General features: G+C 44.0%; 40 protein-coding genes and 2 riboswitches (1 of these 42 running past the window's edge). Of the genes, 21 read left to right on the top strand and 19 right to left on the bottom strand.

Translation table 11 applies throughout. The features are described from left to right. Nucleotides 1–1,214, bottom strand: the 5' portion of a protein-coding gene (locus tag K5Q73_RS00200) for an efflux RND transporter periplasmic adaptor subunit (protein ID WP_220758730.1). The gene continues 49 nt to the left of window position 1, outside the view; the window shows 1,214 of its 1,263 coding nt (coding positions 1–1,214); it begins with the start codon at nt 1,212–1,214; its stop codon lies beyond the left edge, outside the window. Nucleotides 1,215–2,078: 864 nt separating this feature from the next. On the opposite strand from K5Q73_RS00200, the gene K5Q73_RS00195 reads away from it, so the two are divergent. Next, the gene (locus tag K5Q73_RS00195) at nt 2,079–3,236 is read left to right on the top strand and encodes a porin (RefSeq protein WP_220758731.1); all 1,158 of its coding nucleotides are present in this window, start codon (nt 2,079–2,081) and stop codon (nt 3,234–3,236) included. A 204-nt stretch (nt 3,237–3,440) separates the two neighbouring features. On the opposite strand, the gene K5Q73_RS00190 is transcribed toward K5Q73_RS00195, so the two are convergent. Continuing rightward, complete coding sequence (locus K5Q73_RS00190; protein ID WP_220758732.1) at nt 3,441–4,967, bottom strand: sigma-54-dependent Fis family transcriptional regulator; 1,527 nt, start codon at nt 4,965–4,967, stop codon at nt 3,441–3,443. Nucleotides 4,968–6,013: 1,046 nt separating this feature from the next. Here K5Q73_RS00190 and K5Q73_RS00185 point away from each other — a divergent pair. The 3 genes from K5Q73_RS00185 to K5Q73_RS00175 all read left to right on the top strand — a co-directional run bounded on the left by K5Q73_RS00185 (nt 6,014) and on the right by K5Q73_RS00175 (nt 9,821). Next, the gene (locus K5Q73_RS00185; RefSeq protein ID WP_220758733.1) at nt 6,014–7,573 is read left to right on the top strand and encodes a flavocytochrome c; all 1,560 of its coding nucleotides are present in this window, start codon (nt 6,014–6,016) and stop codon (nt 7,571–7,573) included. A 35-nt stretch (nt 7,574–7,608) separates the two neighbouring features. After that, a complete protein-coding gene (hutH, locus tag K5Q73_RS00180; RefSeq protein ID WP_220758931.1) occupies nt 7,609–9,258 on the top strand; it encodes a histidine ammonia-lyase in 1,650 nt (549 codons plus the stop codon). A 182-nt stretch (nt 9,259–9,440) separates the two neighbouring features. Next, a complete protein-coding gene (locus K5Q73_RS00175) occupies nt 9,441–9,821 on the top strand; it encodes a cytochrome c3 family protein (RefSeq protein WP_220758734.1) in 381 nt (126 codons plus the stop codon). A 350-nt stretch (nt 9,822–10,171) separates the two neighbouring features. On the opposite strand, the gene K5Q73_RS00170 is transcribed toward K5Q73_RS00175, so the two are convergent. The 11 genes from K5Q73_RS00170 to K5Q73_RS00120 form a co-directional block, all read right to left on the bottom strand. Beyond that, complete coding sequence (locus K5Q73_RS00170) at nt 10,172–10,555, bottom strand: MAPEG family protein (RefSeq protein ID WP_220758735.1); 384 nt, start codon at nt 10,553–10,555, stop codon at nt 10,172–10,174. A gap of 316 nt (nt 10,556–10,871) precedes the next feature. After that, nucleotides 10,872–11,429, bottom strand: a complete 558-nt coding sequence (locus tag K5Q73_RS00165) for an HdeD family acid-resistance protein (RefSeq protein ID WP_220758736.1) — start codon at nt 11,427–11,429, stop codon at nt 10,872–10,874. Between the two features lie 423 nt (nt 11,430–11,852). After that, nucleotides 11,853–12,689: a cobalamin-binding protein gene (locus K5Q73_RS00160; RefSeq protein ID WP_220758737.1), complete on the bottom strand. Its 837-nt coding sequence runs from the start codon at nt 12,687–12,689 to the stop codon at nt 11,853–11,855. 589 nt (nt 12,690–13,278) lie between these two features. Then, complete coding sequence (gene cobO / locus K5Q73_RS00155; RefSeq protein WP_220758738.1) at nt 13,279–13,896, bottom strand: cob(I)yrinic acid a,c-diamide adenosyltransferase; 618 nt, start codon at nt 13,894–13,896, stop codon at nt 13,279–13,281. A 342-nt stretch (nt 13,897–14,238) separates the two neighbouring features. Then, entirely contained in the window at nt 14,239–15,828 is a 1,590-nt protein-coding gene (locus tag K5Q73_RS00150) for a cobyric acid synthase (RefSeq protein ID WP_220758932.1), read from the bottom strand. Between the two features lie 72 nt (nt 15,829–15,900). Continuing rightward, the gene (cobU, locus tag K5Q73_RS00145; RefSeq protein WP_220758739.1) at nt 15,901–16,449 is read right to left on the bottom strand and encodes a bifunctional adenosylcobinamide kinase/adenosylcobinamide-phosphate guanylyltransferase; all 549 of its coding nucleotides are present in this window, start codon (nt 16,447–16,449) and stop codon (nt 15,901–15,903) included. Beyond that, on the bottom strand, nt 16,446–17,225 hold the full coding sequence (locus tag K5Q73_RS00140; RefSeq protein WP_220758740.1) for an adenosylcobinamide-GDP ribazoletransferase: 780 nt from the start codon (nt 17,223–17,225) through the stop codon (nt 16,446–16,448). Before K5Q73_RS00140 ends, cobU begins: the two co-directional genes overlap by 4 nt. 102 nt (nt 17,226–17,327) lie before the next feature. Continuing rightward, a complete protein-coding gene (gene cobT / locus K5Q73_RS00135; RefSeq protein WP_220758741.1) occupies nt 17,328–18,356 on the bottom strand; it encodes a nicotinate-nucleotide--dimethylbenzimidazole phosphoribosyltransferase in 1,029 nt (342 codons plus the stop codon). 44 nt (nt 18,357–18,400) lie between these two features. Further along, nucleotides 18,401–19,453: an iron ABC transporter permease gene (locus tag K5Q73_RS00130; RefSeq protein WP_259650661.1), complete on the bottom strand. Its 1,053-nt coding sequence runs from the start codon at nt 19,451–19,453 to the stop codon at nt 18,401–18,403. Then, nucleotides 19,437–20,378, bottom strand: coding sequence for an ABC transporter ATP-binding protein (locus K5Q73_RS00125; protein WP_220758742.1), 942 nt, complete (start codon nt 20,376–20,378; stop codon nt 19,437–19,439). The genes K5Q73_RS00130 and K5Q73_RS00125 overlap by 17 nt, the downstream gene beginning before the upstream one ends. Before the next feature lie 117 nt (nt 20,379–20,495). Further along, nucleotides 20,496–20,648: riboswitch (cobalamin riboswitch) on the bottom strand. A 472-nt stretch (nt 20,649–21,120) separates the two neighbouring features. Next, nucleotides 21,121–21,744, bottom strand: a complete 624-nt coding sequence (locus tag K5Q73_RS00120) for a histidine phosphatase family protein (RefSeq protein WP_220758743.1) — start codon at nt 21,742–21,744, stop codon at nt 21,121–21,123. Nucleotides 21,745–21,992: 248 nt separating this feature from the next. Here K5Q73_RS00120 and metH point away from each other — a divergent pair, with 248 nt between their 5' ends. Beyond that, nucleotides 21,993–25,748, top strand: a complete 3,756-nt coding sequence (gene metH, locus K5Q73_RS00115; protein ID WP_220758744.1) for a methionine synthase — start codon at nt 21,993–21,995, stop codon at nt 25,746–25,748. Between the two features lie 145 nt (nt 25,749–25,893). Here metH and K5Q73_RS00110 read toward each other — a convergent pair whose 3' ends face one another. Both K5Q73_RS00110 and K5Q73_RS00105 read right to left on the bottom strand, forming a co-directional pair. Continuing rightward, nucleotides 25,894–26,640, bottom strand: a complete 747-nt coding sequence (locus K5Q73_RS00110; protein ID WP_220758745.1) for a hypothetical protein — start codon at nt 26,638–26,640, stop codon at nt 25,894–25,896. A gap of 387 nt (nt 26,641–27,027) precedes the next feature. Continuing rightward, on the bottom strand, nt 27,028–28,155 hold the full coding sequence (locus tag K5Q73_RS00105) for an NAD(P)/FAD-dependent oxidoreductase (RefSeq protein WP_259650662.1): 1,128 nt from the start codon (nt 28,153–28,155) through the stop codon (nt 27,028–27,030). 391 nt (nt 28,156–28,546) lie between these two features. Here K5Q73_RS00105 and K5Q73_RS00100 point away from each other — a divergent pair, with 391 nt between their 5' ends. From K5Q73_RS00100 to add, 3 genes are all read left to right on the top strand, one after another. After that, entirely contained in the window at nt 28,547–31,825 is a 3,279-nt protein-coding gene (locus K5Q73_RS00100; RefSeq protein WP_259650663.1) for a mechanosensitive ion channel domain-containing protein, read from the top strand. 149 nt (nt 31,826–31,974) lie between these two features. Next, nucleotides 31,975–32,229, top strand: a complete 255-nt coding sequence (locus tag K5Q73_RS00095) for a YdcH family protein (RefSeq protein ID WP_220758746.1) — start codon at nt 31,975–31,977, stop codon at nt 32,227–32,229. Nucleotides 32,230–32,499: 270 nt separating this feature from the next. Continuing rightward, nucleotides 32,500–32,599, top strand: a riboswitch (purine riboswitch). 94 nt (nt 32,600–32,693) lie between these two features. Next, nucleotides 32,694–33,689: an adenosine deaminase gene (gene add / locus K5Q73_RS00090; protein ID WP_220758747.1), complete on the top strand. Its 996-nt coding sequence runs from the start codon at nt 32,694–32,696 to the stop codon at nt 33,687–33,689. 84 nt (nt 33,690–33,773) lie between these two features. On the opposite strand, the gene K5Q73_RS00085 is transcribed toward add, so the two are convergent. Beyond that, nucleotides 33,774–36,002, bottom strand: coding sequence for an immunoglobulin-like domain-containing protein (locus tag K5Q73_RS00085; RefSeq protein WP_220758748.1), 2,229 nt, complete (start codon nt 36,000–36,002; stop codon nt 33,774–33,776). A gap of 420 nt (nt 36,003–36,422) precedes the next feature. Here K5Q73_RS00085 and K5Q73_RS00080 point away from each other — a divergent pair, with 420 nt between their 5' ends. After that, nucleotides 36,423–36,764: a TM2 domain-containing protein gene (locus K5Q73_RS00080; RefSeq protein WP_220758749.1), complete on the top strand. Its 342-nt coding sequence runs from the start codon at nt 36,423–36,425 to the stop codon at nt 36,762–36,764. 530 nt (nt 36,765–37,294) lie between these two features. Here K5Q73_RS00080 and K5Q73_RS00075 read toward each other — a convergent pair. Further along, nucleotides 37,295–38,887, bottom strand: coding sequence for an Ig-like domain-containing protein (locus tag K5Q73_RS00075; RefSeq protein WP_220758750.1), 1,593 nt, complete (start codon nt 38,885–38,887; stop codon nt 37,295–37,297). 357 nt (nt 38,888–39,244) lie between these two features. Here K5Q73_RS00075 and K5Q73_RS00070 point away from each other — a divergent pair, with 357 nt between their 5' ends. The 10 genes from K5Q73_RS00070 (at nt 39,245) to K5Q73_RS00025 (ending at nt 49,365) form a co-directional block, all read left to right on the top strand. Continuing rightward, on the top strand, nt 39,245–39,778 hold the full coding sequence (locus tag K5Q73_RS00070; protein WP_220758751.1) for a MarR family winged helix-turn-helix transcriptional regulator: 534 nt from the start codon (nt 39,245–39,247) through the stop codon (nt 39,776–39,778). Between the two features lie 496 nt (nt 39,779–40,274). Next, the gene (locus tag K5Q73_RS00065) at nt 40,275–41,012 is read left to right on the top strand and encodes a basic amino acid ABC transporter substrate-binding protein (RefSeq protein WP_220758752.1); all 738 of its coding nucleotides are present in this window, start codon (nt 40,275–40,277) and stop codon (nt 41,010–41,012) included. Between the two features lie 7 nt (nt 41,013–41,019). Beyond that, entirely contained in the window at nt 41,020–41,700 is a 681-nt protein-coding gene (locus K5Q73_RS00060; RefSeq protein ID WP_220758753.1) for an amino acid ABC transporter permease, read from the top strand. Next, a complete protein-coding gene (locus K5Q73_RS00055; protein ID WP_220758754.1) occupies nt 41,693–42,418 on the top strand; it encodes an amino acid ABC transporter ATP-binding protein in 726 nt (241 codons plus the stop codon). The genes K5Q73_RS00060 and K5Q73_RS00055 overlap by 8 nt, the downstream gene beginning before the upstream one ends. Before the next feature lie 208 nt (nt 42,419–42,626). After that, a complete protein-coding gene (locus K5Q73_RS00050) occupies nt 42,627–43,106 on the top strand; it encodes a YbaK/EbsC family protein (protein ID WP_220758755.1) in 480 nt (159 codons plus the stop codon). Between the two features lie 267 nt (nt 43,107–43,373). After that, nucleotides 43,374–43,865 (top strand): hypothetical protein, encoded by a 492-nt coding sequence (locus K5Q73_RS00045; protein ID WP_220758756.1) that lies wholly within the window; start codon nt 43,374–43,376, stop codon nt 43,863–43,865. 327 nt (nt 43,866–44,192) lie between these two features. Continuing rightward, the gene (locus K5Q73_RS00040; protein WP_220758757.1) at nt 44,193–44,759 is read left to right on the top strand and encodes an NAD(P)H-dependent oxidoreductase; all 567 of its coding nucleotides are present in this window, start codon (nt 44,193–44,195) and stop codon (nt 44,757–44,759) included. A gap of 53 nt (nt 44,760–44,812) precedes the next feature. Then, nucleotides 44,813–46,060: a NupC/NupG family nucleoside CNT transporter gene (locus K5Q73_RS00035; protein WP_220758758.1), complete on the top strand. Its 1,248-nt coding sequence runs from the start codon at nt 44,813–44,815 to the stop codon at nt 46,058–46,060. Nucleotides 46,061–46,379: 319 nt separating this feature from the next. Further along, the gene (locus tag K5Q73_RS00030; protein ID WP_220758759.1) at nt 46,380–47,039 is read left to right on the top strand and encodes a DUF2076 family protein; all 660 of its coding nucleotides are present in this window, start codon (nt 46,380–46,382) and stop codon (nt 47,037–47,039) included. 283 nt (nt 47,040–47,322) lie between these two features. Further along, nucleotides 47,323–49,365, top strand: coding sequence for a S9 family peptidase (locus K5Q73_RS00025; protein ID WP_220758760.1), 2,043 nt, complete (start codon nt 47,323–47,325; stop codon nt 49,363–49,365). Nucleotides 49,366–49,425: 60 nt separating this feature from the next. Here K5Q73_RS00025 and K5Q73_RS00020 read toward each other — a convergent pair whose 3' ends face one another. Continuing rightward, nucleotides 49,426–49,791: a DUF805 domain-containing protein gene (locus K5Q73_RS00020; RefSeq protein WP_220758761.1), complete on the bottom strand. Its 366-nt coding sequence runs from the start codon at nt 49,789–49,791 to the stop codon at nt 49,426–49,428. A 473-nt stretch (nt 49,792–50,264) separates the two neighbouring features. Between K5Q73_RS00020 and K5Q73_RS00015 the strand changes: the two genes are divergently transcribed. Next, nucleotides 50,265–53,861, top strand: a complete 3,597-nt coding sequence (locus K5Q73_RS00015; protein ID WP_220758762.1) for a hypothetical protein — start codon at nt 50,265–50,267, stop codon at nt 53,859–53,861. Between the two features lie 110 nt (nt 53,862–53,971). On the opposite strand, the gene K5Q73_RS00010 is transcribed toward K5Q73_RS00015, so the two are convergent. Next, complete coding sequence (locus tag K5Q73_RS00010) at nt 53,972–55,690, bottom strand: toxin-antitoxin system YwqK family antitoxin (protein WP_220758763.1); 1,719 nt, start codon at nt 55,688–55,690, stop codon at nt 53,972–53,974. Nucleotides 55,691–56,705: 1,015 nt separating this feature from the next. Here K5Q73_RS00010 and K5Q73_RS00005 point away from each other — a divergent pair. Next, entirely contained in the window at nt 56,706–57,536 is an 831-nt protein-coding gene (locus K5Q73_RS00005) for an enterotoxin A family protein (RefSeq protein ID WP_220758764.1), read from the top strand. The last annotated feature ends 135 nt before the right edge of the window (nt 57,537–57,671 follow it).

Genomic DNA, 57,671 nt, shown 5'->3' with positions numbered 1-57,671 from the left:
GTCACCCAAATATCTCCCTCTTGCCCGCCTTGGATCACTTCGATGTGGCTCATGCTGCGTGCACCTAACTGGATTGGGGTTTGCTCTGCAATATCACCATGCATAGCGTAAACTTCTTGGCCGCCACCGCTGTTAACAAAGGCGCCACGCTTAACCATCAACACATCGGGTCTGTGCTCCAGCAATACTCGCGCAGAAAGGCGCTGATTTTGACGCAGCTGAAGACGGTCATTTTGCTCAAATCGCACCCTTGCGGTCACTTCGCGGTTACGCACCTCGGGAGAGATAGAAGACAGTTCGCCCATCACACTGACAGAGCCAAAGCTCAGCTCGACCGCCATACCTATACCTAACTCATCGGCATAAGACTCCGGCACTGCGAGCTCTGCTTCAAAAGCACTGAGATCGACAACGGTCAAAATCGGTTGGCTCTGGCCAATACGCGCTTTTTGCTCAGTAAGCCAATTACCAATAATGCCGCCAACGGGGGCGATGATATTTAGTGCCGTCACTTGGCGTTCGAGCTCCTTAACAACCAAAGCCTGACGGTCAACTTCTAGGGCCGTGTTCTTAAGCTCGAAGGTCAAGGTATCTTTCATCAGTTGCGCTTCTTGCCCCGCATGGGCAAATAACAATTTGGCCTTATGCAGATCATCTTTACTCTTTTCGAAATCAATTTTGCTGATCAACTTTGACTCTATCAATTGGTCGCCACGGCGACTCTCGCGATCAGCCGCTTCTAAATCGACCTTGGCCATATCCAAAGTTTGCTGCGCCTTCAGCTGCTGGCGACGAGCATCGAGACGAGCACGCTCTAGCGAACTTTTCATCCCCTCAAGTACAGCTTGTTGCTGCTTTAGGCTATTGGTCAGTTTATGACTCTCAATGCTTGCCACAATCTGGCCTTGTTCAACTTTGTCACCGGGCTTAGCAATTAAAGTCACAGAGCCTTGCTCTGGGCTATATAAAACAGGCGCATTGGCAGCAACTATCTTGCCAGTGGTGGGAATATCACGAATGAGGGTACCGCGCTCTAAGGTGGCAAATCTAAGCTCAGAACGCTTAATTGAATTGGCAATCGAGTCATTGTCTATGCTCGACCACACTAGACTCGATACCAGCAAGGCGGCTAGACCCAGCATCAAAGGACGCTTCACTTTGCTCGCTGTGCTTGGCTGCTTTATCACATCTTGTGCACTGGTATCCTGAATCATCTTCTTTCCCTAAAGTGTCCGTTGTTAACGATTACTGCTTTGATAGGTCTATTAATACAAGCACCATGCCAAAAACAATTAATTACTAATAAACAGTTACTTAATAAACAACTGAACATCGTATCGAATTAAAGTGTCCGCGGACACCCGTTAAAAGTGTCCGATTAAGTATCGATAATGTCCGATATAAGCAAAGTGTCCGATTTGAAAGAAGGTGCTAGGTTATAGGTTATAGGGCGCTGCGCTGCGAGGACGGGCTTCGCCCTGCTAGGAAAATCAAAAAAACGACGGACTAAAGCCCGACCTACAACAGCCAATACTTTTCCGGCTTTTCCGATCTCAGCTTTACCCGTCTTTGCTTTAACCGTCTTTGCTTTAAAACATAGGCCCTAGAACCTAGGGCGCTTCGCTTCGAGGACGGGCAGCGCCCTGCTAGGAAAAGCAAAAGCTCAAAACAAAACCCAAGCAAAAAGCTGTATTCTTTCCGCTTTACCTTTCTAGGCTCTAAGGTCTGCTTTTCCAAATACCTAACTCTTTGACGGGCTAAAGCCCGACCTACAACGGCCAATACTTTTCCGGCTTTTCCTATCTCAGCTTTAACCGTCTTTGCAGTTTGCCATTCCTAGGACCTGCTTTTCCTAGAACCTAGCGCCTTCTTTTAACCTTTTAACAACGACATTTCACTTTTAACACGATATTTAATGATCCCATTTAACGATATTTCGTGGTTCGAGGATCTTGCTCCAATTTCTTATGCTTAAACCCCGTATTTCCCCCCTTGGCACAGTAGCTGCTCTGTTAGGCGTAATTGGTAAAAACCAATATTGATTAGCTTTAACAAAATAAAAAAATAGGGAAAATGATATGAATAAGAAACTGCTGGCGCTTTTAATTCCGTCACTTTTGATGGCGGGTTCAGCACAAGCCGTAGAGATCTACAATGACCAAACTAACAGCATAAATATGATGGGTTGGTTAGGCTTTGCTGCCATTAATGACACTCATGACACCGCAGTCGTCGACAACTTCTCACGAGTGGGCTTTCGCTTCGATCGTCAAGAGAAGAACGGTTGGCGCAGTTACGCTCATACCGAATGGGGCATTAATATGGTGACTAGCGACGACTCGCTAAGTTACTCAGGCGGTCAGCTAGGTGCAGAGAAAAACTCTGACTTCTTATTCAATCGTTTAGGTTACGTAGGCTTAGCTAATGATAAATGGGGTAGCTTAACTTTTGGTAAGCAGTGGGGCGTGTACTATGATGTGGCATACACCACCGACGTACTCAACGTCTATACCGGATACTCTGTAGGTGCTTACACCTTTGGTGACGGCGGCCTAACAGGTGCCGGTCGTGCCGATTCTGCCTTTGTTTACCGTAACTCTTTTGGTAACTTGAGCATCGCACTTCAATATGCAGCTAAGCAAAATGGTGATGTGGCGCTTTATGACAAAGATGGCATCGCGTTAGATGACGGTTCACACGTTGAGTTTGATACTAGTTATGGCGCGAGCTTAACCTATCATTTCACCGACAAGTTTAAGGTGCTTGCGGGTATTAACCGTGGTGACTTTACTGGCGAACTGGCTGGTGAAAGCGTCGATGATACTAACGAGATCATCGGTGTTGGCGCACAGTATGGTTCTTTCTATCAATATGCCCCTAACCGCGATGCCGATGGTTTCTATGTGGGTTTCAACGCCCATAAGAGTAAGCAAAACGAGTTAGTGGCAGGCGAGCTATATGACTCGACTGGTGGCGAATTCCTAATTGCTTACCAGTATGAAAACGGCTTTGTGCCGACCTTCTTACTGTCTTACCAAGATCTTGATACCGATGCATCAACAACAATCCAAGGTGACTGGACGCGTCAATTTGCGGTGTTAGGCCTGCACTACCGTTATAGCAAGGACACTGTGATGTTTGCTGAAGCTAAAATCGACTTTAGCGAGATGGACGATAAGAGCTTTGAAAATCTCCAGGACAATAGCTATGCCGTGGGCATTCGCTACTTCTTCTAGTTATAGCTGATTTGTTTTGACCAAGCACTGAGAACTAACTCCAGTGTTCGACTCAATCAGGGATAGATTGAGTCATTATTGTCTCGTTTTATTAGCTCCCACTATTTTCGAGAACCTCTTTAGAAAACCAAAAAAAAACACTTCCTCGGAAGTGTTTTTTATTGCCTAGTTAATTTTGATGTTAAATCGCCCTAGGGCTCTGGTTTAGCACAAACCCAGTTTTTTCATCTTACTCTTTAGGGTGTTAGGGTTGATATCTAGCAGCTCTGCTGCACCTCCAGGCCCATAAAGTTTTCCGCCGGTAATGCGCATCGCATGGCTGATGTATTTGCTTATCATGGTTTCAAGTGGCACTAACTTGTCACTGGCGTGGCTGGGATCAACGATAATAGTTTGTCCAGCTTGTGTAGTGACCTCTTCATCGGTTTGTGCCTGCAACAAATCAAAGGTTAATGGCCCCCTAGGCTTTTGAATGATAGCTCGCTCAAGTACATTAATCAGCTCACGAACATTACCCGGCCAGCCATAATTATTTAAGAGACTCAATTGCTCTGGCATCACTCTAGGTAATTTTTCTAGATTAAACTTTGCGGCTAACATTTCTATAAAATGTTGCACTAATAGTGGAATGTCACTGCGGCGCTGGCGAAGCGCTGGAATATCGATAGGAAAAACAGCTAATCGATACCAAAGATCTTCTCTAAAGGTTTTATCATGAACCATGGCCTGTAGGTTTCTATGAGTTGCGGCGATGACTCGAATATCCAAATCGACATTTTCATAGCCTCCCACTCGGGTGATCGAGCTATTTTGCAACACCCGTAATAAGCGCACTTGCGCGGAGAGTGGCAGCTCACCAATCTCGTCTAAAAAGATGGTACCGCCATTAGCTTGCTCAAAGTAACCCGCTTTACGAGTCTCGGCGCCTGTAAATGCTCCTTTCTCATAACCAAATAACTCCGAGTCTATGAGTGTTTCAGGAATGGCACCGCAATTCACTTTAATAAAAGGCTTACCGGCGCGATTGGATTTTGCGTGGATCGCGTTGGCGATCACTTCTTTACCGCAACCGGTTTCCCCCTGCATTAATACGCTGGTATTCAAAGCAGCAATCGCATCAACCTGAACCATCACCTTCTTCAAGCCACCTTCGGCTCCCACAACACCATCAGGACAAAACATCGCCCGCTTAAGACTGTCATTTTCTAGGCTCAATGCTTGGTTAGCTCTAAGCAAGTTACGCCCCCGTAGATTGAAGGCGGTAATTAAAGATAATGTGTCTTTATGGGGCTCAATGAGATCCGCATGCAAGGGTTTAAATTGCCCAGGTGTTTTTGAATAAAACCCGACAACACCGAGATGGGTATCACTGCTAACCATACGCAGCAACACAACTGATGCGATTTCAGGGATCAACTGCGGTGCAACAAACCCTGTCACCGGGTCTAGGCCTATATCGTTAATGATGCGGATCACCGGTCGATCATTTTGCTGCAACACGGCTTCCATCTCCGGCGAGATCTTGACCTGTTTATCCAGTGCGACGGATTGCTGCTCATTAACATGTGACAAAAACTGAATGTCGCCATGTTCTGGACGGTAGATATTGAGGAAAATACCATCAATAGGCAGGTATTGCTTAACAAATTCGTAGTAACTTTGTAGAGCGACTTCGAGTGACAAACTGCTGCACAGACAGTGAGTCGCCTGATAATAAAATTGTTCCTTCATTGATATCTCGGGTTAGCCACGAAGTTTCGTGATGGTAAATCATTGTATTTCGTGATTCTGTGTTCCTGTTCATAAATAACCAAAAACAGGAAGTGTTTTGAACTTAAAAATATAAAAGCGTGGACAACACCACACTATCAACCGAGTAAACAAATAGAATTAATATAACAGTCAGTTTAAATGACGAGACTTATTTACAACTTAAACGGAATATGTGAGTAATTCACCAAAGCGATAAAATATGTGAAGCATATAAAAATAAGCTCTTTTATGTGAGCTATTATCCGAACAGATTAAATATGTGAGAGGCTTATGATATTCACCTCGACATGTGATAATTCAAGCATAAAACCAAAGCCAATACGCGGCTAACCTTAAGAGCTAGCAGAGCTACCTCCCCAACGACACAACCAGCAACCAACTGTTTAGCTATAGCTTTACTGACTATAGCTTTACTAACTAACTATAGCTTTACTAACTAGGCCTGATGCAGGTTTGCGTCAATTACACTCCTTATTTATAACTATAATATCCCTACAGTTTAACACCTACGTCTATTTTCCTATAACGTTATAAACCTGGTTTTTAATCGACCGATAAGAATAGATTAAATAATAGAGCAACTCTGGCTAATTCAGTATATACCAAACTATTCCTACAATTATTTTATTTATACCAGCACTTTCTCTCTACCACTCACCAAACTAATTAGCTAACATAGCCAATAATAACCACTATCACCCCAGCTTATATCGAATAAATGGTTTTCGCTTTAAAGTTAATTGCTCGTATTTTGTTACGTAATAAGTGCCCAATAATTTTTAAGCTTACTAAACGCCCTTTTTCATTATTGATATGTCGAGATGACCACGAAATATCATGACAGCAAATCATGATATATCACGATTTTACGATCCCCTTCATAAATCATTGGCTTTATACCGCGAATTAGGTAGTTGGCACAGTCACTGCAACATCATCTGTATTGAAATAGAGCCTTAATGGCTCAGCAACATAATTAAGAATATACATAGGGAAACAGATTGATGAACGATAAACAACTGGTGAGTCCTAGCCGACGCCAACTACTTAAAGGTGGCGCGGCCATGGCTGTTGCTGGATTAGGTAGCACTGTAGCCTTATCTGCAAATGCAGCGTGCGTACCGCAAGCTGATGCAAAATTTGATGAAGTTGTTGATGTAATCGTTGTAGGTAGTGGTTTTGCCGGTATGTCTGCTGCGCTACAAGCTAGAGAAAATGGCTCTAGCGTTATGATCATCGACAAAATGCCTGTATTTGGTGGTAACTCAACCATTAACGGCGGTGCGATGGCTGTTGCTGGTTCGCCTTTGCAAAAGAAAGAAGGTATTGAAGACTCTGTAGATGTGATGGTTGCAGACATGCTTGAGTCTGGCCGCGGTATGAACGATGTCGAAATGCTCAAACTTGTGTGTAACGGTACTTCAGAGTCTTGCGACTGGCTTATCGAGCGCGGCGTTGAGTGGAAGCCTTTTGTACAGCACTTTGGTGGTCACTCTATTCCACGCGTACTGCAAACGGTTCAAAGCTCTGGCGCTGGTATTATCCGCCCACTGATCAAGGTTGCCAAAAAGAATGGCATCGACATGCGCAACCAAGCCAAACTTGAAGGTTTCATTAAAGATGAAAATGGCCGCGTTATCGGTATCGATGTCCGCCAAGGTTATTACTTCCCGAAAGAGCGTACGGGCAAAATGGTTAAAATTGGTGCCCGCAAAGGCATCATTATGGCAACGGGTGGCTTTGGTAACGATATTGAATACCGCCAAATGCAGCAGCCTGAATACACCAATCAGTTAGATTCAACTAACCATGCAGGTGCAACATCTGAAGCCCTAAAGCAAATGATGCTACTAGGCGCGAACCCAATTCACTTAGATCAAATCCAATTAGGCCCTTGGGCATCACCTGATGAAAAAGGCTTTGGTACTGCATCTCAGTTCAACACCATTGCCACTTACCCAAGCGGTATCGTAGTTGATGTGCGCACCGGCGAGCGTTTCTTTAACGAACTTGCTGACCGTAAAGCTCGCGCCGATGCCATCATGACTCGCCGCGACGCTGAAGGTAACCCAGTTTACCCAATCGGCTTTACTAATGCTGAAGGCGCCAAAGACGCGCAAACATTAGATTGGGGTCTGAAATACAACGTAATTAAAAAAGCAGACACTCTAGAAGAGCTAGCAAAAATCTACAACATGCCAGCAAAGGCGCTTAAAGATCAGGTTGCTCGCTGGAATGAATCTGTGACTAACGGCAACGACACTGAATTTGGTCGCCCAATGCAGAAGGCCATGTTACTCGATAAAGGCCCTTGGTATGGCGTACGCATGTGGCCAAAAGTGCACTACTGCATGGGCGGCGTAAAAGTAAACACCGCATCAGAAGTACTACACCTAGTGACCAACAAACCAATTCCAGGACTATACGCAGCTGGTGAAGCAACTGGCGGTATTCACGGTGCAAGCCGCCTAGGCGCATGTGCTGTAGCCGAAGGTGTTGTAACTGGCCGTAATGCTGGCCGTCACTGCGCTGAAAGCCAAGCAGTAACCTTAAAACTTGCTTAATAAGTCGCTACTAAATTTAAAAAATTATGGGAATGATGAATATGAAAACAACTAAAAATGTTGCGTTAACGACACTCGCATTAGCGCTTACAGCTGGCCAAGCAATGGCTGCCGACACTGTAGTACTAGACGGCAAAAGCCTTACACAAGACCAAGCCTGGGAAATCGCTGAAGGCGCTAAAGTAAAAATTGCAGCCCAGTCAGCAACTGCACTAGTTAAGTCTTACGAGCTACTCATGGAAGCGGCACGTTTAGGCAAACCAGTATACGGCCTAACTGTAGGCGTGGGCTTAAACAAAGACCACAAACTATTTGATGCCAACGGCGAACTTAGCCCTGAAGTAATGAAGGCATCTAAGTCTTTTAACTACAGCACACTACGCGCTCACAGTGCGGGTGTTGGCGAAGCGATGCCAGTTAACTTAACTCGCGTTGCATTAGCTGTACGTTTAAACACGATTTTGTCTGGTCACACTGGCGTTCAGCCATATGTTGCTGAGCTATACCAAGCTTATTTAAACAACGACATTTCACCACTTATCCCGTCTAAGGGCACTGTTGGTGAAGCCGATATCTTACTTTCATCGCACGTAGGCCTAGCGATGATCGGTGAGTGGGATGTGATCTACAAAGGCGAGCGCATGAACAGCGCGCTAGCAATGAAAAAAGCCGGCATTAAAGCGCTTGAACCTGTAGGTAAAGATGCGCTGTCTATTTTATCAAACAACTCTGTTGGCGTAGCGTATGCAATGCAAGGCTACCGCGATGCGAAGCACCTTCTAGATGTATCGCCAACGGTATTTAGCTTAAGCCTTGAAGGTCTAAACGGTAACGTTTCGCCATTCTTGCCACAAACTAACGACATCCGTCCGTTCCCATTCTTAAAAGAAGCCACTAGCGAAATTCGTAACGACTTAACAGGTAGCTACTTATGGGATGCCAACGCTGAGCGTCCACTGCAAGATCCGCTAAGCTACCGTACTACGGCTTACACTTTTGCTAGCGCTTACAAGGCACTTGCCGATCTTGACCAAGTGATTGATATCCAAATCAACCACTCTGACGATAACCCAGGCGTTATCGTAGGTGCAGGCATTGATTACGGTAATAACTCTCAAGTTTCTAAATACTTAGTTGAAGGTAAAGGCGGTGTATTCCCAACAACTAACTTTGAGCCACTACCTGTTGCACTTGCTGTACAGCAGCTAGCCATCGCACTGACTCACGTATCACACAACAGTGCTATGCGTACTATTCACTTGTCAGATGACCACTTTACCCGTCTACCACGCTTCTTAAGCGCACCTGGTAACAACGGCCATGCTTTTGGTGCAATCCAAAAGACATTTGTAGATATGCAAGTACGTAACAAAGCCTTGGCTAACCCAGTATCGTTCGACGGTATTGCGATTGCCGGTAACATTGAAGATACCTTCACTAACCTAAAACTTGCGTCAGAAAGACTAATTCAAATCGTTGATAACACTAACGTTATGTACGGTCTTGAGCTAATGCACTCAACTCAAGCAATCGATTTGCGCAAACTAGCTAACGAAAACCTTAAGCAAGGCGAAGCAACAAAAGCCATGTACCAAGCGTTCCGCAAGCAAGTGCCATTTGTTGAAATCGACCGTCCATTTACACCAGATATTAAGGCATCAAAAGCATTTATCGCCCAGTACTAAAATATAGGTACTAAAAATAGGTACTAAAAGTTAGTACTACTAGCGAAACACTCTTGCTCGGCGTTACCAATACCACAACGTTTGGTAACGCCGAATAAGCAGCAATGGTGCCGCAGTAAAAGAAGCGATTTAAGCGAGATGTTATACAAGTTATCGGGCGCTACGCCCAAGAAGGATTAAAAATGTTAAAAGTATTTTCGACTATCTGCATGCTAATGTTGATGGCCATCCCAAATGCGAACGCAATGAAAATTAAAGATTATCACCAAGAGATAATGACGGGTGATAACGGTAAAGTTGAATGTAGCGCCTGTCACGGTGATGCAAAGCGTAAAACCATCCCTGAAGCAAGTGTATGTGAAAGCTGTCACGGCAGCGTGGAAGATGTTGCAGAGCTAACTAAGCGCCCTGCAGATGCAGGCCACGACGTTGAACCTAATCCACACGACAGCCTACATTACGGTACCGACTTACCTTGTACTTACTGCCATATCGAGCACAAAGAAAGCAAAGTGTACTGTAACCAGTGTCATGAGTTCGAATACCCAGAAATGAAGCGATAAGTTCTATCACAGAATAAAGCAAAGAAGGACCTAGATTCTAGGGCGCTTCGCTTCGAGAGCGGGCTGCGCCCTACTAGGAAAAGCATGACGGGCTAAAGCCGACCTACAAAGTAAGATCAAAAACGCTTTTCCGTCTTTGCTTTTTCCTAGAACCTTTCTTTGCCCTTCCTTCTTAGATTGTACCTTTCTTTGCTTTTCCGTAAGCGCAGCGATCCGTAGTGACAATGTCACGTTCCCTAGGCCGCAGGCTGTCCGGCTCTTACCGTCTTCGCTCTTCCTAGAACCTGCTTTTCCTAGGTTCTTCTTAGCTAGTACCTTTCTTTGCTTTTCCTAGAACCTAGAACCTTCCCTTAAACCGCCTGCCAAAACACGGTAAATGAGGCGAATATCGCCACAAACCAAGACAGAGACCTCAGTGTGCCTTTATCCATTAAGTACAGTAGTTGATAGGCTATGCGGGCTAGCACATGCACCACAGCTGCAGTTTCGGTAATGCCGTTAACTTTATCTGTTGCAATCACAGCCAATATTGAAAGCCCAAAAATAAGCAGAGATTCAAAAGCGTTTTGATGAGCCGCGACTGCACGAGCACCAAAGCCTGTTAGTTTTGACTGCTGCTCCCGTGGATGATTGTTGTCATAACCGCCTAATTTAGCCATAGCCATCGCAACCGGACCTTTGGCAGCATAGGGGAGTAACATGGCGATAAATAGGCAGATGAGTAGCGTAGTCATAGTGAGATCCCTTTGTTATTGTTATTGTTATTGTTATTAGTTTTAGCTGAAATGAGGGCAGTAAACACTACAGGATTTTAAACCTAGGTTCTAGTTTCTGGGTTATGGGTGCTAGGTTCTGGCTAAGTAATGCGGGTTTTAGGAAAGCATACAATCAAAGACGCTTAGCCATAAGATGCGAAAGTTGGGAAAACAACAGCAAGAAGCTTCATATGGTCGGCATTGACCCCGTCACTAGTTACGCAACAGCCCCTAGGACCGAAGTCCTAGGCAAAGTAGCGACTAGCTCACACCAGATAAATAAGGCTCGCTGGGGTTATTTAGGCACGACCTTTTTCATCTGCATGCCGATAAAGATAAAACTTAAGCCTTCAAATACAAAAGAAACTCCAACGAAAACCCCCAAAATAGACAGTGAAAACTCAGGGTCTTTCATCAGGCTGAAAAAATAAACCGCAATGGCTGTCGATAATAAACCACTGAATACAATCAAAAGCCAACCATCTAAGTTCTTACGACTGATAAAACCAAAGAACATCCGAGTCACCCCGTTAAACAGCATAATCATTATCATCATCACAGTGATGGTTAATAAGCCGACATAGGGCTCGGCTAAGATAAAAATACCGCCAATAAGATAGAACAAAGCACTAATGACATACCAAGACTTAGCTTTCCATTTAGGTATACTCAAGGTGTGGTAGACCTGCACCAGACCAATCACTAGAAAAATCCCGCCAATAATGGTGGTGATAGTCACTCCTACCGCAACCGGTAGGCTAATAGCTAAAATCCCGGCAAGGGTCACAACCACACCGACCATCACAAACCATTTCCAGCCTTTCGTTAGCATGCTATTTACTGGGTTTTCCATATTATATCCTTAAGAGTTAGCTGATTGATTAGCAGCTAAGCCTGAGTGTTCAATTCATTTTTAGATTGTTTATCAAAAACAGATCCAACCATTTGAATTGGCGATACAAGCTCAAGTATTGGTCATCAATGAAGATATGACTAGCTGTAAGTCAATATTTATTGGTTTAATCTAATGCTTACCAAGAGTTAATAGATTTTTACTCTAGGCGTATAAGGTTAAGCCAGTGATATAAACCGCGAGAGACAGTTATGGTAGAACTCAAGAATAAATGCGAATGTGACCAACGTCACAAATGACGATGTAGCGTGACTTTAATAGCGCGGGGGATATTGATCATATCAAAAATAAGACTCCGGGATAGGTTGAGTACCTGCCGCAAGCCTGCACCAGAGCCGGACAGGCTTGTGGAGTAGATAATTTTTAACGCGCCTTATCTAATGCTTCACATAAAGCTTCTACCCCAAGCAGGGCTCGTGGAGCAGCGCGGTGAAGTAAGTCAGCATTTAACTGATAAATATGCTGGTTTTTAACCGCTGGAATTTCTGGCCATTCACTCCATTTAATTCCGATGATGTTACCTTCATCCTGACTTTGTAGGATCACCTCTGGTTGCTTTAGTACTACGGTTTCTAGGCTGACTTGTGGGTAATCGTTAGCAGCATCAACAAACACATTATCGCCGTGACAAACTGCAATAATCTGCTGGATCCAGCTATTTTTAGCGACCGTCATTAGCGGGGTAGACCAAAGCTGATAGAAGACATGCACCCCAGATTTAGCAGCGTTATCGCTACGCAACTGTTTAAGCTGCTGACGATATTCAGCTGCAACTTTTTCCGCTTGGTCTTGATGGCCAGTTAACGCGCCAAGAGAGACAAGTTCATCGGCGACCTCATCAAGAGTGCTTGGGTTACTATCAAATACCGTAAAACCTAGCTCTTTGATACGAGTTATATCTTCGGCTTTATTACCACTGCCCCATACCACCACAAGGTCAGGTTCTAGCTCAAGTATGCGCTCAACTTGCACACCGTGATAACCACCAATACGCGGGATGGCAAGTGCGGCCTTCGGAAAATCGGCATGATCTGTGGTTGCCACAATCGACTCCCCCGCACCAATGGCATACAGCATCTCCACCGAATGTGGCGACAATGCAACGATCCGTTTAGCTGGCGTTGCGATATCAGCATGCGCAAAAGCTGATGCTAAAGCGCAAGCCGTCAGCAACACAAATAATCTGGTAACTCTGTTCATTAAAATCCTTTTTGCTTTAAGTTCGGCATGATCCAAAAATGTCCTAGAGCGTTCGCAAGCTCACTGCGAGAACGCTTCGCGGCTAGAGCGGACTGCGTCCTGCTATAACATCAACTGAATAAATAAGGCTCCCCCTAGCAAACGCTCCCCCTAATGGATATTTCACAGGCTAAGCCGTCAAGTACTCTCAGAAACAGCCTGCCCTTAAACATACGACTCTTTCTAAGAGCCGGTTGATGGAGTGAACTATTATCTAAATTCAACCCGCCAGCGACAATAACACCACAACAAAGAATGCGAAGAAGCAATTTCAAACTGATCGCTTTTGTAGCTAAGCCGTCAAGCTTTCTCAAAAACAGCCAGCACCTGAGCATACGACTCTTTTTAAGAGCGAGTTGATTGGGTCAGCTGTAGACTAATCAAGCTGCACCGACAATAACGCCACAACAATTAATGCGAAGAAGCAATTTCAAACTGATCGCTTTTGTAGCTAAGCCGTCAAGCTTTCTCAGCCCATGAGCATACGAGTAGTATGTGATTGGGTGAGAAAGCGCAGACAATAACGCTACAGAAGCTAGCAGGAAGAAATTTAGTAATCGAAGCCGGGTTGGGCTTTGATTCCGTTATCAAATGCATGCTTGATTGGCTGTACCTCACTCACTGTATCAGCAAGCTCCACAATCGCTCGGTGACAGGCTCTACCCGTTACTATCACATGCTGCATTGGCGGGCGATTCTTCAGCGCCTCAATAACTCGCTCCACTTCTAGATAGTGGTAACTCACCATATAGGTCAGCTCATCGAGCATCACTAAATCGATGCTTTCATCTTGCAGTAACTTCTCAGTGGCTTCCCAGGCTTTTACTGCGGCAGCGGTATCTTTTTCTCTGTCTTGGGTTTCCCAAGTAAAGCCTGTGCCCATTACATGGAACTCAACACCTGCGCCTTCTAGTAAGGTGCGCTCACCACAGTCCCAGTTGCCCTTAATAAACTGCACAACAGCCGCTTTTTTACCATGACCGACGGCGCGTACTACGGTACCAAAACCTGAGGTGGATTTGCCTTTACCGTTACCGGTTAATACTAAAAGGATCCCTTTCTCTTCTTGAGCACGTGCGATCTTGGCATCTACGCCTTCTTTGATCCTTTGTTGGCGTGCTTTATGGCGTTCAGCTTTCGCAGCCTCTATTGATTTATTATCCGTCATATTACGTCCCTATTTTATCCCTTAAACACCCATTTAATTTGTAAAACACTCAAAAAACGCTCAACTACATTTCGGTAAAAACCATGCTTACCGCCCAGTTAAAACACCTCTTTTAAAGCTCACTCAAAACCCTAGCCAACCCAGTTTTGGCGAGGGTTTGAACAACTTAGATTATGACGTCCGCACATCATATTTAAATCGTTTAGTTAGCATACAGCTAGCGTTTAACTTTTCTACAAAAAGCCGACTTTTACAGCATTGAGCCATTTTTACTTACTTACACCTTATAAATACATTTTTAGCTTTAAAAACGACAAAATGTCTTAAAGGCTCCTCCTAACGTTAACGAGAAGCCCAGATCTGTTCTAATCGTTCAAGATCGAGATGCTGCTCTAATACATCAGCCAATCGTTCCAATTGTTGCTCACGTACTTGGTTAACATCCACGGCCTCAGCTTGCTCAATACCAGCCCATTTAAGGATTAACCGACAAGCCTCTGGCGAATCAAACACGCCGTGTAAATAAGTCCCCATAATTTGGCCATCACTAGAGAGCATCCCTTCAGCTTGGCCCAAAGCTTCAGCTGCGCGGTTTAGCTCAGATGACTGCAGCTGTTGGGATGATGGCTTGAGATCAGCTTGTACTTCGCCTTTAATGCTTAAGTTTAATGGCTGGGTGAGTGGCATTAACGAACGTGAGCGGCCGCAGTGGATCTCATAACCTTCAACGGCTACCGTTTCACCGAGCAAAGTTAAATGCCCCTCGACTTGTTGCAGTATTTTGTTGTCCGTTAACTGGGTAACCAGCGGCAAAAGCCCTAGGCCTTCGCTGCTGCCTGCGATATCTTCGATCCCGCTAGGATCGTCGATCGCTTGCCCTAGCATTTGGTAACCACCGCAGATCCCTAACACCTTACCGCCATAGCGTAGGTGTTTATCTATTGCAATATCCCAACCTTGCTGACGGATAAACTCAAGATCGGCGCGGACATTTTTGCTGCCAGGAATAATAATTAAATCGGCTACAGGCAATGATGATTGCTTATTAGCTGATAGATCCTGCGCCTGAGTTTTGGCAAGGGTTTGCAACGACACATAATTAAAATCGATCTGCGGGTTAAGCCTTAAGGGATCAAAGTCAGTATGATTACTAATACGCGGCAGCACTAGCACTAAGACTTTAAGCTTAGTATCACCGTCTTTTTCTGGTGCGGCAATTAATGCATCTTCAGCATCGAGGTGCAGATCATGTAGATAAGGTAATACTCCAAGCACAGGTTTGTTAGTATAATTTTCTAGCCAGTCTAAACCATCTTGCAACAGGTTAATATCGCCACGAAAACGGTTAATCACAAAGCCTTTTACGCGTGCTTGTTCTGTTTCACTCAATAGTGCAAGCGTACCGACTAAGTGGGCGAATACACCGCCTTTATCAATATCGGCGATGATAATGACTGGGCAATCCACCTCTTCGGCGAAACCCATATTAGCAATATCGCCTTCACGCAGATTAATTTCTGCAGGGCTACCCGCACCTTCCACCAGCAGCATGTCGTAATCGCTCGTTAAGCGCTGATACGACTCTTTTACCGCCGCCATGGCCTTAACCCGATAACCATTGGCATTTTTACCAAAGTAGTCTTCAGCTTCCATTTTCATCAAGGCTTTGCCGTGTACGATGACCTGCGAGCCAGTGTCAGAACTAGGCTTTAATAAGATTGGATTAAAATCAATTTGCGGCTCTAGTTTACAAGCAACGGCTTGCAGTGCCTGCGCGCGGCCTATCTCGCCACCGTCTATGGTGACAGCGCTATTAAGCGCCATATTCTGCGGTTTAAAAGGTGCGACTTTTTGCCCTTGTCTAACAAACAGGCGACATAGGCCAGCAACTAAAGTGCTCTTGCCTGCATCGGATGTAGTGCCTTGTACCATTAGTACTTTGCATTCTGTTTTGGCTTTATTGTTATTTTTCACTGCCACTTTCTCTGACACTTTAACGCTCTCCTAGCCTTTTAAGTGCAGAGGCAAGCCAGCTGTCACTAAGGTAACTTTATCTGCAATTGCTGCAATATCTTGGTGCAGCCAGCCCGCTTCATCAACAAAGCGGCGGCTAATTTCTCCCATGGGCACGATGCCGCATCCCACTTCATTACTCACCAAAATCACAGTACCAGGAAGCTTTGCTAAGGCCTGTAAAAAATCGCTTTTAACTTGCTGCCAGTCATTATTCTCGCAAAAAAGTTGATTGCTAAGCCACAAAGTTAAGCAGTCGACTAGGATCACGCTGTCGTCGGTCGCATGGCTTTGTAAGGCGTGAGTTAGCTCGAGAGGACACTCTATGGTTTGCCAAGCAATTGCGTCAATTTGGCGCTGAGCTTGATGGTGTAAAATGCGTTGTTGCATCTCGCTATCTAATGCTTGGGCTGTGGCAAAATACCAGCAAGATTTAGCGGACTCTGCTGCCGCTCCCGTAGCACTCACACATTGCAGAACTTGTGATTCTGCATAGCTGCTTTTACCACTGCGGGCACCGCCTAAAACCAGATGGATCACCAGCTGACTCCTAAAACCAGTAATAGCAGATAACAGGTTAGCTCTGAGCCTTGCTGCGCAGCGCCAAGTGTATCGCCGGTATAACCACCTATCTGCTTTCTAAATAACCTAACAAAACCGTAGCGCACTATGATAAGCCCAAGGGTTAAGATTAGGGCTTGCATTACCCCCACTAACAGTAGCGCCAAAACGCCTGTTGCCAGCAAGATAGATAATTCATTAATGCTCTGCTCTTGAGCTAATGGCTTACTCTTACTGGTATCTGAGTCACTAACGTATGGCTCGGAGAAAATAAAACTCGCAGCCACTACACGACTTAGACAATGCCCCACGATTAACGCCAAGCTAACAGAGCTCGGATCAAATAACGCCAGCTCTGTCAGTAGTTGCCATTTCAGCAGCAAGGCTAGCACCAGTGCTAATGCGCCATAACTGCCAAGACGCGAGTCCTTCATGATGTTAAGTTTGGCTTCAACTGTCCAGCCGCCACCGAGGCCATCGGCGGTATCGGCAAGGCCGTCTTCATGAAAGCCACCAGTGACCAGCACGCTAGTGATCATCGCCACTACAATGGCGATAGAAGGCGAGACCCAATACAGCATTAGGCTATAAACCAGTGCACTAATCGCCCCCACTAGCAAACCAACGAGACCAAAATAGCGGCTGGCTTTATTCAGTTTATCTGCATCTACCTCAATCCATTTCGGCATAGGAATTCGAGTAAAGAATCCCATTGCGATAAAGAAAAGATTGAGCTGTTGTTGCCAAGCTTTCATGTAAATCTCCGATTTCAGGTTCTAGGTTCAACAAAAACTCTAGCCGTAATGCCCTAGTACCTGGCTTTTCTTTTCCTAGGACCTAGGCCCTTCTTTGTCAAACTAAATCTCTATTCCAGCATCTTCGAAACTGGCCATTTCGTTATAGAAATTCACCGCGGCCTGAATAAGAGGTAACGCCAGTGCTGCGCCCGTGCCTTCACCTAGCTTCATACCCAGCTTTAATAATGGTTTGGCTTGCAAGAACTCCAGCATCAACATGTGTCCTTTCTCATCTGACTGATGAGCGAAAATCATATAACCACGTACATTTGGATTAATCTTCACTGCCGCCAACGCTGCTGCACTGGCTATAAAACCATCGACAATGATGAGCATGTTACGCTCTGCAGCTGCTAGCATAGCGCCTGTCATTTGTACTATCTCAAAGCCACCAACACAGGCCAGAACCTGCATAGGGTCGTCAAGTTCGCTATGATGCACAAGTAGCGCTTGCTCAACGAGCATCTTCTTACGCTTGAAGGTCGCCGCATCGATACCTGTACCGCGGCCGACACAATCTTCCACCTTACATCCGGTTAAAGCTGACATGATTGCCGCAGCTGACGAAGTATTGCCGATCCCCATCTCGCCTAAGGCGATTAAGTTACAGCCGTTTTGATGATGCATCTCCACTCGCGTTGTCGCCATCTTGAAGCCTTGCTTCACCGCACCTAAAGTCATGGCAGCGCGTTTATGGATAGGACCTGTACCCGAACCTAAGCGTTGGTCTATCACCCCTTCTAAGTTTTCAATCGGCTTTAAGATCCCACAATCGATCACTTCCAAGTCAAAACCCACCTGGCGGGTAAACACGTTAATGGCTGCCCCACCATTAATAAAATTGGTCACCATCTGGGTGGTCACTTCACTCGGGGCAATAGACACACCAGATTCTGCAATGCCATGATCGGCAGCAAATACCATCATCTTTGGGTTGTTGATCTGTGGTTTATCTTTACCTAACACTTGGGCTATTTTCAGAGCCAGTGACTCTAGGTCCCCCAGCGCGCCTAAAGGCTTAGTTTTAGTGTCTATTTTGTGCTGGATCTGTTCATCGAACTCTGTATTTATTGCTTTTATATCAAACATCTCTGGCTCCACGTTGCCACGTAATATGGTTTAAATCTGGCTCGCTAAATACGTTTACCGCTGCGATTGCCTAAAATAAATAGAAAGAAAATACTGCCCATCACCGAGGTTATAATCCCCACTGGCAACTCTTGATAACTCAATAATGTTCGGGCTAATACATCGACCCAAACCATAAATAGCCCGCCCACCAGCGCAGTTAACAGCAATGGGTAACGCCCCGGAAACAGTAAACGCACCGTATGGGGCACCATTAAGCCGATAAAGCCAATGCCGCCACAATTTGCCACTAAAATCGCGGTAATAAGCGAGCACAATAACAGCATATTTAGCCTTAAGCGGCTCACATTAATTCCGAGTGTATGCGCAGTTTCATCGCCTGCACGCATGGCTACAATTTGGCGCTTATTAAGTAAAATAATCAGGGTCGATAAAAGGACGATACCGGCAGGCAACCACAGACCTTGCCAACTGGCTTTGGCAAAACTGCCTAAGGTCCAAAACAGCACTGAAGCCGCAGCTTGTGGGCTAGAGAAATACAGCATCAGACTCGCCATGGCGCCAAACATAAACGAAATTGCCACACCTGAGAGCAACATACGTTCGACCTGAGTGCTCAAGTTACGCCCGCACAGACTAAGTACCATCACCACCGACAAGCTGGCACCGATAAAGGCCCCTACGGGCAGGCTGAGCCAGAGCATACTTTGACTAAAGAGGGTTAATGCCACTACCGCGCCAAAAGATGCCCCAGATGAGATCCCAAACAGATAAGGATCCGCCAGCGGGTTACGGGTCACTGTTTGCAGCACGCTACCGGCTATCGACAGCCCAGCCCCTGCGATAAAGGCCAATAACACTCGTGGTAACCGCAGCTCCCAAATGATCCGCTCACGCACCCCAAGCGACTCGCCTACATTTAATATTTTATGACTAAGAACGCTAAATACATCGGCAATACTTATCGTTGCAGCGCCAAAGCTAGTCGCCGCAAATGGCGTGAGTAAGGTTAAACATGCCAGCAAGCCATACAGTAAGTACTCAACTGGCCGACGCGCGTAACCAAAACCATTTGCTTGGTTAATCGCTTGAGTCATCAATGCCTCCTAGCTCTTGTGCTTCAGCAGCTTGATGTTCGACACTCTCTTGGACGTCATGACTTTGGTTGCCATTATTTTGGTAGTCATGATTTTGATAACCATAGAAATAACAGATAAGCGGGTTACCATGTTGTGGGTGGGGCTTAACCTCACAGCACACATCAAACACCTCTGCGATACGTTGTTCGGTCAACACTACTTTAGGTGAGCCTTTCGCCACGCTACGGCCATTGTTTAACAGCAGTAACTCATCGCATAGGGCGCTGGCGAGGTTTAGGTCGTGAATGGAGGTGATAACCGTAATTTTAAGGCTTCGCAGTAACTCTAGAGTTTGGATCTGATAGCGAATATCCAAATGATTAGTTGGTTCATCGAGAATAAGTAGCTTAGGTCGCTGCACTATTGCGCGGGCAATAAGCGCACGTTGTTTCTCGCCGCCAGACAGACTCTCATAAGCTTGATTTGCTTTATCTTGCAGACCGACCGTAGCAAGTGCCTTAGTGATTACTTCACGGTCACCACGACTGGAAAAATCGAACGCTCCTTTATGGGGGGTTAATCCAAGGGCGATAAGCTGAGCGGTGGTCATTTCGAAGTGATGCGGCGTATCTTGCAGAACGACCGCTATCTGCCTAGCAAAAGCCTTGGCTGACAAGGTGTTAATCTCGTCACCAAATAGATAAATGCTACCCGTCGTGGGTTGAATGAAACGGTATAAGCAACGCAGTAGACTCGATTTGCCCGCGCCGTTAGGGCCGATAATGCCCAGCATCTTACCTTCAGCAAGACTAAATTCGATGGCCGATAAAATAGCGCTACCGTTGAGCTGCCAGCTAAGATCTGTCACCGACAGCACTGTATTGCTATTGTGGTGAGCATTAGTGTGAGTGCCGACCTTAGGTTCTTGTGCCCGTTCAGTCATTGAGGCTAACCGCCTCTAAAGCTATTTTAGGTTGCATTTTATTGTCTCCCCCGAGTCGCCCGCTCGAGTCAATGTGCATATGGCTACACTTGTAAATATCGATACATGTTGGCATGTTCGAACAACATTCAGTTAGGCAGGTATCTGACTTGAAAAATAGCCTAATGCTATCTTTCCTACAGTTGCGGGTACAGTCCGGACTCAGCTAGCCATTGAAGTCAGCTTCCGGTTCCCTTTATGCCGTTAAGCACCTAACTTATTTCTTACTTACTTCTTACTTATTACTGCTTTTAAACATCAAAATTCAATACCGACTGCAGCGCTAAAGTAAGATAACGCCGCAGTTTAACACGCCTTAGTGCATTTGAGTGCTGAGCTTTTTTCTTATCTAGCAAATCGCCTTGCTTTAAAACAAGGTCCTAGTTCCTAGGACGCTTCGCTTCGAGGACGGGCTGCGCCCTACTAGGAAAATCACGAACTTGACGGGCTAAAGCCCGACCTACAACAGCCAATATTTTCCGACTTAGCTTTACCCGTCTTTGCTTTCATCGTCGTTGCGTTAAAACAAGGTCCTAGATCCTAGGACGCTACGCTGCGAGGACGGGCTGCGCCCTACTAGGAAAAGCACAAGCGTGACGGGCTAAAGCCCGACCTACAACAGCCAATATTTTCCGACTTAGCTTTACTCGTCTTTGCTTTTACGTCTTTGCTTTTTCCTAGGACCTAGTACCTTCTGTTAAACCTAGGTCCTTCTTTCCCCCCAATGCAGAGTTAAAAACTGCTGGCCGTTTTCATCGTACAATACATCAATCTCAGCCTTTGCGGCATAAGGTAATTTGAGTGAGCTATAAAAGCCTACGGCTTGCGTTACTCCTAGGGCTTTAGCTATTAAGTGACGCATCACGCCGCCGTGAGTCACCAGCAACACACACTGACCTTTATACGCTTCAAGCATTACTTGCCATGCCTTATCGATACGGGACTCAAATGCTTGCATGCTCTCACCATTTGGCGGCGCAACAGCCCAAGGATTAGCCCAGTAAGCATCAAGTTCTTCGGCATGCGACTGATATAATGCATCGAATGTTTGCCCATCCCAATCGCCAAAATCCAGCTCTTTGAAGGCCGCATTTGTCGAATAGGAGAGCCCCTGAGTTAATGCAAATTCTTCTGCTATATTAGCGCAGCGAATAAGCGGCGAACTCAATACAAAATTAGGCACAAAACTGGAGCATTCTAGCCCTCTAAGCACGCTTTGCATCTGCAGCTCTCCCTGTTCTGTCAGCGCCACATCGATTTGGCCGCGCAAAATATTGCCACCTTTGCATTCACCATGTCTAAGCAAGATCACCCTTGTGGTTTGCATGCCTATCATTTACCTCTATTATTTATCAGCCACTTACATAAAATTAATTGGCTTTTAATGCTGAAAAAGTATCATGCTTTAACACTTGCACTTTTTGTCTCGCCTCACGTATTATGGACGTCTATACGTATAAATGTCCAAACAAAAAGTCTTCCTATTAGCGGGAGGTGTTGACATGAAAATAACGGACATGATTTACCAAGAATAATATATAAAAATAATCTTTTGCGAACTGGTAGGAATTATCTATGGCAACCTGTACCCCAACACATGCCTTTAGCGCGGTAGCACATACTCCAGACACTGCCGACAAGGTTTTAGCAGTCCTTACCCAAAAGCTTGATGATGGGATCCTTATCCTAGATGGTGCCATGGGCACCATGATCCAAGACCGTAAGTTTGAAGAAGCTGATTTTCGTGGCGAGCAGTTCAAGGACTGGCACTGCGATGTTAAGGGCAACAACGATATGTTGGTGCTTACCCAGCCTCAAGCCATCCAGCAGATCCATAAAGACTACCTATTAGCTGGCTCAGACATCATCGAGACCAACACCTTTAATGCCACTCGCATTGCGATGGCTGACTACGACATGCAGGCGCATTCGGCAGAAATTAACCTTGCTGGTGCACGCCTTGCTCGCGAAGCCGCCAACGAAGTTGAAGCCGAAACCGGGCGCCAGTGTTATGTAGCCGGCGTTTTAGGCCCGACCAACCGCACTTGTTCTATCAGTCCTGATGTTAACGACCCTGGCTTTCGTAACGTCAGCTTTGATGAGCTAGTCGAGGCTTATATTGAATCGATTAATGCGCTAGTTGCTGGCGGTGCAGATTTGATTATGGTTGAAACCATTTTCGACACCCTAAATGCCAAAGCCGCCTTGTTTGCCATCGAAACCGTATATGACACTCAAGGTTTCCGCCTACCGATTATGATCTCTGGCACCATTACCGATGCCTCAGGCCGAACCTTAACCGGCCAAACGACCGAAGCTTTCTATAATTCACTGCGTCATGTTAAGCCGCTTTCTATCGGCCTTAACTGTGCCTTGGGGCCAAAAGAGCTACGCCCATACGTAGAAGAGTTATCTAAAATCTCCGAATGCTTTGTATCGGCGCACCCGAATGCGGGTCTACCTAATGAGTTTGGTGGTTACGATGAAACACCCGAGCAAATGGCGGAGGTGATTGCAGAATGGGCAGAGGAAGGCTTTTTAAACATTATTGGCGGTTGTTGTGGTACCACGCCAGATCATATCCGCGTTATTCGTGAAGCCGTTATCAAACATCCTGCACGCGTATTACCCGATATTCCTGTAGCTTGCCGCCTATCAGGGCTTGAGCCGCTAACCATTGATGAAAACTCGCTATTTTTAAACGTGGGTGAACGTACCAATGTTACCGGTTCAGCAAAGTTTTTACGCCTAATCAAAACAGGCGAATATGAAGAAGCCTTATCAGTTGCTCGCGAGCAAGTGGAAAACGGCGCGCAGATCATCGATATCAACATGGATGAAGGCATGCTTGATGGCGCTGAAACCATGCATAAATTCCTCAACCTAATCGCCTCTGAGCCTGATATTTCACGGGTGCCAATTATGATCGACTCCTCTAAATGGGAAGTCATCGAAGCGGGGCTTAAGTGCATTCAAGGTAAAGGCATCGTTAACTCTATTTCCCTTAAAGAAGGCGAAGAAAAGTTTATCGAGCAAGCCACTTTAGTTAAACGCTATGGCGCAGCCGCTATTGTGATGGCCTTTGATGAAGTTGGCCAAGCTGACACTAAAGCACGTAAAGTCGAGATCTGTACTCGCGCTTATAATGTGCTCGTCGATAAAGTCGGCTTTCCGCCAGAAGACATTATCTTCGACCCAAATATCTTTGCTATCGCCACTGGTATTGAAGAGCACGACAACTACGCGGTCGACTTTATTGAAGCCACCGCTGAAATCAAGCGCACTTTGCCTCATGCAATGATCTCCGGTGGCGTATCAAACGTGTCATTCTCGTTCCGTGGTAATAATCCGGTACGTGAAGCCATACATGCGGTGTTCCTGTACCACGCCATTCAAGCGGGTATGGACATGGGTATTGTTAACGCCGGTCAGCTGGCTATTTATGATGATATCGACCCAGAGCTAAAAGAGCGCGTTGAAGCCATTGTGCAAAACTTACCTTGCACAGTAGCCGATAGCAACAACACCGAACTGTTATTGGAAGTCGCAGAAAAGTTCCGCGGTGACGGTAGCCAAGTAGCCAAAAAAGAAGATTTAGAGTGGCGCAGTAAGCCAGTAAATGAGCGCCTTGCCCATGCACTGGTCAAAGGTATTACCGACTTTATCGATGAAGATACCGAAGAGGCGCGCCAGCAAGCCACACGTCCGCTAGATGTCATTGAAGGCCCATTAATGGACGGCATGAACATAGTGGGCGACTTGTTTGGCTCTGGCAAAATGTTCCTGCCGCAAGTGGTCAAGTCTGCTCGGGTAATGAAAAAAGCCGTGGCCTACTTAAACCCTTATATTGAGCTGGAGAAAGTCGCAGGTCAGTCTAACGGTAAAATTTTAATGGTTACCGTTAAAGGCGATGTGCACGATATCGGTAAGAATATTGTTGGCGTCGTACTCGCGTGTAACGGCTATGAAGTCATCGACTTAGGCGTAATGGTGCCGGTTGAGAAAATCATCGAAGTGGCCATCGCCGAAAACGTCGACATTATTGGTATGTCAGGGCTGATCACTCCAAGTCTTGATGAAATGGTGCATAACGTTAAGAGCTTCCATAAAGCGGGCTTAACCATTCCATCAATTATCGGTGGTGCAACCTGCTCGAAAATCCATACTGCCGTTAAGATTGCGCCGCACTCGCCAGAAGGTGCCATCTATATTGCCGACGCCTCACGTGCAGTTCCTATGGTGTCTAAACTGATTAATAACGACACTCGCCAAGCTACAATTGACGAAGCTTACGCCGAATACGATGTGATGCGTGAGAAACGCCTATCACAGACAAAACGTAAAGTGATTACCTCGATTGAAGCGGCACGTGAAAACCGTTGTCAGCACGACTGGGAAAACTACACTCCGTTTGTGCCAAATCAACTGGGCCGCCAAGTATTTGATGACTACCCGCTTGAAGATTTAGTCGAGCGCATAGACTGGACGCCATTCTTCCGTAGCTGGGAGTTACATGGGCACTTCCCACGTATTTTAGAAGATGAAGTCGTGGGTGTTGAGGCACGTAAGCTCTTTAGTGACGGCAAAGCCATGCTAGACAAAATCATCAGTGAAAAGTGGCTTACCGCCAAGGCAGTTATTGGCCTGTTCCCGGCCAATACCGTTAACCACGACGATATTGAGCTGTATACCGATGAGAGCCGTAGCGAGCTTGAACTGAAAACCCATCACCTACGGATGCAAATTGAACGTGTCGGCAACGACAACTTCTGTTTAGCCGACTTTGTCGCGCCGAAAGACAGCGGTGTTGCCGATTACATGGGCGGCTTTGCGGTAACTGCTGGTCATGGCATTGACGAGCATGTAGCCCGTTTTGAAGCCGACCATGATGACTATAGCGCGATTATGCTCAAATGCTTAGCCGACCGTTTGGCCGAAGCCTTTGCCGAGCGTATGCATGAACGGGTACGTAAAGAGTTTTGGGGTTATGCAAGCGATGAAGCACTCGATAATGAAGCGCTAATTCGTGAAAAGTACAAAGGCATACGTCCAGCACCGGGCTACCCCGCCTGCCCAGATCACACCGAAAAAGGCCTGTTGTGGGACTTACTTAAGCCAGATGAAACTATCGGCCTTAATATCACCGAAAGCTACGCTATGTTCCCAACCGCTGCGGTTTCAGGTTGGTACTTTGCTCATCCAAAATCGCGTTACTTTGGTGTGACCAATATTGGCCGCGACCAAGTCGAAGATTACGCCGCGCGCAAAGGCATGAGTATCGAAGAAACTGAGCGTTGGTTAGCACCTGTTTTGGATTATGATCCAGAATAAGGCAGCTGAGCCTTCGACAACCAAAAAAGTTATTGCCTAGATAGACAATAACTCTATTGGTTGATCACTCCCCCTTACGCAGTTATTACAGGGAAGCAAACAAGCCACACTTTCAAAAAATGTGGCTGTTTTTACGAGATAGCCTTTACGATACCGAGATATTAGTCATACAAGGCTTAACTCCAGTGGGGGGTCTATCACTCGATAATGATAGAGCTTCATACTGATTAATATTCATTGCGACTTGATGCAGCAATCCTTCAGCTCCTTTTGCAGCCTCACTCTCATAAACTAAAGGCACCATAGTTAAGTCATGGGACTTTGCCTGTGCATCAATAAACTGTAACTGAGACCAAAATAAATTTGAGATTAGATGAAACAGGCAACTACCGACTCCCAAGTGACGCCACTCAGGCACCACATAAGCATACAATAAATAACAACAGCCACCGATTTGCCGCTCATTACAAGTATTGTCATCTGCATACCAAGAGTCGACTAATCCAACATTAAAAGTCACGAATGCCACTGGTGTTCGCTGTTCTTCTTCAGAAAAAGCCACCAGGCGATAATGTCTTTGATGCTTGCTTTCCGATAAGTGACTTACTGGACTCAGTGTGTTGAATATTTGCTGAATGGCGGCATTATCATCTGCACTCTTGCCACAGAAGTATTGCTGTAGAGCCGTAGTGTTTTCAGGCTGTGAGTCATCATAAATACTGACACAAGGTATAACTGATGACTTATCTAGCCCAATAGAGGACGGAGCCTGAAGACGTAAATCTTTTTCTGCTAATGTTTGGATGAAGCCATCTTGTAGTTGGTAGTGGCTAAAATCATCAAGTAGGTGCAATAAGGGAAATAGCTCCGCCTTACTTTTTTGAGATGCCATATACCGCCCCGCTTATTATTCGATAGTCTGTATAAATGACTCCGCTTTTATCAAAAAACCAAGTTGATAAATGGATACAGACAAGATGCTTAGTAAACTAGATACCCATTAACTATAGGTATTATATTTTTTACTGCAAAACCCATCTAATACAGACTAGCCGAGGGATTGAAGCTGATTTCACATCAAGTGACTGTAAACAAAGAGCACTCTGTCTTTAGCGCTTCAAAGCAATGATTGAAATAAACTCCTTAGCGTCATCTCATACCTCAAAAAACTGACTGTTACCGGGCTAATATCAACACGAGGTAGTGCCTCTTAACCTCCGCTATTTAGCGCAATGGAGCGTTCAAAATAGCGGCTTAGGGCGACTTAACCTGCAACTTGTTAAGGAATTTGTTTTGCTAATTGTTCTGCTGCCGGCTCTAGAACTGGACTAACGGCGGGTTTGTTCGATGGCGTATTTTGCGACTTATTGTTTTCTAAAATATACGTTATCAAGTATTTAGCATCTTTCCAGACGCCACCCAGTGTTGCTGAGCCGCGGGTATACAACCAAGGCAAACCAATAAAAAATAGGCCATCGATATCTTTACTCACCCCGCGATAATTACTCGGGTAGTTCATTTCATCAAAAGAGATGTCTTCAATCCAAAAGAAGTTAGGTTTAAAACCCGTCGCCCAAACAATATTTTTAATGCTGCTGACGCTACCTTTTTGAAACTTAATACTGCTTTCATCTGCCGACAGAGTTCTGCCCATATGAATCACATTATCTTTTGCGAGTAACGCCTTAACATCGGTGCCAATAACTGGCTGCACGCCCTTACTCAACCACTGACCAATTTTGCTGTAACGGTTAACCGACAAGAAACCAATCTTAGTAAACCACCACCAGAGAGTTTTGCCTAAAAAGGTCTGCGGAATAGCGGGGATTTTATCAGTACCAGAAAAGTGTACTTTACGCCCTGTATCGGCAATTTCAGATAAAATTTGCACGCCCGAATCGCCCGCGCCAACCACCAAACAATCGCCCTCTTGCAACTGTTCCGGACTTTTATAGTTCTCACTGTGAATTTGGTTTACATCATTAGCGATGTCCGCATGGCAAGGCGGTGTATACGGGGTATGAAACGGTCCGGTAGCGATAATCAGCTGCTTGGCTTGATAACTTGCGGTCGCACTGGTGATCTCAAAGATGCCATTCACTTTCTTTACCGAGGTAATCTTTTGATTAAATTCTATCGGTATTGAAAACTTCTCGGCATAACATTTTAAGTAATCCGCCACTTCATATTTATTAGGGTAGTAACCTTTTGGAAAAGGAAATTGCATGCCCGGTAGGTGGTTGTACTCGGTAGGGGTGAACAACTTCAAAGAGTCCCAACGCTTTAGCCAAGTTGCACCTATATGTTCATTAGCATCTAAAATAAGGTAATCTTTATTATGCTGCGATAAGTTATACGCCATAGACAAGCCTGACTGACCGGCACCAATAATGATAAATTCTTTCATAATTTCCAACTGCATATAGTTATTATTATACGCAGCATTCTAACAGAACATGAGCAGTGAACCTGTCTAATCCTGGATATTCTTAACGGCCTGACTGTAAAGCTAGGCTTTCGGTAAGAAGAAATAAGCATCGTCGCGACAGAAGCAAGCAATACCAACAGTGCGCACAAGCGCCATATTCGCACACAGTTGCATTTTCTCACTACAACCATATTTCTGCTCAATTACCTATCGATGCTACAACGGGCGAATAAGTTAAAACTGTATTGATGACTTACTTGGCTGTATAGGAGCTGTTAACCAAATCAAACCTAAACGATAGAACCTGCAGTTCCCAACAAGCCGTATACACTTATAGCTATGGATAAGACCGTGAAAGTGGGGAAAGCCTATGAGGCAGGAAGCTAAACTAAGAGTGACAAGGCGCCTATGGTGGCTACTCCTATTTTTATCGGTAACGCTATTCTCCTTACCATCAAGCAGCCAGAACCTACCTGACGCCGCTTTTTTTAAAAGTGAAATAACCCGACTAAATAGTGAATCCCCAAAAAATGAAACCTTAATCAATCAATATGAAACTTTGCTGTCTCGAATTAATGGCTATGAAAAACAAACAGCCACGCGAGAAAAATACCTAAACATTGTTAGCCAGTTTCCGGTGCAACGAGAGCGCTTACTCAAAAAGATAAATGATGTTGAGCAGTTAGATATCTTTAATATTCGCCATAAAGATAAGTACAGTGACCTTTCTCAATCTATCGCAACACTGCAAGCTGCGCTAACTGAGTGGCGTTCTACATATCAAACCAATAGCGATCAAAATAAGCGACTGATTAATGAGAAAACAACACTACCCCAGTCACTCGCACAAACTGATAAAGAAATAGAGCAAGCCTCTATTATTAAAAGTGATACTGGCCGTCAGTTAGATCAGTGGCTTGAATCAACCCACTTAACCGCACTAAAACTTCAACGACAAGTTACCTCTGCTCAAATACAAAGCTTAGATGAACGCACTGAATTATTGATTTTAGAGCAGCAATTACTGAACCGAAAAATTCAATTAGCCTCGCCAATTTTGATTGAATTACAAGATAAATTAACCCGAGTCGAGCAGGCCTCAGTTAAAACACTCATTGAACAAGCAAGGCAGGTTAGCGAGGAGGCGCAAGGAGATACGGAGGAGCAACACCAAGTAGAACAAGTCAAAGCTTACACCTTGGAATTAGAAAAGGTACTGGATGAGATAGATAAAACGCGAATTACGTATCAAAAAGTTGAGTCTGAGCAACGCAGCTTAGCGGATGACCAACGCTTGATAAAAGATAACTTAGCTTGGTTACGCGATAGCACGGTTTTTGGTGCTTCCATCCGAGCACAGTTACAACGGTTACCTTCCAAAGTAGACACACAATATATTCCCGATGAAATTGCCAACGCCCATATTCGAAAATACGAAATAGGGCAATTAAAAGATGATGCCGAGCAACAAAATGCAACTTCTAGAAGTAAAAAAAACAAACAAGCCCCAGACAGATTATCCTCGTTATTAAATAAGCTATTAGACCAATTAACCAAAGATTATGACAAGCTAATTTCAGCATTGAGTCAGCTGAAGTTGGTCAAGGATCAATATGCTCAAACAGTGGAAAAAGCACGTAGTTTTTTAAAGCAGCAACAGCTATGGACACGCAGTAACGTGCCCATATGGCAACACCTTACAGACTTCAATGCAGAGATCTGGTTCGGCTCCAAGACACCACTTAAAAATATGTTAGATGAGTTCCCACAAGGACAGTCGTTGTCGCTGTTAATTGTATTTGCTTTGTACACGATTCTTCTTATCTATAGCGCTTCTCGACTGAATCGATATGCAGCTCGACGTAAAGATGAGCTTCAAAAAGTATTTGGTCACCCACTTAAAGATCGATTTCATAATACTGTTTTGTTATTTTCACTTGCCATCCTACGCGCGCTTATTCTGCCGATTTGGTATGTAATAACCGCTTGGGGACTGTATTGGTTTTGGCCAGTTACGACCTCAAATGAGCTCAGTACACTGATCTTTGCCAGTGCATCTGGCTTGTTTGTCGTCGAACTCATTCACGCCTTAAGCTATAAACAAGGTGTTCTCGCGCTACATCTAAACTGGCCAGAACAAATTTGTTCATACCTGCATAAAGGAAGTCAGCGGATTCTATGGCCATTTGTCATTTTGCTGCTATGTATTTTTGCAGCAGAACTGGTTTCGGGGATCCATGAAGCGGAAATATCACGCGTATTATTCCTATTACTAATGGGAGTAATGATGGCTGTATTTATTTCACTGCTGAAGGAAAACCATCTACCTTCAACTTTACCCTCTCCACTTAATAGAGGCTTCTCCCTCTACTTATTTCGTTTCATTGTTATCGGTTCGTTCATTACTATTATCGTTATGGCCGTTATGGGGCTCTATATTGCTTCATGGATCCTACTTATCTATCAACAGTTAACCATTTACGTAGTGTTAGCAGTGCTGTTTACCTATCAAATGGGAGAGCGCTGGCTAAAGCTAGAACACAGGCAGCTCAGCTATCAGCGCCTGTTAGCGCGGCGTGAAGAGCTCATTGCTCAACAACAAGAGCAAGCAGATGAATCACCTGAAGTTACTGAATTAAGAGAAACTATTCCTGATGTAGAAGAGCGCAGTTTAGATAGTGAACAAGTTAGTGAACAGTCACTAACACTATTGCGTGGTTTGTCCTTAATTGGCTTAGTGGCTGCGGTGTTAACCTTATGGTCAAGCGCCTTAGAAATGACCAGTTGGTTAGACGCCATTGTGGTGTGGCAAGTAAATGAAATGACTCAAACCGGCGTAACCTTGGTGGATGTGACTCTGCAATCATTGATTTATGCAGTGGTCACATTAATCGTAACCTTTGTTGGTGTACGAAACTTACCAGGTATTTTGGAACTGTTGATCCTGCGTCGTCTCGACTTAGCGCCAGGCGCTGGCTATGCGGTTACCACTCTATTACGCTATGTAATTTTAATGGCTGGCTTAATGGGAGCGTTTTCCATATTAGGCTTTCAATGGTCTAAACTGCAATGGTTAGTTGCCGCATTCGGTGTAGGCTTAGGATTTGGCTTACAAGAAATTTTCGCCAACTTTATTTCCGGTTTGATTTTACTGTTTGAACGACCTATCCGCATTGGGGACATTGTTACGATTAATGATTTATCGGGAACGGTGAGCAAAATTCAAACACGTGCCACCACCATTATAGATTGGGACAACAAAGAAATAGTGGTGCCAAATAAAACCTTTATTACAGAAAAGCTCATTAATTGGTCGCTAACTAGCCCCATTACCAGAATCGTGATCCCTATTGGTGTTGCTTATGGTTCTGATATCGATAAGGTGGAGAGCTTGCTGTATCAAATCGCGGATGAGCACCCACTCGTACTACCAGAACCGCAACCTTCTGTGGTGTTCTTATCTTTTGGAGCTAGTAGTCTCGACTTTGAATTAAGAGCGCATATCACCGCGATTGAATTGCGTCTATCAACAGTGCATATCATCAATAAAAACATAGATCGCTTGTTCAGAGAACACGAGATTGAAATTGCCTTTCCGCAAATGGATGTGCATGTTCGTGATTTGCCACCAAAGCCTAAAGACGCATAAGCTTTATTTTGCAATGTTCTATCACTAATAGCTGCTGAGATCTCACTTTCGAGTCAATAGCGCTGCTATAGTGAATTCAGAACCAAAATAAATTGTTTCTGTTTAATATTTCAGTACGGCATTTTAGTTCAGCATTTCAAGGAGCAAGTATGTTAAATGAAAATCATGCGCTTATTTTCGACTTCCCAGAATTTAAACAAGACATTGTTTACTTGAACTATACCGACCAAGAGTTCGACAAGCTTTCTAAGCAATACCATCTGCTCGATTATGATATTCGCCAGCTAGAAATTGCCGGTAGCCCTACCGATGACGAACATATGCACCAGCTCAAAGTACAGCGCGCTAACTTAAAAGATGTTTTGTTTCATAAGCTGCAAGCCCACCATAGCGAGTCGAAGTAACGTCTAGCTAGGAAAACACCGAGCCCTGTAACCCCAACTTATACCTTTCAAAATTGAGCCAAGAGGCTGTAATCCTAACCTTTTGGCTTCAATCACTTTTCTAATCGGCTTTTATCACCACAAAAGTCAGCCTAGACTGCTCTAGGGGTAATCGAATGCACTCTAAATACCTAGATAATACGTGCTTAAACCAGATTTTGTGTTAGGGCAATCAATGACCCTCTGGTCTTATTTGTTGTTAGGCTCTTTCGCAACTAGCTTAATGAGTGCTAATATTGGCCGTTAACACTTCGTATAATCTCAATGATATGGTTTGAGAGTTTCTACCAAGAGCCCTAAACTCTTGATTATGAAGACTTTACTTTATGTAATGCTAATTTAATAAGTTTAGTGCATTGTTGCTGTGCAGCAAGTGGGCGCTAATGGACTTAGATGGGTATAACCACTTAATAAAGGAGAGCTTCATGAATTATCTACAGCTACCCAAAATCGATCTTCACTGCCACCTAGACGGAAGCGTTCGTCCACAAACCGTTATCGACCTAGCCAAAATTCAAGGCGTTGAAATTCCAAGCCATAATGTTGATGACATTAAAGCTTTAATGGTGGCTCCCGAATCTTGCCCCAACCTTGATGAATACCTAACCCGCTTTGCACTGCCAGTTTCAGTGATGCAAACAGAAGCGGCGCTTGAGCGTATTTCATTTGAGCTATTTGAAGATGCTGCTCTAGAAAATGTGAAGTATTTGGAAGTGCGCTTTGGGCCTCAGCTTCATCGCAAAATGGGGCTGAACTTCGAGCAGATTATTGGCAGTGTCGTCAAAGGCATGCGCAGAGCTGAAGCACAGTACGACATCAAAGGTAACTACATATTATCGATTATTAAGGTGCTACCAAAAGATGATATCAATGATGTTATCGATGCGGGCGCTAAGTTCCTCGATAACGGCGTAGTAGCTTTTGATTTAGCGGCGAGTGAAGAGCCGGGCTTTTGCCATGAGTATATTCCTTACGCTAAGTACGCCCTTGAAAAAGGCTACCGCATTACCATTCATGCTGGTGAGCAAGGTGTAGGTCAAAATGTGTATGATGCAATATCACTCTTAGGCGCCGAACGTATTGGACACGGCATTCATATCAATAGTCATAAACAGGCTTACGACTTAGTTAGAGCTGAAGCTGTTGCACTAGAAACTTGCCCTAGCAGCAATGTGCAAACCAAAGCAGTTGAAAGCTTAGAGAGCCATCCATTTGGCGATTTTTACCGTGATGGTTTATTAGTTACGATTAACACAGATAACCGTACTGTGTCAGACACTACCATGACTAAAGAGCTGCAACTATCGGCTGAGAAGTTTAACTTAACCGAGGCTGATTACTTCGCTATCTACAAGATGAGTGTAGACAACGCCTTTGCGTCAGATGAAGTGAAACAGCATCTTATGCAGTTTGCCAACTAGCTTCGGTATCTAAATTCAAAAAGCCTATTAACTAACATGCTAATAGGCTTTTTTGTTGGCGAACCTTGGTTTATTACAACCAGATTAAAAGATATCGTTAATCACCGCTCTAAAATTTGCAGGCGCTAATGTGTAAGTGATAATTTCATCAGTGCTGCCATCACCATTCTCATCTCGAGATTCAGTGAGTCTATTGCCCAAGCGATTATAGGTGTATGTATTGACCTCTTCAGGCATGCCATCATTATCAAAGTCATACACTCTTGTTAACCGATTACCATCAGTATCGAAAGTGCTGCTATAACGGTAATCAATCGTGCCATCACCATCATCATCTCCATCATGGCTTAAGCGATTAGCTTTATCATCAAAAGTGTAATAATAAAGCCCGGTATTAACCCCCACCTCTTCAAAACTAGCGAAGTTCTGATTACCATACTCATCATATGAGTAGCGATAGCGCCAATCAATACTGCCGTCACCATCATTATCTCGCTCAGAAACAAGCTGATTATCGTTTAAATCATAGGTAGTCGATTCACTCGAATCAACATGCCCATCACCATCCCAATCAGCGCGGCTTGAAGTCATGTTATTACGCTGATCATAGCTGTACTCATGATGGGATGTTATCTTCGTTCTATCATCCCCTGAATAATCTGTGCTGCTTAATCTGTTACCTTTGCTATCAAAGGTACTGTCGGATATTTCATCTACTTGACCATCGCCATCTTGATCATAACTCTGGCTAAGCAGATTGCCTTTTACATCATAGGTATAAGCACTAATGGAGTCTTGAAGGCCATCAGCATCGCTATCATGACTGTAGCCTATTGTATTACCAAAAGCGTCATACTCTTCGGTAAAGCGGCTATCGATAACACCATCTGCATCACTATCTGACTCAAACATAATCTGATTACCGTTAGTGTCATAAAGGTAATAGCCGTGACGCTCGACTGCACCATCACCATTATTATCAAAACTATAGCTCACACGGCGTCCGCTCTTATCAAAACCATAATTAGCGATATAGTCGGTAACACCATCATTATCATTATCTTCAACTGAGCGAGTCCTATCCCCTAGCTCACTATAATACTCCTCATTGACTCCATCGATGTTACCATCGGCATCAATATCAACTCTGCTGCCAGTTTGGATCTGCAGATTATGGGAAATATTATTTAAACGGTAGTAGCTATCTAGCGCAATACCATGACCAACGATATCGCCTTTATCTAATAAACCTTGAGCCGCAGCAGGTTGTAAAATACGTTTAAGCTGTTTATCCCCCTCACCAAAGCGCCTACGTTTACCGGCCAAATAATAAAAATGCCGCTGTAAATCAACTTCAACTCCGGTGAACATCGACAGCAGACCTGCAGGAATATCAATACCGTTGTCTGGATTAGAGTCTGCATCAACACTGTGTAACAAAGTTAAGGTATTATTTAGACGATAAAAACTGACAACATCTGGGTGATATTCAGGAAGTTTATCGAGATTTTTTAATTGCCCATAAGTGGTGTACAAAGTGGCATTAGGTAATAAGTCCATTAACGATAACGACTTCTTTGCAGTCGCAGCATCACCAATAAGTGTGTCACCCAGCGAGAATTGAATATCCTCCCCCTCTTGGTAAAGGAAATTGCCTTCCTTGTCTGTTACCCCTGATTGCGTTGCTGTGGTATAAGCCAACCCCGACACTAAAATATCGCTAAGCTGGCCTGTAATTGGGGTCACTATTATAGTCCGCTGAACACTTTGTGCAGCATTACCCGCTGCATCCTTCGCATCATAAGTTAAGGTGTAATTCCCGACGGTTGACAGATCGACACTGCCAGAAACTACCGCAACCAACTCTTGATCGACATTGTCGCTCACCATGCTTCCAGGTTCAGTAAAAGTGCTATTTTGCTCAAGCCTGAGCTCAGCCTCCCCCATAAGCGCTATTTCTGGTGAGGTTTGGTCTGTTACATTGACGACTCTAAATATTTGAGCTGAATTGCCAGCGCTATCACTAGCACTATAAGTTAAGGTGTAACTTCCAACGGTATTGGTATCGACAGTGCCACTGGCACTGATAGCGAGGTTAGTATCCACATTATCGCTAACCGAAGCGCCTGGGTCGCTAAACTCAGCTCCGTGAGCAACTAACATCGGGCTTTCACCATTTAGCTTGATGACAGGAGCCAGAGCATCGATATCAATCATATCGCCAGCCTCGCTACTATCGCCACCACCACAGGCTGTTAATGTCAATAATGAGAACGAGAGAGCGGCATACATGGTATTAGGCTTATAATTCATATCGATACCCTTGTTATTATTTTGTTGCGAGCGATTCGATTATAGTGATCCAAGTCACAAATTAAAAGGTATTATCAGTCAAATGAACGATTGAATTGCGATTACTGTGTTTTAAGATCCCCCCCGTAAACAGGAAGTTGGACACTCTTATCGGCTCATCCCCCTCCAGAATATACTTTTAGCCTTTTATAGCTAAACCGCCTAAAACCTAACTCGATTCGACTAAATCGTACTCAGCTCTGAATCAGCGATGAATTAAAGCTGAAGCGAACGTCGGAATACTTAAGCTCTACTCAACCGGGCTAAAAATTAGAGCTTTTATTTTAATTATGTGAGCTAGACACCTATGTTTCGGCGCACACTTGTACACATAATGGGGTATTAGCCAGGTATCAGCAGTATTGACTATTGGAGTTTGCAATGCAGAACATAGATTGCCCACAGTGCAGCCATAAAATCGATTTTAATTCAGTGTCTTGCCCACAATGTCATGCCGCACAAGGGTTAGAATCCTTTGCTGGAGTCGACCCAGATATGCGCATCAAAAACCAGAAGCTCGCGATATGGTTTAGCTTCCTACTCGGTGGACTGGGGCTACATAAGTTCTATTTAGGTCAGCACCTAAAGGGCAGTCTGTACCTAGCCTTTAGCTGGACACTGGTACCTATGGTCGTTGGCTGGGTGGATGCAATTCGCACCTTGAAGATGACACCATTTAACTTTGAACAGCGCTACTGCAAAAGAGTGTCACAAGGGTTTTAATTGCTCGCTATATAAGTCTGACGGACTTAACTAACGCTTACTCAATGGAATTAATAAAAAAGACAGCTAAGGCTGTCTTTTTTGCTTTTAAGGCTACAGGCTTACTAATACCAATAAGTATAAATACTCATTAACCCGTAATGTCATAGAAAACGATTTCGATGCAAATCGCCTCCCTGTTGTTAATTCACTTTTATTGAGTCGCTCTTGAGGTGTCTTGCTACTTTCACGATGTGATAAATATTGATCACGATACAGATGCAATTCATCAATACAACTGGATATGCCCCTATTAATAATGCTGTTCCCGCAATTCAGCAACATAAATAAGCCGCTCATTGCCCCACAAAAAACTGTAAGCAAAGGCCAAATCGAGCAGATTAAGTAAAGTGATTAATGTATGAATATCGCAAACACATAGGGTAGAGTTGAATTATTCATAACCCAATTATCCCCAGCTTACTTAGTCAGCCACACTGCCCGATTAAGCTTGAGCTAATGTGGCTGAATTAGAGCCGTATAAATTTAGTTTAGCGATGCATCTTATCTACAATCGCAGCAGCGCGAGCATCGTAATCGTCTTTATGGCAGCTACCGCAACTGTCTTTAGCAATATTCCAAGGCTGCACAAATTGCTTCTCTTTGGTATTGGTAGCTTCATTCGCCACAGAGTAGTTTCTGATGTCATCAGACGGGAATGCTAAGTTAATACGGAAAAGGTGTTTACTCGATGGCATATGACAAGTCGTACAATCTACTTCAGCATGCATCTCTAGATCTGCACTAAACGTCTTATTAGTGTGACAATTGGTGCAACTAGTAACGAGTGCATCCTCATGGCCTGGCTCATTTATATTATTCATCGAGGCGTGCGGGTTGTGACATTGATGACATGCCATATTACGCTTCTTACCTGTTGGCTCACCTGTGTTAGCATCTAAACCTAGCAATGCATCTCCGGCAAAACGACCGCCGTCAAAGTAGTTAATTGCACGCCCACCAATGGTGTCTTCACAGGTGACATTATCACCACAAAAATCTCTATTGTGCTCACTCACAAAGTCGTTAATGAAAAAACGGTTAGTTTGCTTAGTGTGACACTCAGAGCAAGTGATTGCTAAACCATAACCCATATCTGGTTGGCGTAGGTCTGCCGCTAGGCGACCTTCAGCGATGCGTACAATATCATCAGCAGATTGCGTTTTAATATGCTGGCCACCTGCACCATGACAAGCTTCACACTGGATCCCTGCTTGATCAAAAGTGCCACCAAAGCCTTTCATGCCGTCTTGACGGTTGGGGTTTAGATCTGAATCAGGCGTGAAGTCTTTCCATCCGGTAGAGTGACAAAGACCACAATCAAATTCCTTAGGCGTTGTTAACGGACCTGACGAAAACCCTTGCATATGCTTTTCTGATATCGCTTCACCGTTTTGCGGCATCGATACCGCAACATGCTTGCCGGTTAGAATATAGCCGTCTTTGTCGATGAAGTTAGCCCAAGCATCGTAGCCACCAATCACATAGCTTATGTCACTCCAAGTCCATTCATAATCACCTGGGTTAGCGCTATTGTTGGTGCTGTTAGCCACACTATTAAATAGTTCAACTGAGCCCTCTAAGTTTGTAAATGGCATCTCAGGCGCCTTACCATCAACCACCTTGTTAAGCTTAAAGTTATGCCCAGTTTCGAAAAAGCTTTGCTTATCGGTATGACAACCGATACAAGTTTGCGATCCTACGAACTCCATCGCATGAGCTTGCACTGTAATGGTCAGTGTACTTGTGTCTTTAGCACCATGAGTGTCGACAACTGTGTATTCAATAATGCTGGTACCAACATTTTTACCAGTAAAGACAATATTATTTCCAGACTGGGTCACATCATCATCACCTTGAGTGATAACAAAGTCATACAGCGTCAACGCATCATTTTCAGCATCAGTATCGTTAGCCAATACATCAATATGTATAGGGGTATTAACCAAAACAGCTGCAGTATCTGCCACTGCAACTGGCGCACTATTATCTATATCTGGTACAGAATTTGAATCATCGCTACCACAAGCAGTTAATGTCAGCCCAGCCAGCAGAACTACAACTCCCGTTTTGAAGTTTTTCATATCATTCCTCTTATTTTTATCACTTTCTTTAAGCCAACAGATAAATATCATGCTGGCGAAAACAGCCGCCAACCTGAATGCATCTGTCACGGCGGTGGCTAAATCCCCCACATTCGACAAATGAAGCACTTCAAGACAAGCAAAGAACTAATACTCTGATTAATAAGTGTTAATTAACAAGGCATCATTCAAGCTGCATATTTCTTACCGGCTAGAAAAGTGACTTGTCGATACAAAAAAACATACTCGCACAAAATACCTTCCCAGCAAGACTCTTTCCAGCAAGATACTAGATAGCCTTTAGCTTTCCAGCAAGGTATATTGTCGGCAAAATCTTGATTTTGAGAGGTAACGCAAGTGGAAAAGAGTATGGAAGAAGTGCTGCAACAGAATGCGGCGAACTGGCCTGAGTGTGCAAAAACTTCCTACCCAGCTTTATTGCGACTGACTCAGGTAAATAACATTTTTATCCAACTTATCACTGAGTGCGTTGGCCATTATCAATTGCAACCCATTGACTTCAACTTACTTAGTTGCCTTCGTCGTCAACCTGCCCCCCACGTACTCTCGCCTACAGAGCTGTATCAAAGTTTGCTATTTAGCTCAGGGGGATTGACTAAAGTGCTGGTCCGCTTACAAGAGTCGGGATTAATTGAACGTTGTGATAACTATGAAGATAAGCGCAGCAAGTTAGTCGTGCTGTCAGCTAAAGGTAAAGACTTGGTCGAAGAGGTTATGCCCGAACTACATAGGCAAGAGCAGAAGATGCTATCAGCATTAAGCAGTCATGAATTGGATCAATTAGACGATATGATGCGCCGTGTGACAAAAACGATGAACAGCGACAACGATCAATATCCTAAGCGGATGCAATTTCAAGGGCGATATTAAGCGCTCGATGACATGTCAGCTATGAGTTAGCAGCCAAGCAATAAGACCATAAACTAAAGTTCTCTGGTGTTTTCTGCTGCAACTTTCTCGTCAATTTGACCCACTAATTGCAGCTTATTAGATCCTTTTCGCACTGCTTGCTAGCCTGACTGAACACTGAAATCCCTGCTGTTCTTTAATTAAACATGCTCACTACAACAATGAAGCGAGCATGCTTTACCTATACTTTATTCAAAAAAGTCCAGCCCGTCACCACCCACCACATATTTATTCACCCTCCACTACTACATGAAAATCTAAACAATATAAGAAACACCAACAAAACACTGCAAAACCTGTTACCAAAGCGTTAAGAAAACAGAGTCAATGATTAATAGTTAATCATTCAAATCACTCGCATTGAATTTTTAATCATTTTCAATGAATAATTATTGATTTTGAGTTTTATCAGTTTATAGTCGATACCAATTGAGTATTTTGATTAAGAGAATTGAAAATGAAGAAGTCAGTATTGGTTGTAGCAAGCTTAGGATTAACAGGTGCATTAATGCTAACGGGCTGTGGTAAGAGTGATGATGTACTTGTAGTCGGCACCAATGCTTCATTCCCACCTTTTGAATATGTTGGTGGCACTAGCGGCGATGAAATCATGGGCTTCGATATCGATTTAGCACGTCAAATAGCAAAAGATGCCGGTAAAACCCTAAAAGTTGAAAACATGAATTTTGACTCACTGATTGTTGCGCTCAATGCTGGCAAAGTCGACTTTATCGCCTCGGGTATGACCATCACTCCAGAGCGTCAGGCTAGTGTTAACTTTTCTGAGCCTTACTATGAAGCTACCCAGATGGTGCTAGTCAATAAAGGTAACAACAGCATCAATAGCCTAGAAGACCTTAAGGATAAGCATATCGCAGTGCAACTAGGCTCTACTGGCGACATTATGGCTAAGGGCTACAGCCAACAAGTGACCGCATTCAACTCAGGCTTCGAAGCCGTGATGGAGCTAAAAAATGCCAAGGTTGATTTGGTGTTGTTTGACAGCGAACCCGCCATCAGCTTTTTAGAGAAGAATCCACAGCTAAAAATGGTTGAGCTAGATTTTTCACCAGAGTTTTACGGTTTTGCAGTGGCTAAAGATAAAGTTGAGCTACTAAACAGCATCAACACTAGCTTAAGTATCATGAAGCAAAACGGTGGCTATGACGCCCTCGTTAGCAAGCATATGAAGTGAGTCTGTGATGATAGATGCAATTAACACTTCTCTGTTTACCCCCATTGGCGAAGATGGCCTAATCGGAATTTATCTTATTCTGAACGGCCTTAAAGTCACTTTAATTGTGACCTTCTTTGCCATGATAATCGGTTCTATTCTCGGGGTGGCAACCACCTTGATGAAGATGTCGTCAAAATGGTACCTGAGTTGGCCAGCGAATATTTATGTCAGCATTATTCGTGGTACACCGGTCGTTGTGCAGTTAGTGATCCTTTACTTCATCGTGCTTGCTGCATTAGATGTCGATAAGATCACCGCAGCAATTATCGCCTTTGGCCTTAACAGTGGTGCCTATATTTCAGAGATCATTAGAGCCGGTATTCAGGCCGTCGATAAAGGTCAGATGGAAGCGGCAAGATCACTCGGTTTGTCTCACGGTCAAACCATGAAAGAGGTCATTCTGCCTCAGGCGATTAAGAACATTCTGCCATCGCTGGGTAACGAGTTTATCGTGTTGCTCAAAGAGACTGCGGTGATTGGCTTCATCGGTGGAGTGGACTTAATGCGGGCTGGTGAGATCATCCGTAGCCGTACCTTCGAAGACAGTGTGCCGTTATTTACCTGTGCGCTGATCTACCTATTACTGACATATATCTTCACCTTTATGCTGTCTAGATTTGAAACGAGGTTAAAGCAAAGTGATTAAGATTAATAATTTACATAAGAGCTTTGGCGATAACCAAGTGCTAAAGGGGATAAGCGAGCAGATTAACCATGGCGAAGTGGTCAGCGTAATCGGACCATCAGGGAGCGGTAAGAGTACCTTCCTACGCTGTATCAACTTACTCGAGCAACCCAGTGAAGGCGAAATAGTCATTGATGGTCAATCGATTAGTGCTGCTGGTGCTTGTGTCGATAAGTTAAGACAAAAAGTAGGTATGGTGTTTCAAAACTTTAACCTGTTTCCCCATAAAACAGTTAAGCAAAACATCACCCTTTCACCTGTAAAACTAAAGCTAATGACACAAGCTCAAGCCGATATCGAAGCTGAATCTCTGCTTGAGCAGGTTGGCCTAAAAGATAAGGCCGATACCTATCCATCAAGTTTATCGGGTGGTCAAAAACAGCGTGTTGCTATTGCAAGAGCCTTGGCAATGAAACCCGATCTGATGCTGTTCGATGAACCTACCTCGGCGCTCGATCCTGAGATGGTCGGCGATGTACTCGATGTGATGAAATCACTGGCGCAAAAAGGCATGACTATGGTGATTGTTACCCATGAGATGGGCTTTGCTCGGGATGTTTCCGACAGAGTAATCTTTATGGATGGCGGCGTAATTGTTGAACAGAGTGAACCTGAAGCCCTGTTTAGCAATCCAAAAGAGGCAAGGACTCAGGCATTTTTGAGTAAGGTACTGAGATAATGCACTTAAAAAAGCACTTAAATAAAATGCTTAGACAACAGACTTAACTCTGGGTAATTTGTGAGGGGGACGGCCACCAATGGCTCCCCTTGCAATGTCATCATCTCTTGCCAATATCAATCCTTAGCAGCTCGCGCTATTCGGTCTATTTCGATATCTCTGAACTATAATTATAGATAGCATCATTTGGCTTTTAAGAGGTAACACTATGTCTATTTCAGCCCGATTGAATGAATACCTTAATGATAAAAAGGTCGACTTTAAACTCGTGCCTCACCCTCATAGCTTTAGCTCAATAAGCTCAGCTATCGCAGCTAACATTCCGCTGTCAAAACTAGCCAAAGCGGTGATCCTAGAAGATCATGAAGACCGAAGAGTGATGGCGGTACTGCCGGCAAACCATAAGGTAAGCCTCAGAACCCTAGGCGATAAACTTAATCGCGACCTACGTTTGATTGAGGAAAAAGAGGTTTATGACATGTTTAGTGACTGTCACAAAGGTGCTATCCCCTCTTTAGGAGAGGTCTACAATATCGAGGCCGTTTATGACGATCTGTTAGTAGAAGCCAAAGAGATCTACATAGAGGCCGGCGATCACAACACGCTTGTTCACATGGCTAGAGAGGACTTTATCAAACTGATTAAAGATGCCAAGCACTTGCGATTTAGCCACCAGAGTATTCATTAACACACACTACGGCTCATTAATGCCATGAATTAAGTTGGGTAGGCCTCTGCCCAACCTTGTATTGTCTTGCTATAAAGCGCCCTAACTTTTAAACGATGCTTTAGCGAATAAACTGGCCAAATTATCAGTAAAACGCATAATTAATGAAAAGCTTTATTTTCAACAACTTAATTACAAATGCAAGCTTGCTGAATTGACAACAGAAGTGCATTATAAGTGCGTAAAGAATGCACAGATGTAAAGATAATAAATGGCAAGGAAAGCACCATGCATATTCTATTCAGGGTGAGCCCCATACTGATTGCTAGCGGCTTGATGCTATCGATAAACTCTCACGCTATCTCAAAGTCCACAACAACTCCCAGCACAACTCCAGTAACCATTGAACTCAACAAATATCTGGGTGGCACTCAAGGCAAGCTAAACAATAAGTCCGCGTTAACCTTTAAGTTCACTAACACAAATGGCAGCGCTAGCAACACTTGCAGTATTATCACTACCGATAACTACTTAAGGCACTCTAAAAACCGCTTAGAAAATATCAACCTTAGCGAGAAAAACTTCTACTTTGATTGTCTATGGAATGGCACTTACTATTTTCTATCTAATCGCGTCAGAACCTATGCTGAGGTGATTATCAAACAGCCAGATAGCCAGTTTCCAATGTCGATGCACATTGAAGCTAAGCTGGTTAGTCTTACGGGTGAGCAAGCTAATATTATTAGTGGCGATATTTCTTTAAGAAGGAAGCCTGACTAGCTTGTAAGGCTTATCGCCCCCATAAAGACGGAAAGCCACATAAACAACTCCTAATTAACCAATTAATATATAAGCATTAATCAACAAACATCAGCAGAGCCATGGCTCTTTTTTGCTGCAAAAATGCAAGTTAAATGTGACTCCAATACCAAAACCACCCCAAGCTAATCTACTTTGTTAAACAGCTATGTAATATTAGCGCGCCGCAGCTCCAGACCTAAATAATGTAAACCTTATAAAACCAACGGCATCCTCATTGTTATCACTTTGAGGGGAGACTGTGTGCACTTTTGACATTACTTTTTGACTAATTTTAAGTGTATAAAAATGAAACAAAGCCAATGCGAGGTTCTGCTTATTTCGGGTCATCCAGATCTCAGCCGATCCGTTGCTAATATTGAAATCCTTAAACGACTCGAGGCTTTAGATCTATTTAAGATCCATAGACTCGATGAAGTTTATCCAAACTATCAAATTGATGTTCAAGTTGAGCAGGATTTACTGACGAAAGCCGACGTTATCGTGCTGCAGTTTCCGCTTTACTGGTCCACCTATCCTGCTTTGATGAAGCTGTGGTTTGATGAAGTATTTACCTACAACTTTGCCTTTGGTCCTAACGGTGACAAGCTAAAAGGCAAAAAAGTGATCTTATCAATTACCTGTGGTGCAACTGAAAGCTCTTACCAAGCTGGCGAGTTTAACTTCTTACCTCTTGAGCAATATTTACAAGCCGCTATGCATCCCGTTAAGGCTGCACAGATGGAAATAGTCGACACGGTAATCACCTTCGAGATGAACTCAACACCTGATGAAGGTGGCGATCAAAACACCGTGATGCAATTAGCTCAACAGCATGTAGAGCGCTTAACCCATTTAATCAATCAACTTACTTAATTAACCGATTGTCATCAGCTTAATTAATCAATTTCATAATAGGTCTTTCCATCATGTTTCAATCCATATTAGGTATCGCAGCCCTACTTATCGTAGGCTACCTTTTCTGTAATGCTAAAAAACAAGTTAACTGGCGTACAGTTGGTGGCGCACTGCTCATCCAATTAACCATTGCAGGCTTTGTATTAGCCACCAGCTTTGGTGAAAGCGTATTACTTTCTTTATCAAACGGCGTAGCCAATGTTTTAGGCTTTGCATCTAAAGGTATTAGCTTTGTGTTTGGTAACCTAGTGACATTCCAAGTCGAGAACTTAGGTTTCATCTTTGCATTCCAAGTATTACCAGCCATTATCTTCACTGCATCACTCGTTAGCTTACTGCACTATATGGGGATCATGGGCTTTGTGGTTAAAGTACTAGGTGGCGGCCTACAAAAGCTTATTGGTTCGTCGAAAGCCGAATCAATGAACGCCATTGCCAACACGGTATGTGGTCAAACAGAAGCACCACTATTCGTTAAGCCTTGGCATCCACACCTAACTAAATCAGAGATCTTCGCCATCATGGTGGGTGGTTTAGCATCGATTGCGGGCTCTGTATTAGCAGGTCTTGCTGGTATGGGCGTTGAAGTTCGCTACTTAGTTATGGCGTGTTTTATGAGTGCGCCAGCAGGTCTACTATTTGCCAAATTGATGATCCCAGAAACAGAGCAGCCTGTGAATGATGTACCAGCGCTGTCTGATGATGAAAAGCCATCAAACTTTATCGATGCTATTGCTAAAGGCGCGATTGCCGGTATGCAAATTGCCGCGGTTGTGGGCGCGATTTTGATTGCCTGTATCGGCTTAATGGCAATGCTAAACAGCATGATTGGCTGGGCTGGCGGCTTATTTGGTTTCGAAGGCGTCACGCTTGAACTACTCATGGGCTATGCATTCTCGCCTATCGCTTGGTTAATTGGTGTGCCTTGGGCTGAAGCCAATATTGCCGGTAACTTTATTGCGCAAAAGCTAGTACTGAACGAGTTTGTTGCTTACGCAGGTTTTGCACCTTACATCTCTGGTGAAACTGTAGTTGCTGCAACAGGTGAAGTGATGTCACCAAAGTCTGTTGCTATCATCACTGTGGCACTTTGTGGCTTTGCTAACATTGGCTCTGTGTCTATGGTGGTTGCAGCGCTAAGCACCATGATCCCTAACAAGTCGAGCTACATTGCTTCTGTTGGTATGAAAGTACTTTTAGCCGCAACTCTAGCTAACCTATTATCGGCGACCGTTGTTGGTCTATTTATGTCTTTCTAAGACGGCGATTCTAGCGTCATAATCTATCAATGCTTAGTTCTAGGTTATCTGGAACTAAGCATTTTTTTAGTCTTAACTCCCACCTCAACGCCCCCTTCAATCCACTATCAGTACTTTATCCAAAGCAGCGAGCTTTTAGATAAAACTCTCTTAATCTTTGTAAGTTTTTAAAGCTGCTTGTTTGTTAAATGTTGTTAACTGATAGTTATTTAAGCTATTGATTAGCTGATTAATTATTAGTTATACGCACTATGTGAACCTTAGGCTAGGATGCACGTCAAATACGTAAAGACGTATCCTTACATTTAGGAATTTAACAATGACTCCGCAAGAACAAGAACTAATCCAAAACGTAGCTAACAAATTAAAGGCTAGTCCAAACAAGCCAAAAGATGCTGAAGCTGAAACCCTAATCAGCCAAGAAATCGCTTCTCAAGAAGATATCGTTTACAAGCTAACTCAAGCGGTTCTTGTACAAGAGATGGCACTTAAAGAGCTTAAGTCAAAGAGTGACTTCTTACAGACCCAAGTTGACCACTTCAGAAAAGAGTCTGAGCGTGGCACACTAAGCCGCATGATGGGTGGTGCTAACCCTGCACCGGTACAACCTCAACCTGTACGTCAACCAAGTGCTTTCGGTAGCTTCATGCAAACAGCTGCGGGTGTAGCTGCAGGTATGGTTGCAGGCAACCTAATTAGCAACGCACTGTTTGGTGGCGAAGAGACTGCAACTGCAGAAGCTGCGCCAGAAGTCGCACCTGAAGCTCCTGCTGAAACCGAAGCGCCAACTGAGACTGCAGCTGCAGATACCGCATCTGAAGATACAGGTTCTAGCTTCTTAGATGACAACTCTGGTTTCGCTTCTGAGTATGCAAGTGAAGACACTTTTGCTAACACTGGTTTTGGTGGTGATGAAAGCTTTGGCGGCTTTGATGACGGCGGTTTCGGTGATTTTGGTGGCGACGACGAAGATTTTTAATCTCGTTTAATCGCAGCTAGCATCATAGCTAAAAGCGCAAAAGATAATGGCGGCTGAACTCAAGGTTCAGCCGCCATTTCTATTTGAGTCTCACTCTCTTCTCAATTCTGTTTCTATTCCCTGTAATTAATTTCCGTTTAAAGCAGATGTGTAACCATCTGCAACAGCCTTTTGATATTGATATCCTTTTCGCAATATTCGCGGCTATACTAGCTTCGCCAGTAACAAACTGGCTAAAACACTAATAAAAAACTCAACAAATTGCTCCTAAGGAGAACCACTCGTGAAGAAAGCCGGGATCCTGTTACTGTGCCTGTTAATGCCGATGGCGACAGCATTGGCAGAACAAACCAAACCGCTTTCGGTTGATGTGCTGTGGCAACTTAACCGTATAGGCAGTCCAATTATTTCACCAGACGGCGACAAAATCGTCGCGCCAGTCACCCAATATGATGTGCCTGAAGATAAAGGCTCAACGCAGCTTTGGTTGTTTGATAAAGATGGCACTAGCCAACAAGCACTTACCGCTAAAGGCATGCGCGCCAGCGAAGCCACCTTCTCACCCGACGGTAAAACATTGGCTTTTATCAGCAAGCGCGATGAAGATTCAGCAGGTCAAGTGTACCTATTGCCAATGACTGGTCCGGGCGAAGCACAAAAGCTGACTGATGTGCCAGGCGGCGTATATGGTATGAAGTGGGTGGGTAAACACATCTACTTTATTAGCCGTATTTTCCCGGGTAAAAACTGGGAAGAAATGACTGTACAACTACAAGCTGATAAAGACACTAAAGTCTCTGCTCACCAATGGACTGAGCTACCATACTCAAGCTTCGACCACTGGATTGATGAAGACCGCGAGGCCCATGTATTCCGTATCCCAGCCAAGGGCGGCGAAATCGAAGCTATCACTCAACCGTTAAAGCACCAGCTACCTCGCTCATCACAAAGCGCATCAAGCTATGATATCGCGCCAAATGAGCAGTGGATTGCCTTTACTGCTAACGGTTGGGATGAAGATCTAAAAAACCGCGAAGTTGACCCTAAGATTGATATTTTCTTAGCTAAAATCGGTAGCGGCAAAGCAGAAAACTTAACTCCAGACAATGAAGCGCCAAATAGCAATCCGCAATTTAGCCCTAACAGTAAAACCTTAGCCTTTACCCAGCAGCTGATCCACGGTTTCTACGCTGATACCACGCGCCTAGTGTTGATGGATATGAAACAGCGTCAACCCAAAGTCATTAACGACTCTTGGGACCGCTCAGTATCACGCTTTGGCTGGACTAAAGACAGTAAAGGTTTTTACGCAGCTATTGATGATGCCGCCACCAGCCGTATTTACCACATCAATGCGAAAAACGGCAAAGTCAAAGCCATCACTAAAGACACCAACTTTGGTAAGCCTGTGATGGCCAAAGACGGCACTATCGTTGCGACGAACGACAGCTTCCTATATCCAGCTCGCCTTGTGACCATTAATCCACGCAATGGCAAAACCACCCGTCTAGATAGCTTTAACGACGACATTCTTGCTGACGTTGATATGGGCACTTATGAGTCGGTAACCTACAAAGGCTATAACGATCAAGACATTCAGATGTGGGTACACTACCCACCAGGTTTTGATCGTAGCAAAAAGTACCCGCTGATGATGCTTATTCACGGCGGCCCACACAATGCAATTTCTGATGGTTTCCACTACCGCTGGAACGCGCAGACGTTTGCCTCTTGGGGTTATGTCACAGCATGGCCTAACTTCCACGGTTCAAGTGGATTTGGTCAAGAGTTTGCTGACAGCATCAACCCTGACTGGAAGAACAAGTCATTGGAAGATGTACTGAAAGCGGCGGATTGGTTTGAGCAAAAAGATTGGATCGATAGCGAACGTATGGTGGCTGGTGGCGCGAGCTACGGCGGTTATTTAACTTCGATAATCTTAGGCCAAGAGCACCCGTTTAACGCGTTAATGATCCATGCAGCTGTGTACAACATGTACTCACAGATGGCAGCAGACTTCTCAGTGCACAGTACTCGCTTTGGCAGCTACTGGGAAAAGCCTGAGATCTATAAGTCTATCTCACCGCACTACTTTGCCGAGAACTTTAACACCCCGACCTTAGTGATCCACGGTCAGCTTGATTATCGCGTACCGGTCGGCCAAGGTTTTGAGTTATTCCGTACTTTACAAACCCGCGGTGTTGAATCAAAGATGATCTACTTCCCAGACGAGAATCACTGGATCATGAAGCCAAACAACTCTATCTATTGGTATAACCAAGTAGAAGATTGGATGACTCGTTTTGCCGAGCCAGGCGGACGTTAATCTCGTTCAATAAAAGCAAAAGGCTGCCTATTGGCAGCCTTTTTAGTTGGCAACTAACGCCTAAGCCATCTTAGGGCTCATACCCCAGCTATTCTCTTCAGCTTTACTGTCGAGCACGCAGAAAACGAATATAGTAATCACACCGATTAGTGGTACCAGTAGAATCAGTAACCACCAACCGCTCTTATTAATATCATGTAACCGGCGTACAGTAAGCGCAAGTCCAGGAATAAATACCGCTAGCGCATATAGACCACTAAATAGCCCCATTCCCGTTTCTAGGTTCATGGTACCAAACATCGAGTCAACAAAGGTCAAGACGATGCTAAAGATGATATTGAACAGCGCAAACATCCAATACTCTTTACGTCTTGAGCGGCCACCAAAATCGAAATACTTTTTTAGGGCGAGGAGATACCAATTCATACTTACTTCCTTTTAAGTTCCTTTAAAATTTCTTTAAACAAGTCCAGCCAAACAATGGAGGAGCAGTTAAAGCTTATATAGCGACAAGAGTTTATATCTTCAAGATGAGTAAACAAACGCTGAGGTTGAGACACATCATCCTGATGTGAGCCGCACTAAAACCAGAGAGATTTCAGTACGCCATCCTTATTGCGGAGCCTACCTTACTAATCCAAGCAATCAATGTCCAATCGTTGATAAAAAAACGAGCCACTTACCTGAAGGTCACTTTTCAATCGCAGTAAACATCTACTGGATAATTATCAAACAACTTATTTAGCCAAAACCAAGCTCCATCACAAATCGACACTTTACTGAAACTAGTAACAATCTAAACACCTGTTCTTAAAAGGGTAATAGGCTATTATCCAATCAAAACCTAGCCGTAGCACCACTCTCGGCAGCAATCGATTCAGCGTTAATAGGACAGAAGTATGGACGCATTTAGCCAGCTACAAGTTATCGAATTTAACCGCCACGACAGCGCGAGTATTGAGCAAGCCTTAAAAGCATATCAAGCTCAATTAGAAGCGCATCTAGCCTTTGATAAAGGCGGTCGATTCAACTTGATGTTTATGGATAACAGCAGCGGCACGCGTGAGCACCTGCAACTGGACATGCTACAAGATCAACAGCTAGCAATGGCAGCACTCTCACTCAATCCAGATGGCGGCCACTTAAGTAGTTATCTTGTAAGTGATGAACGTCTGCTGTATCTATCTGAAACCCTATTATTTGCCCTAGCCCTTGAGCATGAGTCGCTCACACCACAGCTACGTAAGACTGCACAAGCCATGGTCAACTACGCCCGCTTTGAAAACGACACCAGTGAGATGTGGCTCGATGACACCCGAGTATTTGGCGCAGAACCCATGTATATGATGGCGGCCAAAGACGCTAATGACGCCACTTATTTAGCGCAGTTTTTTATCCCCTATTGGGATGATGACCATGCGGTAGGCTATGGCGATATGTTGCTAAGCCTACTCAGGAAACATGGTTGGTGCGAGGCTATGATGAACGCCTTTATCTGGTGTGACAATCACAGCTTTAGATTCGCTTTTTACGGCAGTGATTGGGAACAACCAGCCCCAAGATACCAGCCACTTGGGGATTATTTAAAAGCTAATCCAGATAAATACCCACGCTTTATTGAGCTTGTTAAGCAACGCTTTCATGCCCAGCCTGCACTGGTATATAGCCAACATGACTCGCTGGAAGAGCAAAAGCCGATCCTCAATTTATATATCACCTTAATTGCTGAGTGTTGTGGTCTAGACAGTGAAGGGATGAGCGCTGAGCTGGCTGAGCACTTTATTGATGATAGCCTTGAAAATGAGGCGATGGATCTGCAAAATCTGCTAAAGCATGAGCTTAATGGCAAACTCTGTTGTTACGCAGGCAGCATTGCCCGCCAGAAAGAACTGCGCCTTCAACGTGCTGATCGCGAACAAGCACGCGATAAGTATCTAGGCGGACTTAAGATGGTCAACGAGTTTATGCTGAGCCTTGAAAATAGCCACACTCTACTGTCTTACATATCTACTGGTGAAAATCCGGAGATCCTTGATGATATTGAATGCTTTAACATCATCCCTCATAGTGAAAAGCACGCATTAACCTTATATGAAGCCATCCAAGAGTCTTGCTGGGATATGGACGACTTTGATCATGTGCGCGATAACTTCCATGAGGTGATGGAGCACCTAGCAAAAGATTTGCTGCTAGAAGTTGATGAGGACATGAGCGAAGCTGCAATCAATGGCTTTATCAGTCGAGTCAGTGCTCGTGCAGATACGCATTGTAATGATACGGAGACCGCAGCGGCTAACACTCAGCCAGAGAGCCGAGTACGCGACGCGCAAACCATGCTGCGCTTTGTCGACATTTTCTATCGTTTCTTTGGCCAGCAAGCCTTTAATGACGAAATGTGTGACATGCTTACGGGCGAATCAGAGTATCAAGCGATTATCAGCGTTGAACAATACTACGCCCGTTTCATGCCAACCGATGCCACACCAAAGCTGGATTCAGGTGTAAGCAGAACGGAGCAAAAGGCACTTGAAAGCCTACTAGATGAGTTCATCGACATGGGTTATAACCAAATATCGGCTGAAATGCTTAAGCAAACTGATGAGCTATTTGCAAATCGCGCCTGCTTAGACTGCCAAGACTGGCCGGAAGATGAGCTAGGTATCGATGCGCTTTGCGCTTACTTGCTGTTGCAAGATAAACAGCAAAATCAGAATGATGGCTACACCCAAGCCTTGCAAGCAAAGCTAAATGGCGTGTTTGAGCGTGCATTAAACTTGATGCTAGAAAACGCCAACATTTTAGGTGATGGTCCCTGTACTGAAAAAGGCTTAAACGACGTTGAGCAAGCACAAATCAAAGCTTACTTTACCGATACTAATCCTGAGCTTAATCAGCAACAGATGATTGAACTGCTAGACCAGCACCTTTTTAGCCAAGATATCTGTCGTCAGGCATTTTTATACTTCCCTAAAATTAGCCCTGTGCAAAAAAACTATAGCTTCTTAGATGATCATGACGATGACTATCAACGGGTGGTCCTCGCTTGCTTGTGGCTAAAACAACTCGATATCCCCGAAGCCATTAACGCAGAGCGTATTTGGCAACTGCTGATCACTATGGCACCTATTAGAGTTGTTCATGTTGTTGCTAAAGCCTTTAGCGAACATAGCCGTAAATTCAAGTGTGATTCGCCGTTAGATGAAATCAACTTCTTCGACATGCTAAACAGCCACAGCATAGATAAAGCCTTTATCTTGGCTTATCAAGTTGAGCAGTTTAGCACTAGCACCTCACGTACAGGTGATTACCTTAACTTAGTGGAACTGATTGGAGAGCTCGTCGATGAGGACTCAGCGATTATCGATCAGAGCATGCTGGCCGCCGCAAGACGTAGTGATGCTAAGGCGTTACTGCGCGGCCTAGATTACAGCTATCAACCAATAAAGCTAGATTTTCATAAGCACGTGGCGATGCGTTTTCCAAGCATGCCTTTTGCACTCGATAATGAGCTAAAGCAATGCCTGAGTGACTTTATCAAGCTAAACCACAACTCGTGGGAAGAGGTGATTGAGAGCAAATTTACAGACTATGTGAGCTTCTCAGGCTTTGTCACTGACGCTGGCGAGCTACCTAAAAAGTTACGATTACCACTGACATTGCATCCTAATGCCGATCTGAGTCAAACCCGCAGAAACGATAGGATGGATTGGATATGCTGCGAGATCTTGCAGCAGGTTGGCGACGAGCTACAGGTGTTAGTGGCAGACAAGGATACCGTTAGAGATGGCAATCTCTACCTCGGCGGCGAGGTGTTAATCCTTAACGACAAGGTAGACGCCCAAAGCGTTATTGATGCAGTCAAAAACTTACCTAGTCCAGAAGAGCGCCGAAACCAAGTTAACCAAAACCTATGGGCATATCTGCAAGGCGAGCTAGAATATGCTGAGTTTGCGCCGCAGTTTAATCAATATGTCAGCTATGAAACCACGGCCAATTTAAAAGAGTATCGCAGCCATGCGTTAAGCCAGTATCTGTGGCTACTCGATGATGAACGTTGTGGCCGCTTAGTAGAACTTCTCGCAAACCATAGCTACGCAGCCTATAAGGTGTTCACCGATGGCCTTGTAGATAGCTATATGGATCAGCTTGCGCTACAAGGCAAAATGAATTTAGCCACGCGCCTAGCATGCGATGAAGATGATTATGAAGAGGCTGCGTTTCAAGCACTACTCGATTGGCTATTTAGCCGAAACGTTAAACGTGAATATCTACTGCTATATATGATCAAAAAATACCGCCCATGTATGGGCGAATATATTGCCGCCATGGCGCGCCGAGATGAAATCAAACCTTTAATGGGATTTTTACGTATCGAAACCAAAGCCACTTTAGTGGATATTCTTGCTAAACAAGCTAACGGCAGCGAATTTATGACGCTGTTCGCCAAAGAGAAATCACGGAAAATCCGTGATCGAGTTGAGGCGGCATTAAGCTAAGCAGCTTAAACCAACATCTTGAAGTCAATTAGTTTTAACGGTCACTTCAATGATGTAACTAAAAAGCGCTAGTCTATTTTTGCTAGCGCTTTTTATCATACCAATGCTAGTTAATCGGCCTTATCATTAACCAACCTAGGACCTGGGAAGGTCGGGATTTCAAGTTCATCCGGCAAGTTTGGCAGCAGCAATTGCACTCCCTCACGGCCACCTAACGCCTCAACAAACTTCCAGTTTGCGCCACTGTCTTTAGATACCCCAATCAAAGCCGACTCAGCCACTATATCGCCTACTGGCGAGCTCATATTGATTTCCATAGGCAGGTAACCGTAATATTCATCAAGCTCCTCCTGCATATAAATTTTTGTCGGTTCCTTGAATCTTGTCGACTCAAGCTTAAGACCTTCGCTTTGTAACTTATCCATCATTGCTGCTATCTCACGCTTCAATGCAGCTTCACCACCCGCGTTATCAATAACGACACTAAGAGCAAAGCGCATATAGGTGTCGTAATCCTTATCGATAATAGACTGCCTCATGACCTTAGCTGCAACTAACGCCTTGTCGGCAATAAGCTCACCGTTTTGATCGAAATGTTTTTGCTCACCCGCTGCTTGCTGAGCAGCTAAAGTCGTCTGTGACTCATTAATCAATCTAGGCTCTGGGAAAATCGGGATCACAAGCGCATCCGGCAGGTTTGGTAGCAAAACAAGCACTTCCTCGCGGCCAATGGAAGCCTCTACAAATTTCCAGGTTTGGCCGATATCTTTAGAGAACCCAATCAAAGCCGTCTCTGCAACACCATCGCCTATAGGCGTGCTCATATTGATCTCCATAGGCAGGTAAACGTAATACTCGTCCACCTCCTCCTCTTGCAGAAACATTTTTGTCGGCCCGTTGAATATCGTCGAGACCTGCTTAATACCATCACGCTGCAAGTTGTCTATTATTGCTGCGGTGCCAATTTTAAATGCTGCTTCACCGCCCGCATACTCAATCATATAGCTAAAGGCAAAGCGCATATAGGTGTCGTAATCCTTATCGATAATAGACCGCTGCATGACCTTAGCTTCAGTTAGGGCCTTTTCAACAATGAGTTCACCATTTTCGGCGAAATATTTTTGCTCTCCACTAGGTTGCCGAGCAACCAGCGCAGTCTCCCACTTAAGTGCCCCGTTAGGCCAAAACTCCTGATGCGTGCCATTACCATTGACATCGAATAACGTCTTTTCTTCTAGCCTGCCATCTTTAAAATAGCGCTCATTCACACCAATCAACTCGCCATCTTGGTAATTGCGCAAAGTGTCCAAGTGCCCATCGAAGTCATAGTTCTTGAACGTCCCCTGCTTTACCCCATCTTCAAAATACCCCTCTTCTAGGAGTAGGCCATCTTTAGAAAAATGTTTTTGCACACCACTGGGATGGTGAGAATCGAATCTTAAGCTGCCGTCATCAAAAAATATCTGCCAATGACCCACCTTATTGCCATCAAGCTTATAGCCCCGACTCTGCAACTGACCATTTTCATAAAAGTTTTCTACTAGCTCGGGCTTAGGCTCGACCTTAGGCGTTATGGGAAAGTCTGCAGTTTTGATGGAAAAGTTGATATGAATGCTATCGCCTTGTTCACGCTCAGATTCGGGCAGTGTCTTGATAACGACAAGTAGCGCTTCCATCGAACGCTGCAACTGCTCTGTGGCTATGGCGTCAAACTTTGGTGAACCGCTCGGCTCGCTCACCTTAGTGTGCATCTTGCCGCCCGCGTCATAATCCACCGCCACAACCACTTTTAATTGGCTGAATTCGGAATTAGCCTGTGTCTCTTTCACTGCCTGCCCCAAGCTTAAATTGAAACAAGAATTGAAGGTGTCACACTCGATAGGAGTAGGTTTATCACTGCAAGCAGACAACAGCAAAGCTGCCGTAAAACTGGCTATAATCAGTATTTTTTTCATGGGGTTATAGACTCACTAAAAAGATAGCAGACATGCTAGATGAAAATGTCAAATTTGGGGCATATCAGTATGGCTTATGCGTGACAGATCACAGACGATACTCAATATATTAAGTTACAAGTCATAAGCAATGAAATCAGGTGACTACATCAAATGACTAAACCAAAAACACCAAAACTTAGCCATTTATTACTGTGAGCCTAAAGCTAACTAAAGCTAACTAAAGCTAACTAAAGCTAACTAAAGCTAGATAGCATGGGGCTCAAACCACGTATTATACTAAAACGCCCCATTAGCTTTATAAATGTACAACCTATCTCATTTATTTAACTGAACGTAGTGAAACCCTACCACCATTAACAATATGTATCTATTCTACCTATTGGTGGGCCCTATGCTCTAGCAATATGCTCACTCGTCAATTGCTCGGTATCCTTCAATCCCAAATAGATACGCGCGAAATAAATTATTACGTCAAGCAAAAAATTCATTTTTATAAACGCATAACTAGGTTATGCCCAAACAAAGACCTATAAAACCCATATACTCCCCCCGCCTTTCCCCCTCGCAAAAAAGTAATATAAAAATAAATTACAATAACTATTGCATACATAATCCAATTACCAACCAACAAATAATGTTGAAATAATTAAGAACAAATCTATTCCCTGATAAACAGTGAATAAAACTGCATGCAATATTCGATATAAAACAAAAATAAAAAACCTAAAAACAACTTACAATAAAAAATAATAACTTATAACAAAACAAAACAAAGAAAATAAAAACATTAGAGTAATCTTCTAGAATACCTACAGAGTCCCCCCTTGGCTTGGGATGTTTCAATTTTAAAGAAGAAACAAAAACAAATAGCAACGAGAAAATACAAATGAAAAAGTCATTGAAAAACTCAATCAAAGTTTTATTAATAACACTTATAGCAATATGCAATTCACAAGCACAGCAAATTGTCGAATTCAAAGTGTCTTTATTGACTCCTGATGAAATTATTAATTCAGGCGGCGCATTCACGCTTACAGACGACAGTCCTGTTAGTTTATTTTTACATACCCGAGAACTCAGTACAGTACAGCCAGACGCCTATGGGTTCCATAGATTATTAAGCGTCGAAATAAGCAACATGCAAAATTTATTAGCAAGATATAGAGATAGATTTCCAAATATGGCCAATGCAGATGTATATTTCTATCTATTTTCTTCCGCCCCAAATATTATCGACACTCGTTCAGTACTTAGACAATACACTTATTGGCCACCCACTAACCCATGGTATGGGTTAGGAGAACCGAGTGCCGCTATTGGGACCCTCTTTTTCTCTCAAGTTGCTGGATGGTTTGTCATTGAAAGTGGAACAATAGACCCAATCTTTCACGAAAACCCTCATTATGATGGGTTCTATTATAATAATCTTACTATAGCTGAAGCAGAAGATGTTTATGAATTTGCAGGCTTCCCATCGGAACATCCAGCTTGGCGACAAGAACCGTGGTTACATTACGCAATACCAGAGTGTCAAAACCCTCACAACCAAAGACAGTTTAACAACTCCAGTAAAAATAATTTAAGTACAGATCGATATTTTAACTTAAGTGATCAATGCATTTTAGAGAGAAATAATGAAATGTCAGTGAAACTTGCCTCTTTACGATATTTTTTCCGTTTAAATTTAACGAGAAAAATTATAGTTACAATATTCTAAGTATTTTACAAAACAACAACCAAAAGGAGAATGACAAAATTAATGACTATCTTTCAAATAAACTAGCTAACAAAAAGATTAAATATCTAAGTTAAAAATAAATATTAAGGAAACGGAAATGACAAACAAAACATT

This window comes from Shewanella sp. MBTL60-112-B2 (genome assembly GCF_019655055.1).
Classification (GTDB): Bacteria; Pseudomonadota; Gammaproteobacteria; order Enterobacterales; family Shewanellaceae; genus Shewanella.
Note: the sequence above shows the minus strand (reverse complement) of the source record. Positions and strands in the feature narration are given on the sequence as shown.

Bases quoted from the DNA above. Each gene is read 5' to 3' on its own strand.
- K5Q73_RS00080 (WP_220758749.1), top strand. From the start codon at position 36,423: ATGCAGAACATAGATTGCCCACAGTGCAGCCATAAAATCGATTTTAAT.
- K5Q73_RS00005 (WP_220758764.1), top strand. From the start codon at position 56,706: ATGAAAAAGTCATTGAAAAACTCAATCAAAGTTTTATTAATAACACTT.
- K5Q73_RS00140 (WP_220758740.1), bottom strand. From the start codon at position 17,225: ATGAAAGCTTGGCAACAACAGCTCAATCTTTTCTTTATCGCAATGGGA.
- K5Q73_RS00130 (WP_259650661.1), bottom strand. From the start codon at position 19,453: ATGACTCAAGCGATTAACCAAGCAAATGGTTTTGGTTACGCGCGTCGG.
- K5Q73_RS00175 (WP_220758734.1), top strand. From the start codon at position 9,441: ATGTTAAAAGTATTTTCGACTATCTGCATGCTAATGTTGATGGCCATC.
- K5Q73_RS00045 (WP_220758756.1), top strand. From the start codon at position 43,374: ATGCATATTCTATTCAGGGTGAGCCCCATACTGATTGCTAGCGGCTTG.
- K5Q73_RS00085 (WP_220758748.1), bottom strand. From the start codon at position 36,002: ATGAATTATAAGCCTAATACCATGTATGCCGCTCTCTCGTTCTCATTA.
- K5Q73_RS00030 (WP_220758759.1), top strand. From the start codon at position 46,380: ATGACTCCGCAAGAACAAGAACTAATCCAAAACGTAGCTAACAAATTA.
- K5Q73_RS00125 (WP_220758742.1), bottom strand. From the start codon at position 20,378: ATGACTGAACGGGCACAAGAACCTAAGGTCGGCACTCACACTAATGCT.
- K5Q73_RS00170 (WP_220758735.1), bottom strand. From the start codon at position 10,555: ATGACTACGCTACTCATCTGCCTATTTATCGCCATGTTACTCCCCTAT.
- K5Q73_RS00105 (WP_259650662.1), bottom strand. From the start codon at position 28,155: ATGAAAGAATTTATCATTATTGGTGCCGGTCAGTCAGGCTTGTCTATG.
- metH (WP_220758744.1), top strand. From the start codon at position 21,993: ATGGCAACCTGTACCCCAACACATGCCTTTAGCGCGGTAGCACATACT.
- cobO (WP_220758738.1), bottom strand. From the start codon at position 13,896: ATGACGGATAATAAATCAATAGAGGCTGCGAAAGCTGAACGCCATAAA.
- K5Q73_RS00020 (WP_220758761.1), bottom strand. From the start codon at position 49,791: ATGAATTGGTATCTCCTCGCCCTAAAAAAGTATTTCGATTTTGGTGGC.
- K5Q73_RS00110 (WP_220758745.1), bottom strand. From the start codon at position 26,640: ATGGCATCTCAAAAAAGTAAGGCGGAGCTATTTCCCTTATTGCACCTA.
- K5Q73_RS00015 (WP_220758762.1), top strand. From the start codon at position 50,265: ATGGACGCATTTAGCCAGCTACAAGTTATCGAATTTAACCGCCACGAC.
- K5Q73_RS00165 (WP_220758736.1), bottom strand. From the start codon at position 11,429: ATGGAAAACCCAGTAAATAGCATGCTAACGAAAGGCTGGAAATGGTTT.
- K5Q73_RS00190 (WP_220758732.1), bottom strand. From the start codon at position 4,967: ATGAAGGAACAATTTTATTATCAGGCGACTCACTGTCTGTGCAGCAGT.
- K5Q73_RS00185 (WP_220758733.1), top strand. From the start codon at position 6,014: ATGAACGATAAACAACTGGTGAGTCCTAGCCGACGCCAACTACTTAAA.
- K5Q73_RS00075 (WP_220758750.1), bottom strand. From the start codon at position 38,887: ATGAAAAACTTCAAAACGGGAGTTGTAGTTCTGCTGGCTGGGCTGACA.
- K5Q73_RS00160 (WP_220758737.1), bottom strand. From the start codon at position 12,689: ATGAACAGAGTTACCAGATTATTTGTGTTGCTGACGGCTTGCGCTTTA.
- K5Q73_RS00095 (WP_220758746.1), top strand. From the start codon at position 31,975: ATGTTAAATGAAAATCATGCGCTTATTTTCGACTTCCCAGAATTTAAA.
- K5Q73_RS00040 (WP_220758757.1), top strand. From the start codon at position 44,193: ATGAAACAAAGCCAATGCGAGGTTCTGCTTATTTCGGGTCATCCAGAT.
- K5Q73_RS00150 (WP_220758932.1), bottom strand. From the start codon at position 15,828: ATGGTACAAGGCACTACATCCGATGCAGGCAAGAGCACTTTAGTTGCT.
- K5Q73_RS00060 (WP_220758753.1), top strand. From the start codon at position 41,020: ATGATAGATGCAATTAACACTTCTCTGTTTACCCCCATTGGCGAAGAT.
- add (WP_220758747.1), top strand. From the start codon at position 32,694: ATGAATTATCTACAGCTACCCAAAATCGATCTTCACTGCCACCTAGAC.
- K5Q73_RS00065 (WP_220758752.1), top strand. From the start codon at position 40,275: ATGAAGAAGTCAGTATTGGTTGTAGCAAGCTTAGGATTAACAGGTGCA.
- K5Q73_RS00195 (WP_220758731.1), top strand. From the start codon at position 2,079: ATGAATAAGAAACTGCTGGCGCTTTTAATTCCGTCACTTTTGATGGCG.
- K5Q73_RS00050 (WP_220758755.1), top strand. From the start codon at position 42,627: ATGTCTATTTCAGCCCGATTGAATGAATACCTTAATGATAAAAAGGTC.
- K5Q73_RS00120 (WP_220758743.1), bottom strand. From the start codon at position 21,744: ATGCAAACCACAAGGGTGATCTTGCTTAGACATGGTGAATGCAAAGGT.
- hutH (WP_220758931.1), top strand. From the start codon at position 7,609: ATGAATATGAAAACAACTAAAAATGTTGCGTTAACGACACTCGCATTA.
- cobT (WP_220758741.1), bottom strand. From the start codon at position 18,356: ATGTTTGATATAAAAGCAATAAATACAGAGTTCGATGAACAGATCCAG.
- K5Q73_RS00100 (WP_259650663.1), top strand. From the start codon at position 28,547: ATGAGGCAGGAAGCTAAACTAAGAGTGACAAGGCGCCTATGGTGGCTA.
- K5Q73_RS00035 (WP_220758758.1), top strand. From the start codon at position 44,813: ATGTTTCAATCCATATTAGGTATCGCAGCCCTACTTATCGTAGGCTAC.